This is a genomic window from Psychrobacter sp. 2Y5 (genome assembly GCF_051847375.1).
In the GTDB taxonomy this organism is placed as follows: Bacteria; Pseudomonadota; Gammaproteobacteria; order Pseudomonadales; family Moraxellaceae; genus Psychrobacter.
Map to the genome: position 1 here is coordinate 57319 of NZ_JBPYDA010000006.1, position 57671 is coordinate 114989.

Genomic DNA, 57671 nt, shown 5'->3' on the forward strand with positions numbered 1-57671 from the left:
TCAATTATTGCGAAACTGTACTGCCCCGCCTTAGTGGGTTTCGTTTTTGGTTCGGATGGTTGTTGTTGGCTTGCTGGCTTGGCTTGATTAGTGAACACTTCAATAGTGACGGTACGCTTGACGCTTGGCGTCTCTGGACGATTAAACACTAACTCATCTTTATCATAATCAACCGATAGAACTGTGAGCGGCTTACCTTTTTTATCTATCCATTCAGTTTTTGGTTCGATAGCTATCATTGATCTGGCCCTTTTAGTATTAAATCTCTTATTGTGTAACAGCTTGGACAGCACAAGAACGGGGTGTTGAGTAAATAATTCTGATCAAGATGATGCTGAGTTAATTCTATACCGCATGATTCACACCTTTTTACTTCATTTTCTTTCGTACGCTCTGCCATATTCACCTCCTCAATCAATCCCGTTTAAAGCTTGCGCGCATAACACAGAACAATGCAAAGAAACCAAGTAACGCTAATAGCGAACCTGATAGCTTATACAGCTCAACCACAGTGAATGACACAGCAATCACCAACACCACGTTATAAATCATCGCTAACAGTGCATGAAAACACTCTGGCCAATATTTCCAATCCATCTTACTTACTCCCTTTGTTTTTAGTAGGTGCTGGCACGATGACCACGCCTTTTTCAATCAGTCGATGGTACTTATAAATCATCATGCCCGCATCGCGCGCATGCTCAGATGTACGGCCATTCCAGCCGGTGATCATTTTAAAGTCTTTGGCGTTACGCTTGGTGTCAATGTTTGCTGGCGAGACAAGCAGATGAGGAATATTATATCGCTCACAAAACTCTTGCCAGATTCCACAGTCGCGCTTAACTGAACCAACCCCTTGCATCCGCTCACGCCCTATACTGCGATCAACCCATGAGCGTTTGCGAACGTCCTCAATGCAGACAGCAAAAGAGATATCTGATGCCTGTGCCTCTTCAAACGCTTTATGCACTTTATCTTGTGCGCTTAGTATTGTCTGAGTAGAGACTTCTTGCAGTACGCCGTCAATACTATGCGCGTAGCCTGTTTTGACGCCGGTGTCTATTCCAATTAGAATCATTAGCGAACCTCGACATTTTGAAACGGGATAATACTTTCAGGTTTAAAGATTATCTTATAGTGATACTTTGATGCTGTCGTGTGGTCGAGCTGCTCAACTGTGTATGTCACATTGTCGCTATAACCCAAAAAATGTTTTTGATATTTATCTTTACCAGTCTTACATATTGCCTCAAGCTGTCTATCTGCACTGTCAGCATAAATTGAACAATAACCAGTCATTTCTAAAATATATTCGCCACGTATAGCGTTATAGAACACAACACGGCGTAACACTTCAAAATTATCAGCATCTTTACTAACGTTTTTTGATGCAATCTTAGCGTCACCTTCACAGCCAGTTAAAACTAAAGAAGACAGTACAGCCAACACTATTAATTTATTTCCGATCACTTCTTACCCCTTAATAATCTGATTGAAACTGGTTCGGCTCATGGTTTCCTTGCTGCCGTCCGTGTAATAGACCTGTACCGTGTTACTTGCTATAAACTCGTATCGTTGGACTATTTTCTTGTTGTAGATGTTCTTCATGCTATATCTCCAAAAATATCCGGCTGCACCTGCTCACAGTTAGGTGATATCCAAAGCACTTCTGTGCGCTTAGTACTGCCGTGCCGACTACTGATAGCTGTCTGTCTTAATGATTTAGTCCAGCCAACAAGCTTGTCGTTGTAAAGTTCATTGTCATAGCCACTGATCACAAACATGCCTTTTGACTTTAGAGTCAGCTCGAGTAAGCGCTCATGCTCAAACTCGTCCATTTCAAACTTACCGTAGCTGTCTTTGTTCGTGCGCGTATCAAGTGTGTACGGCGGATCAAGATAAAATAGCGTGTCGCTGCGGTCGTGTTGTCCAATGATGTGATAAGCGTCTGCATTTTCGATGATCACGTTACGCAAGCGCTCAGTTACCGATAAAACAACTTCGGGTAACTCACTCCAAAAGGTTCGACATAGCAGTTATGCTGCGGGAAGTGGCTAATAATCCAAGGCGCTAAGCGCCATTTTGCACCGTGATAGCGCATTAGAGGCTTAGTGCTCATACCGCCTCCTGAAGTTCATTAAGTAAACGATCATAAGCTTCGTCAGAGGACTCGCCGGGCATTTTGCCCTGCTTCACATATTCGTAAGTGTCATTAATCGTCATGCTTGGTAACGGCTCTTTGAGCATGCCATTGAATACGCAGCTCTTGTTAGGGTCGCACTTTGGTTGTACCGGTTGGCTATGGCTCGGATGGAATACTGGCGGTAAGTCGCTATCGTGTCTGTTAGACGACGTGCCAGCGCTGTTGCTCCAATCTGCGTTATCAATATTAAAACGGCCTTTGGCTTTGTCCTGACGCGCTTGCGTGGCTGCTTGCTTGTCAACCTCACCCGCTAGCCATTTACGGAGTTTGGCTTTGCGATTTGATTCAGTTACTAGCGGCTTACCAAGCAAGGCTTGCTCAGCGTAATGCGATTTAAAATCTGAAACGTGCAAATCATACTGATCATCAGTGAGCTGCATCATCTTGCCGGCTTTGAATAACTCGCCGCGCATCTCGTCAATGGTAGGTGCTTGCCAGCATTCAATATCTACAGCATTAAGACCTCGAATTTGATCAGCCTTGGTTTGAGTAACTGCAGCTTGATTATCATCAGTAGGGTTATCCACAGAACTATCAACAACCGAGTTTTCCTCGTGTGTTCGTGCGTCCTCACTAATTGGTTTATGGTTATTGGTTATTGGTTCATAGTTCTTAGTTATAGCGGCGTTTTTTGCGTTACTAGCGTTACAGTCATCGTTACTTGGCGTTACACCCTGCGTTACTATTTCTGATGCATCGTTTACGGCCTTAGATGAAATGCTGTCAGAATGTTGCACATATAAGCTTCTTAGCTCACCAATCTTAATGCCTTTATCAACAGCAACACCAACACCATTAAGGCTATCAATCATTAGCTTACGTTCTTGACGAGACTTACGCACACGCTCGGTGGATGTCATAGGTTCGTCATTATCGTTACACGTAACGTTACACCCTGCGTTACTTGGCGTTACACCTTGCGTTACATCAAACGTTACACCGTTACGAGCAGCGTTACCGCTTGCGTTACCTTTGTTTTTATTACCCCATTTATAATCTTTAAGTATCTTGTCCCAAGCGGCGCGCTTGTAGTACTTGCCTGCCTTCTTGAACTTATCCTTTAGTACGAATGCCAGTGCTTGCTTTTCATCATCGCTGATGACAGATAGGCGGCGCTGCAATAATTCCATGTCGCTACCATCGATAGGTTTTTCTTCTGACAAGTAGAGAGAGCGCAAGTCAAGATAGATAGTTTTCTCGATGCGGTTAAAATGTTTGGTCTCAAAGTCGTGATCAGTAAAGTTGTGATTAACAAAATGCATTAGGCCACCCCTTCACTTACTAGGCGCTCAATGATCCAAGCTTCACCGCGTTTGGTGAATAGGGCTTGCGAGTAGCCTTGGTCAGTCTGCTTAACTTCGCCTAATCCTTTGTCGATAAACCATTGCTGGAATACACGAGAGCGCTTCACTGCTCTGTTATAGACACCAAGCTCATCAAGTACCTTGTTCATAGCAACGGCTGATAGGTGAACCTTTTGAGCGACTTGCGTGGCATTGAGCAAGCCTTTACGCTCGACTACGTTGTCATAGTGCATAACTTTGGGCTTGGCAAGTTCTAACTGACGGGCTTGATTGGCAGCTAGTTGTAGAGCTTCAGCGTAGCTTTGTGGGATGGCTGGCGTGTTTGCTTGTGCTTCGAGCTCTTGCCAGCGTCTATTGATGCGAACTCTAAGGTTTCGGCTGTAGCCCGTAATTAAGTCAATGGTCTGCGCTTTGCTTAATAAGTATTCTCTGTATTGCTGTCCGTTATCAGCGATATATAACGACCCCCCAATTTTGGGGAGTGATTCTTCAGATAAGGTTTCGTTCAGAGACTCGATGTCACGGCAAACATGATCGTGACGCTTATTGCATAACTGAGAAATTTCACGACTGCTCATTGTTTGATTATTTATTTGCAAAGTTTGAATATTCATTGTAGTATTCCTTTATCTAGTTTTTGCTTTGAAGAAACGCCTAAAGCCCATCAGTTCCCGCTGATGGGTTTTTTGTTTGCGTGTCACTTTTGTTTTTGGCCTGACTGGTTCGCTCGATACGCTCAAACTCACGCTTGATAGCAAGGTCATCACCAGTGACCGATGTTGTTGCTATAAGGTTGCAATATGAGCATTTACAATTCATGCGATCTGTCATGACTATCTCCCGTTGCACTTTTCTTCTGCGTGCTTACTAAGAGTGCGCAGCGCTACGATCATGTTTTGAATGTTGGTTTGGATTGACTCGTTCTCTTTGCAGTCAATAATGCCGTCCTCGAGCGCTCGATACATCTCAACCATTAATTCGCCTTGGCATGCAGACGCCGATAAAGCGGTCATGAGTAAACTTGCCTGCGGCGTGGCGCCAGTCGATGTCGTAAACTCACCACCAAGCTGCTGAGCCATCGACTGGATGATTGAGTTGTCACCAGTGAACTGCATAATCGTCAGCGCTTCGTCTAAGCGTAGATGATGGGTGTCAGTATTCGGATTTACTTTATTATTCAGTACAGTGCTAGACATACCCATACGAGCGGCCAAAGCAATAGCGCCACCGTGTTTTGGGTTATGAACTGTCTTATGTGCTGCGTCAATTACGTTCATCGTGTTCTGCCTGTTTATAAAAACGTGTTATGTACGTTTAATTGGTTATATTGTTAGGTTATGCAGTTGGGTTTATACGGCCTTCGTTACTGGCTGAGGTTTGAATGAGTCTTTAATAGCGGTAACTGTTTCGCCTGATAATTCTGAAAGAATATCTGAGTAACTTGTTTCATCAGAGTATTCAGTTCGTGGCAAAGAGCCGTTGGCTGTCCACTTATAAACAGCTCTCGTGCTAATACCTAGCTTTTCAGAGACATTTGGCACACCGCCACAATCGCTATTAATAAAGTCGATTAAGGATTGCTCAATCACTGTTTGATTCCTATTTTAAGAACATTTGGTTCATATTAACAGGTACTGACTATTCATTCAATAGGTAAGATAATCGAACCTATAGTTCATAAGGTGGATACAATGAATAGCGCTGACTCATCCAAAGAAGCATTTGCTGCTAGGATTCATAAGGTTTTAGACGAAATGAATTTCACTAGTAGAGGTAGAGCACAAAGAATAAAGCGCGAAGGCGGTTTTGAGATTTCTGATAGGGCTATTAACAAATGGCTTAATGCTGAGTCGATGCCTGACCATCACAACATAGAGTCATTAGCCAAGTTTCTAAACGTAAACTTTAATTGGTTAGCTGCTGGTCAAGGTGAGAAGAATATAAAAGCGCCAAGTGCAAAGGCGCTTCAGCAGAAAATACTTGATATGCAAGGTTCAAAAAAAGACTCCTCTGTTGAACTTAACATGCCTTTAGAAACAAAAAAGATTAACCTTAGTGATGGTAATAATGATCAGGTGCCAGTAATAAGTTGGGTTGCTGCCGGAAGCTTCAGTGAGGTAATACCAGTTACGATAGATGATGTTATCGAATGGATTCCTAAGCCGCGTCACCTATCTACACGCGCTTTTGGATTGGTTATTCAAGGTAGAAGCATGTGGCCTGAATTTAAACCTGATGAAATCATATATGTAGAACCTGAAATATCTCCTTGGGAGTTAAAAGACGGGGATCTTATTGTCATACATTGCAACGATGATAAGCAGGCGACATTTAAGCAGTTGGTAGTAGGTGATAATCCTAATGATTTATACTTAAAGCCACTTAACCCCGATTGGCCTGACCAGGTGATGATGCCTATGGGTGAATGCTCGCTAGTAGGGATAGTTGATAGTAAATATGTCAGGTATAGATAAAGGAAGGACTATGAAACCTTATGAGTATTATTGGATTGAGCACTTTTTATTATCCGCCGTGCTTGTTGATAAATTACCGCTAGGTTGGTGTGTTTATCGAGAGCCTATAGACTTTGAGTAATTAAATACGAACAAGCCCGCTAGTAATAGCGGGTTTTTTATTGCCTAGAATTTGATGTAGTTCATTTATTATGAATTAAAGGTTCATTAATATTTGACATATAAGAACCATTGGTTCATAATAAAATCATCACATCGACACAGAGTAATTATTATGAAAAGAGCAATTATCAACATGATAGCCGCTATCGGCCTTATGTCTTTAGTTGTTATCGCGCTCAATACCGCCAATGCCGGCGCTAGTGCTGTTTCTGATGCTTATGAGCGTCAGCAGGCAGCACAGCGCGCCAAGATTGAGCTACACAAGCTTGACTACCCTGCCAGCGATGATAACTACGTCACTGATCCTATGAATGGCTATGACGAAGAAATCGCGCTGCTAGAGCAAGCTGAGAAAGATGCGGTAGCGGCTCATGCGAATGCTTTTTTGGCGAAGGTTAATGAGGATTAACCCTCGCTTCTCAATTTTATTATTAACTTAAGGGAATACAACCATGCCAAATCATATTACAAACCGAATAACCGTTATCAAAGGTGAGTACGACCTAAGCACAATAAGCACCTTTAATGCCGTAGTACCTATGCCACCCGCTTTGAAAGAAATAGAACATAGTGACGTAGTTATGGAAGTTGAGCATATGTTAGGAATAGCATTAACATATTTCAGTGAAAGACCAACCTTGCCTCAGCTAGAAGCTAAGTACTCAGAGCCAAAAAACAAAGATGCTTTACGTCAAGCCATGAGTAATCAAATTATGTATGGCGCTACTTCTTGGTATCAATGGTCAGTTGATAATTGGGGCACCAAGTGGGATATGTACGATGTGTTCTATAACGATAGTGTCAATGTTCTAGTATTTGATACGGCGTGGTCAGCGCCTATGTATTGGATAGAGGCGTTAGCAAAATCGCTGCCTGAAGGGGTTGAGCTTAAGGTTGAGTACGCTGATGAAGATGCTGGTAATAATGCTGGCATCGTTACGCTCTCTAAAGACAAATGTGATATCAATCGTTTTGATAACAATAGTGACGAAGCGTGGCAAATGGCGGTTGACCTTAAAAACCTCGGTGACTTATATAAAAAAGTCGATGGCGAATGGGTCTGTACTGAGGATTAATTGCTAGGAGAAAACGATGCCAAAAGACATTTACGCGCTAACCGGTCACTTGCACGATCAACTTGACCGCATATCGAATCCCGACATGAGCGCAAAACAGTTAGAGGTTGAGCTGGCACGCGGGGCCAGTATTACTAAGATAGCGGCGCAAGTGATAGACGGCGAACGAGTCATCAATGAGCGGGCACGTATCATCGCTGAGCACGCTCCCAATAACCTTGTAGACGTGCTACGAGTTGGGGTGGTCAAAGATGATTAGAAGACACTATACCGCCGAAGAGCTGATATGGATTAGAGCCAACCAAGCAGATATGACTCGCCAGCAACTGACCGACGCATTCAATGCTAATTTCGAACGCTCAGTCAGTTGTAATGCCATCTCTCTACTGTGCATACGCAAGAAGTATAAAAGCAATGCTGAAGCTTGGAACAAGGGCATGGCGCCCACTGGTAGACCATTTAAGAAAGGCCATAAGGTACGCTCCAAGCCTATCGGTTATGAGTGCCAAAGATCTAATGGTGATATTTATATCAAGGTGGCCCAGCCGAATGTTTATAAGCGCAAGAAGTTTATCGTTTGGGAAGAGCATCACGGCCCAATACCAGCGAACCATGAAATTAGGTTTTTGGATAACGATAAAACAAACTGCACTATCGATAACTTGATATGTGTACCTAGCGACATATCGATAAACGTCAACGTACACAATCCGGCTGACACTGATCAACCAGAGCTGAACAAAGCTATTTATCTAACTGAAGTGCTGAAGCGTGAGATTCGTGAAGTGCTTAAACGGGAAAAGGAATTGCATTATGGCTGATGACATTGATCTCGCTCAAGAGCGACAAGATTTAGAAATGGCAGCACGTATGCAGATAGCGCAAAGATTTGACACCCCTTCTCTCACTGAGTGTGATGATTGCGGTGAAGATATACCAAGTAAGCGACAGTCGATTGGTGGCGTTACTCGCTGCGTAGACTGTCAGAATCATTTTGAAGGACGCCGCTGAACGCAAATGAGCGCAAAAGGATAACCTGCGATGCTAATTGAATTAAACAGAAACTACTTAAAAGCCATGCGCTTAGTCACTGCCAAAGAGGATGTGCGTTATTACTTGATGGGCATCTATTTCGTGGGTAGTGAAGGCAAAGTGCTAGCTTACGCGACAGATGGACATCAGCTTATGCGCTGGATAGTCGAAGATGAGTACCAGGGCGATGACTTTGAGTACATTATCAATCGCCGCGCCATCAAAGATGCTATTAAGACCAAGTATCATATTCACTTAAATATCGAAACTGGAGAGCTTGTCTGCGCTAAAGATGAGGATTTTAGAACATTCAAAGGGTTAATAGATGGCAAATATCCTGATGTTAAAAAATTGGTAAGCCGTTTGATTGAAGATATACCAAAAGAAAAAGTGAAGTCGCTTGCTTTTAACGCTTATTATCTTGCTAATCTTGGCAAGATTGGATGTATCATCGGCAAAGAATTTGGCCAAGAGAGATCTCCAGTGCGACAATTCAATCGCGCATCAATTGGCGGCATTGAGAATATCTTTACTTTCCCACAAGCTAATAATCTGATGTATGTCGTGGCTAACATTAGGCACGAAAACATTACTGACAGGGAAAAATACGCGGTCATGATGGATCACAGCGCCATAGAACGCGAAATCATTGAAGATATTGTTGATAGCGGGTTTTCTATTAAGTGCGGTGTCAGTCGTCATTCTTACAAAACGGCTGTAAGGTGCGCTAAGAATAACTCAAGAGTCGCCTTCATTACTGATTACGATGATAAGCACTTTATAGACTGCAATGGTGAGATATGGGACTTCGCTTGCCGCATAGAAAAGGAGCATGACCATGCAAAATCAAAATAAAACGCTTATCGAAACGCTCCACGAACTTGGTTTAACACCTCTTGACTGGGTAGATGCCAAGCAGTTTGCTGCGCTGACTGGCATTGCCGAGCAAAAGCTTACTCACCGTAAGCGAGAGTGGCCAGAAAACGTTGTTTGGATGAAGCAGAGTGGTAACCTATATTACTCAATAAGAGGATATAACGAATGGATGAGTCAGCAAGCAGAACGGCGCTACCGACAGGCGTGCGGCTTAGATCGGGGCGCATCCAGATCTACTTTAGCAGAGACGGTAAGTCCTATCATGTCACGCTCCCACACCCCATCACTGCGGAGGGCATCAAGGCAGCTGCTAAAATTAGACGCGACCTAATCACCAAGGCTGAATGGGGTGTGCTCACAGAAGCAGACCTCGCCAGCGCAAAAGGTGAATTGGTTAATGATGATAGCGTCATCGTCGGCGATGGCGCCTTATTCCAAGAAGTTGCCCAAAAGTACCTAAAGCACTGCGAAGCCAATACCGACTCTAAAAAGGATTATGTCAGCGCGCTAAACAAGCACTGGATGCCGCGCTTGGCAATGCTGCCAGTACATGAAATAACCTCTGATCTAATACGTGACATCATTGCTGATATCGACTTCAAATCTGACAAGACGTTTAATAATTGCCTTGTACCACTGCGCGGCGTATTTGATAAAGCGATTGAGTTGCGCCTTATCACGCCAGCCGACAACCCAATGTCGATGATCAAGAATAAGAAAGTGCAGTCTGGACTACCGGACCCATTTACGCGCGATGAAATGAACGCGCTACTCTCTTGGCTTGATAGTAACTTAAGCGGCAAAGATAGGTTTTATTATTGGTATTTTGAAGTAGCGTTTTGGACAGGGTGCAGACCAAGCGAATTGGTTGCGCTAAGATGGAAGGACATCGACTGGTTTAATGGTTCAGTGATCATTAATAAAACGCGCGTGCGCGGTGTTGAGAAGCAAGTCACTAAGACGCACAACGTGCGCGAAGTTTATCTGAATGATAGGTCAAAGGCGGCATTTGAAGCGCTTGAGAAAATGGATTTAAGCAATGATTATATTATGATATGTCCACAGACAAGCCAGCCATTTTATAATGAGAAGCCGTTGCGTATTCGTCTAGTCGATGCAATGAAAGCTACAAGAGTGCGTCACAGACCCGCATATAATGCGCGGCATACTTATGCCACCATGCTATTAATGGCTGATGTAAACCCGGTGTTTGTTGCTAACCAATTGGGGCATAGCCTACAGATGCTCATTAAGCGATACGGTCGATGGATTCATGGTGATCAGAACAAGATTGAGATTTCTAAATTGAATACGGATTGAATAATTTTAACGGGAGTTGTTGATATGAGTCCACCCATAACGATGAAACAAGAAGCGGAAGCAAAAAAGCGCTGGAGAGAAGAGAAGGCTTTTGAAGTTATGCGAGAGTTTATAAGAAGAGATGATTTTAATCATCGAAATAGCAGCACCATTGTTAATATGTCGATAATAATGACAGACAAGCTAATCGAGAAGCTAGAAAAGCCCCAATAAAAAACAAATCATGTCAAAATCATGTCATAAAAAAAGCCAGCCACCTAAGTGACTGACTTCTTTAACAATATTTGGTGGAGATGGCGGGAGTTGAACCCGCGTCCGCCAGCATTACGCTCATGAATCTACATGTTTAGTTTCTGTCTTTAGTTTTAGTCCGCACCGATCCGACAGTCAGGATGGATTGGACGATTCTCTACTTTTGAACCCAAGCGATTGAGACAATCTCTTGTGGCGAACCTATATACGGACGCTTCAACTGGGCTAACCAACTATAGGTAATCGGCAGCGCAGTAAGCAGGGTTTAAGCTGCTAGAGCGTAAGTTTCGTCGTTTGCGACTATAACAATATATGTTTGATTTACGAGAGGACATACACTCTCGACATGCATCATTGAGTTTCATCACCAGCGTCGAAGCCAGAACATCCCCAATAAGACTGAGTATTTTAGACTAACTTTAGCTTTGACTCAACCAATAAAAGATAGTTATTACATTAATTTACAGGCTGACTATTACTTTTTAAGCTTACGTGTTTGCCTTAATCACTCTACTTACTATATAAGGTCAACTCACCCAGTTTCAATAGCTAAGAGACTACTTATAAGAGATTAATAATAAAAGAATATTAGGCCAAAACCTTATTCATCCATTTACCGATATTCTGGATTTGCGGCATACAGACTTGATGCGCCATCGGATAAGTATGATATTCAACGTTGTAGCCTTTATCAGTCAATAGCTGCTGAGCTTGCTGACCTAATACCACTGGCACCACAGGATCTTGTACCCCGTGTTCAATGAGGACTGGCAAGTCTTTATTGATATCACTATAGCTCAGGCTATCATTGGTTGCCAGATAGGTAGATAAGGTCATCAGCCCCGCCAAACGCTGTGGATATCCCAGCGCCACATGGTAAGCCACTGCCCCGCCCTGCGAAAACCCAGCAATGACGATATGCTCAGGCTTAACGCCTCGTTCAATCTCGCGTTGAATCAAATCGCGAATCTGCTGCGAGGATTTCTCAATTTGTGTGACGTCAATCTTACGATCGAGACTCATCTCAAGAATATCGTACCAAGCTGGCATTATCATGCCACCATTGATGGTCACGGGTATTTGCGGGGCATGTGGAAAAATAAAGCGCACTGCCATATCTTTACTAAGGCCTAACTGCGGCACGACTGGCTCAAAGTCATGCCCACTGGCTCCGAGGCCATGTAGCCAAATCACCGCGCGATCAATTGGTTTGTTCGTAGGATTATGCTCTACCGTGACCACGTCCAAATAGTTACTCATACGATTTCCTTATTTAAATTAAGACAAATTATCATTGCCTACAAAGCCTTTTCAAGTGTTGTGATTTTTAGAATATTCATTATTCATCGATTTTTCATAACCTTTGCGTGCTTATCACATAGTCTTATCAGATTTCCATGCTAGGATAGTTTGATAAGCGGTGATGAATACTATTAGCGAATGTTCAACCCGCTCTACTAATTACCTCTATTTATGATGCTAGCCTGCGACTTTTCAATGGTCAAGCTTATAAATACGGTAGTTGTCTTTTAGATACAACCTAAAAATAATTAAGATAGAGCCCTATGACCCACATCCTATTAGTAGAAGATGACCCCGCCATTGCTATGTCGCTCAAAATCACTTGTAAACGTGAAGGCTGGCAGATCACTTGGCTCGATAATGCTAACAGTGTGTTGCCGGTGCTGCATAGTTTGCCTAGCGCAGAGGCGCAAGAGTTGTCGGCGATCATTTTGGATGTTGGGCTGCCAGACGGTGATGGCTTAAGCTTATGTCAACAAATTCGTCATGCGCCTGACCTAGGTAGTTTAAAGGATATTCCGATTATATTTTTGACGGCTCGTAGCGATGAGGTCGATCGTATATTAGGACTTGAGATGGGCGGAGATGACTATTGTGCTAAGCCTTTTAGTCCGCGAGAGCTGGTCGCGCGCCTAAAAGCGGTTTGGCGACGTGAACAGTTATCTCGTCAGCATTCAAAAGATTCTGATAAGACAATCGATGATGCCAACCCAGTCTCAGAATCGCCCATCAGCTTTACTTATAGCTCAGGAGACTGGCATTATCAGCCGCTAAACTATTCGCTCACTTGGGATAAGCAAAAACTAGAACTGAGCAATACCGAGCGCAAAATTTTATTGGCTTTATTGCAAGCGCCCAATCAAGTCTTCAGCCGTGAACAGCTCTTGAATGCAATCAGCGATTATCCCGATCATCGTTTGGCAAGAACCATAGACAGCCATGTCAAATCTATTCGTAAGCAGCTGGCGACTATCCATCCTGATATCGATGTCATTCATACCCACCGTGGTCTAGGCTATGGACTGTGCCCTGCCTAATGGTTACTTCTAAACACCAAAATCGAGATAATACAAAAGCTAATAGTGATGCCGATGTTAATCAAAGCAATTGGTATACTAAGCTGCATTCCATGGGCGCCGACAAGCTGCAAGCGCAGCCTAAACAGCCGCTGAATCTAAGTATATTTTTTCGGATTTGGTTAGCAGTCGCCTTGATCTTGATAGTTTCAGGGGCGGTGGTTTTTACTCAGCTGTTTGAGCACGTCAAGCCAACCGCGCAGCAAGTCATTGAAGATACTTTGCTCGATACCAGTAAAATGATGGCTGCCAATCTACAAGCACCTGTGCAATCAGGGCAAATATTAAATCCTGCCTATCAACAACAGTTAGATAGCGCTTTTATCGCCCAGCTCACTAGCTCTAGAAATCAAGGTAATAAAAGTAAAACGGCTAAAACCGCTTATAATCTAGATAATGAGCCTGAATATAAGCAAAAAACAGCGAGTAGCTTTCGCTTATATGTTACTGATAGTCAAGGCATCGTTCTGTACGACTCCCTACCCGCATCTGATAATGCTGAAGGTGCCGACTATAGCCGCTGGAATGACGTGTATCTGACATTAAGAGGTCAGTACGGCGCGCGCAGTACGCCTGATGCTAACAGCATCCGCGACAGCTCAATTATGTATGTCGCCCAGCCTATTAAGGATGATTTAGGGCGCCTTATTGGTGTGGTTAGCATCGGCAAACCGGTCGATAGTGTCTTGCCCTATCTCGATAATACGCGCCAGCGTATGCTGATTACGACTCTACTTATTAGTGTTGTTTCACTGATTTTGGCAGGGTTAGTCGCTTGGTGGCTGCAGCAAAGTATTAGTCTTGTGACTCGCTATACACAAGCTTTGGCTGAAGATACCCAAAAGCCATACTTCTATTTAGGTCATGAGCTTAACAGCCTGACCGATACTATTGAGACTATGAAACATCGGCTAGAAAATAGAGCTTACGTCAGTGATTATGTGCACACCCTAACTCATGAGCTAAAAAGTCCACTGACTGCCATTCGCGCAAGCGGCGAGTTATTAGAAGATGAAAATCTGGATAGTGATGATCGGCAGATGCTAAGCCAAGCGATTGGCGAGCAAAGTATTAAGATGCAGCAACTCATTGATCGGCTGTTATTATTAGCCAAAGTTGAGCAGCCAACTTTTAGATTAAATCGTCAAGCTATCTCGCTAATTCCTATTATCACTAGCTTGATAAAAGACAGTAGCGTTAAGATTCAGCAGCGTAATTTAGCCTCTATTAAGTTTTTTATTGATAATGAGCCAATAAATCATTTCGCCACTGAACAAGATTATCCGCCCGCTCTCTTAGCCAAGACCACTATTGCAGCCGATAGCTTTTGGTTAGTGCAAGCGCTGCAAAACGTCTTAGACAATGCCATCTACTTCGCTATCAATGAAGTGAGTATCGAGGTGACGACAACGCATAGTAGGACGCATAGTAGCGTAACGGTTGATATTTTTAACGATGGTCAGCCGCTTGCCGATTATGCTATTGTTAAAGCCTTTGATCGTTATTTTAGCCTATCTCATCAAAAAAAATCGCCACAAGCCAACGGTCATAATTTAAAAAAAGGCACGGGGCTCGGCTTAACTTTAGTCAAGCAAGTGATTGAACATCATGGTGGTAGCGTTAGTATCAATAACGTAGATGATAATAAGGAAATTGAAAACATTAGCAGTCTCTCCCAAGGTGTTTTGGTGCGTCTTACCTTACCTTTAGCTAACTAAGATTAATTCATTAAACTTCCATCATCCCTGCACGGGTTTTATACCTCAATATTCTACGATAGCTTTATCCAAACTTGCTATCTAGACAAGGTACAAACCCTATGAAAGAATTAATTCCGACTCATACTCAAGCTACTAACTCAACAAACGCTTACTTAGGTTATAGCCGTCAGGATTGTCGCCAATTATTAGCGACAAATAATATCGAAAGTATTACTTTTGGACACTGGCTCGCTATTCCAAGTCAGCAGCTATTATTGGTTTTTAAACACCAGCGCTGCGTAGCCGTTGATTATTATTCAAAAGTAGCTTGATAGAGAATAAAGCTAAGAGCAACTTATACCCCTATTTATTATAAGCACAAAAAAGCCTTTTACCTTTAATGGGAGTCATTAAAGGTAAAAGGCTCGCTACTAATTAAACGACTTCAAGCTACTCAGTAATCGACGCAACCGGGGCGACCACATCAGCGTTTTGACCGCGGTGACGCAAGTAATGATCGAGTAGTACAATCGCGAGCATCGCCTCAGCGATAGGCGTCGCTCGTACGCCAACGCAAGGATCATGACGGCCTTTGGTTAGCATGTCAATCGCTTCGCCATCAGTATTAATACTCTTACCAGGGGTGGTAATACTGGAGGTGGGCTTAAGTGCTATACTAACGCTGATATCTTGCCCAGAGGAGATACCGCCTAAGATACCGCCTGCATGATTGGCGGTAAAGCCATCAGGGGTCATCTCATCGCGAGACTTATGCCCAAACTGACCGGCTACCGCCATACCATCGCCAATTTCTACGCCTTTAACCGCATTGATGCTCATCATCGCATGGGCAATCTCCGCATCCAGTCGATCAAATACCGGCTCGCCAAGCCCAACCGGCACGCCACTTGCGATAATATCAAGCTTAGCGCCGCAGCTGGTTCCCTCACGGCGTAGACTATCGATTAAGGTTTCAAAGCGCACGACTGCTTCGCTATCAGCGCAAAAGAATGGGTTGCTATTCACAAAGTCCCAATCGATTTGGCTTGGATCAGTGACTTGGCTGTACTCATTACCAATCTGCGTCACATGACCATGAATCTGTATACCTAAGCGCTCAGAAAGATACTTCTTAGCGATAGCGCCTGCTGCCACACGCATAGCGGTCTCACGTGCTGAGGAGCGCCCGCCGCCGCGATAATCGCGAAAGCCGTACTTCATACTATAAGTATAATCGGCATGACCGGGGCGAAAAGTGTCTTTAATCTCGCTATAGTCTTTGGATTTCTGATTGGTATTACGTATCAGTAGCCCGATAGAGGTGCCCGTCGTTTTACCTTCAAAGACACCGGAGATTATCTCGACCTCATCGGACTCGCGGCGCTGGGTGGAATACTTAGAAGTCCCAGGCTTACGGCGATCCAAATCGACTTGCAAGTCCTCGCTAGATAACGCCATACCTGGCGGCACGCCATCGACGATAGCCATCAGGCCAGCCCCATGCGACTCTCCGCAAGTAGTGACACTAAAGAGTTTTCCTATACTATTGCCTGCCATGTCTATCCTTACACGCTTGATACTGCTTTGCTGTTAATATTGGGCTACTTTCAATCTTGCAATCTTGGCTTAACTTATTTCTTTACTCGTAAGAGCCGCCTGTTATTGCACCTGATTATTCTCTAGAAGCTGTACATAATGAGCAAATAACTGGCGATGTTCCATCAGATCATCATAAGTCATCGCAAAGATACCGTGACCCCCATGAGCAAACTTTAACCAGTCAAACTGAATATCAGGATAAGCTTGCATCAGCGCCCATTCGCTATCGCCGACCTCACAAACCAGTAGACCTTCTGGCGTCAAATAATCAGCGGCTTCATATAAAATCTTATGCACTAAATCTAGTCCGTCTTGACCAGCGGCTAACGCATGATCAGGTTCGTACAAAAACTCGGGCGGCAAGTCGGCCATGATAGCTGCATCAACATAAGGCGGGTTAGTGACGATAAGCTCGTACTGATTACCGCTTGGCAGCTTAGCAAACAGATCAGACTCAATCACATTGATTTGATGCCCTAAATCATGATGATCGACATTGACCATCGCTACTTCAAGCGCGCCTTTGTCGATATCAGCGGCGTCTATCAAAGCATCGACAAAGCGCGTTGCTAGAGCGATAGCGATACAGCCCGAACCGGTGCATAAGTCCAAAATACGCTCAGGTTGCGTCAGCTGCTTCATCTCAAGACCATGCTCGAAGAACTTAGTGGCTGACTCACCTGCCTTCATATCGTTTATGCCATTAATACCAAGCGGCTTGGCAAGCTCATTGGCGTCAAAATAAGGATAGAACTGCTGACGGATCAGCTCAGCTATCGGCGAGCGAGGAATAAGGACACGCTCATCGACATAAAAAGGCAAATCACAAAAATATGCTAAATTAATCAAGTAGCTCAGCGGCTTACGCTTAGCGATACGCGCTTCTAATAGCTCTAATACCGCTTGCTTCTCTGATGCAGTCAGGCGGCAATCTAGAATCTGCTCATTCGCTGACCAGTCAAGCGACAAAGAATGCAAAACGATAGCAGAAGCTTCAGCGAATTCGTCGGTCGTGCCTTGTGCTACTACGACATCATAGTTACGCAATTGCGTAACACAAAAACGAATGAAATCGCGAATCGTCATTAATTGCTGACGCGCCTCTTCAAGCTCACTGTGGAAGTTAGCAAATTCACTATGATCTGTGTCTTCAGCATTTAGCTCATGACCGTCATAGTCGTACTGATTCTGATTTTGCTGCTGAAATTCTTCTGCACTCATTATCTGCTCGTCTGACATACGGCCTCTTTAATTATTTGTTTAGTAGCTTTAAGTTTATAAGATTAATGGTTTTAATTTAAGGCATTATAAACTTAAACCGAATATGACGCCAATCAATCGAGCAACTGATACATCTAGCAACTACTAATAGTAAACCTTTGGTGAAACTCTACTAAAGCCAAACCTTATTTCTATACTAACCGTGCTACTATAGGAGAATATTTAACTCGTGTCTTATCTTGCTCTACCCTTGCTAAGAGCCTGTTTTGCGCAATATAACCTTTAGATTATGACTCAATTCTCTCTACCTAGTAATCAAAGCGTCAACGCCTGACGCCTATCCGCTCATTACTACAAAAAGAGGGGTTAAAAATTTGCGAAGCGTCCATATTATGCGCATAATACCTCCATTATAACTACCATGTTGTGACCTTTATGATGAAAATAAAACCTATTGTAATTGCAATCTCTATTGCCACGCTGAGTCTTAGTGCCTTTGCTGCACCGACAGACAATACCCGTACTTTGCCTGTAAATACTGTAGATAATCTACCGGATATCGAAAGCTTATCTGGTATCAACTTAGAAGAGAATCGTAGCAGCTCTGCAGATAATGGCACTCGTATTACCTTGCCAAATAATGCCGCAGCAAACAACTCTCAGCCGCAAGATAGAGTGAGTACGCCATCAACGCCTGATAGAATGGGGCAACTGATTGATAGCAAACGCGCCGCTCAGCCTAATATCGATACAGACACAGCGTCTAACGCTGTTGCCGCTGATAATATGAGCGTAGAAGAATTAACTCGTAAAGACCAGCAGTCTGATACGACGGATGACATTAGTGATGGCCAAGCCCTAGCAGGCCCTAGTAGTGCGGCAGCTGATGTTCCAAATTTTGAAGTAGCCAATAGCGCACAACTCCAAAACATCGGCGATGAGTCTGCTATCAAGAGCATCGAAGACAAAGACGGTAAGACTTATACCACGCTAGATCTATCTAATTATGCCAAGCAAGTGAATGGTTCGTCTTGGTCGCCGAATATGAACGTCAACTCAGCGATGACTATTAAATTGCAAGCACTGCTCGACTGGAACCATGCCTCTCCTGGCCCTATTGATGGTGGCTGGGGTATGAACAGCAAAAAGGCGCTAGTCAACTTTCAAAACATGAAAGGCTTGCCTGCTACTGGTAAAATGGATCAAAAGACCTGGAATGCTTTGATTAAAAATATTCCCGCGAATAAGCCAGTGTTAGTCACTTATACGATTACTGAAGATGATGTGAATACCAATTTTGCCACGCTACCTGCTGGCTCTGAGGCAAAATCAAAAGTCAAAGGCCTTTATTATCAGGATATCAAAGAGATGCTAGGTGAGCGCTTCCATATGGACGTACGCTATCTCGATAAACTGAACAAGAATAAAACCTATAAAGCCGGTGAGACTATCACGGTGTTAAACAATCGTGAGCCTCTCAATCAGCGTATCAACCGTGTCGTCGCTAATAAAGCTGACAAGACTTTATATGCTTATAACGGCAATAAACTAGTTGCCACTTATCCGACTACTATTGGTAGCGCGAGCACCCCTTCCCCGCAAGGTAGCTTTAAGATTGTCAATAAAGTCAAAATGCCATGGTATAAAGCCACAGTCGGTGAAGGCAGCGCAAAAAAAGTACACATGCTACCACCAGGACCTAATAGCCCAGTAGGGGTAGTATGGATGGGACTGTCAAAACCTTCTTATGGTATTCATGGCTCACCTAAACCTGAAGGTATCAGTCGTCAAGCGTCAGCAGGTTGTGTGCGTTTGACCAACTGGGATGTGTTAGAAGTCTATGCCAATATCGAAAATGGTGCGACTGTTGAACTGCAATAACTGCTAAGCTACGACAGTACATCTGAAGTCAAAAACAGTTTTTAATGACAAAAAAACAGCCTTTCTAATAGGCTGTTTTTTTATACTTAAATCATAACGTTTAGACTAAAAGCCCTTGCTAAGTCTGTAAGCTGGACTACGCCCAAAACATTTTCAGGCCTTATAGCCTTCTTCATTACCTGTGATGCTACCTATTTTTTTGGTGAAAAACAGTCCTACTGGAATAGCGACTAGTAGCCCGATGGCTATGGCTATCTGAATATGTCGTATCTCATTAAAGCCAGTCACTAAAGCGGCAATCATCAGTAAACCAACGATAACAGTAGCTGCCATAGAGTAAACAACAGAAAGTAGTGGCCAGTTCATAGTCTAATCCTTATAATTTGTGTGGGTATACTTACTTTATACCTTAAACCCATATAAAAAGTAAGTCTTTATTCTAACCGCTAAAGCCATTAAAACTAGGCGACTAACGTCAAAAACCATGCTATTATTAGGGAGTTATCTGGCGTATTAAAAACGTTCAATTTATTGCTTACTCTTCTTTGTAAAGCTAGCTCATAGCAAAAACCTATACTTCCTCGCCTATTTATCTTTACAATAGTGATTTTCTTCTTGCCTCTAAGAAAGTCCAACACTATGACCGCTAATCCCTCTAGCAGCTCTAATCACTCTGATAGCCTTAATAACCAGGACGCTCATGAGTCTACATCTACCCTTGATAGTACTTTTGTTGAAGATGTCAACGATGTCGAAGACAATACTGACGGTAATGCCGACGACAACGAGCCTTTAGACTCTGAACATGAAGAGCAGATAAATACTGCAGAAGCAGGCAGCTATCATGATGAGTCGAAAGTGACGATGAGGGCTATCAGCGAAGAGGTGGTTGTCGCGACGGTTGAAGATAACACACCTGAAATGGCTCAAGTCCAGGCTACCAACTCAGAAGTTGTCAATATTGGCTTTTCTAACATCGACTTTTCTAGCTTAGCAATGGCTGATTCAGTATTTACTAAAGCCAACAGCGCAAATACCATTCATAATAATCTATCAACTGATAAAACGACCCTTACCGGGCATTCAGGGACTAGCAGCCATGTCGAAACTGCCGATATCGATAACGATCAGCCTGATAACCTAGCGCTTTCAGCGATTCCTGCTGATGAAGGGCTGATAGAAAATAGTAATACAACAGAGGTTGCCGGTAATAGAGATTCTGGCAACAAAAATGCTAGTGGTAAAGACGCTAAAGAAACTGAAAACGACGCTGAGAGTGCTGCAGAAGAAGAAAACGCAAAAGAGCAAGTGCAAGAAAAAAAAGAAGCGAAGCTTGAGTCTTATAAACAATTTGTCGCTGAGCAATTCAGTAACCAAAAAGTCGATTATCCAGAAGTACGAGTCAAAATCGAGGCCAATGCGCTACCGAGTAAGATGTATTTTATAATGAACATTCTCTCGGCCATTATCGCAAGCTATGGCTTAGTAACCAATTCAGCAGCCGTTGTCATTGGCGCTATGCTAGTAGCTATGATGTTAGGACCTATTACTGGTGTGGCGCTCGCTATTATTGACCACCGTATGCCACTGCTATGGAAATCGCTATTTACGGTTATAGCGGGCGTTTCTTTGGTAGTATTAGTAGGCTTTTTGATCGGTCTGCTCCACAACGATCAGCCTTTAACCTCAGAGATATTATCGCGCACTCAGCCGACTTCAATGGACTTAATGATTGCGCTAGCCGGTGGTACGGCTGGTGCTTATGCGATGGTATCACCGCACCTATCGGTCGCTGTCGTTGGGGTCGCGGTAGCCACCGCTTTGGTGCCTCCTCTAGCTGCGAGTGGTATTTTATTCGCTCATAGCGAGACGCAATTAGGTCTTGGGGCGCTGCTGTTAGCTATTACTAATATTATCGCTATTCAATTCACTAATGCGCTAGTACTCTGGCTGCTTGGCTTTCGCCGCCTAGTCGATGATGATTATAAATCAAACACCTATCTAACTTTTTTACGCCGCAATGCAGTGACCTTATTACTGCTTGCCGGACTCGGTACTTATTTGACTATCAACCTACAAACCAATGCTAAGCAGCAAGTCTTTGAGAGTAGCACTAAAGAGGCGATAAACAATTATTTCATCGATAAAGGTAATGTACTGACCAACACTCAGTTTGACACCTCAGATGAAAACCAAGTCGTACGCGCAGTCATCCGCGGCGAGAGTACTCCTAGCTCCTATGACGTCCAGCAGATTGAAGCGCTTATCACTGCAGACATGGTGGAGAACTTCCCGGAGTACCTACCGATTAAGCTACAACTGCGCTATCTGCCCGTACAAGTGATTGAAGCCAATCCGCTGAATACCGATCAGCTAGACAAAACAGACGCGGCTATCTTGACCAATTAACGGCTGATTTATTGCCCTAGTTTATTAGCCCTAACAGTGACTATTTGCGAATGTTCAACAGGGGCGGTATGTGCTAAAATCGCGGACAAATTTAATACTCTATACCTATCCGAAAACTATTCTTTTGTAAGGAGCCGCTGTGAGCCAGCCATCTCAAACAGCCGATATTCGTCAAGCTTTTATCGATTTTTTTATAAGCAAGCAGCATACCCCTGTCTCCTCATCGAGCCTTATTCCGCATAATGATCCTACTTTGCTGTTTACCAATGCCGGTATGAATCAGTTTAAAGAGACTTTTTTGGGGATGGAATCACGTGATTATACGCGCGCGGTCACTTCACAAAAATGTGTGCGTGCTGGCGGCAAGCACAATGATTTAGATAACGTCGGTTACACCGCGCGTCATCATACTTTCTTTGAGATGCTCGGTAACTTCTCTTTTGGTGATTATTTTAAAGAGGCCGGCATTGCTTATATTTGGGAGTTTTTAACCTCCAATGACTGGCTAGCTATCGACAAAGATCGTCTCTACGTCACTATTTATGAGACTGACGACGAGGCCTTTGACATTTGGCATACCAAGATTGGTTTGCCAGCGGAGCGTATTATCCGTATTGGAGATAATAAGGGCGCTCCTTATGCGTCTGATAACTTTTGGACCATGGGTGATACTGGTCCTTGCGGTCCTTGTACCGAAGTCTTTTATGACCACGGCCCTGAGATTGAAGGCGGTCTGCCTGGTACGCCTGAGGAAGATGGCGACCGCTACATTGAGATTTGGAACTGCGTGTTTATGCAGTTTAATCGACAAAAAGACGGTACCATGCTGCCACTACCTGCCCCAAGTGTCGATACCGGTATGGGACTTGAGCGTATCAGCGCTATTATGCAAGGCGTGCATGGCAACTATCAGATTGATTTGTTCACCCATCTCATGGACGCCGCGGCAGAGATTTTGGAGATTGACAATGAGCAGCAATCCTCACTAAAAGTGATTGCCGATCATATTCGTGCCGTGTCCTTTTTGATCGCTGATGGCGTGATGCCAAGCAATGAAGGCCGCGGTTATGTACTGCGCCGCATCATCCGCCGTGCGGTGCGTCATGGTAATAAGCTTGGCTCTGAGAGTGATTTCTTCTATAAGATGGTCGCGCCCTTAGTCTCTGAGATGGGTGACGCTTATCCTGAATTAAAAGCAAAGCAAAGCGTGATCGAAACCGCTATTCAAAAAGAAGAAGCACAGTTTGCCAAGACCTTAGCCCAAGGCTTACGTCTGCTCGCCACTGAGCTTGAGACTTTACAAGATGGCGATATTCTCTCTGGTGCAGCGGCGTTCAAACTCTATGACACTTACGGCTTTCCTCTTGATTTGACTGCTGATATCACCCGTGAGCGCGGTATTACCATTGATGAAGCAGAGTTTGACGAGCAGATGCAAGCGCAGCGCGATCGCGCTCGTGATGCCGGTAAATTCGATGTCGATTACAGTAGCGTCATCCAAGTGGAGACGCCGACTGAGTTTATTGGCTACGATCAACTGAACGATGATAATGTCAATATTATCGCGCTCTATCAAGATGGCAATCCAGCCGAATCTCTAGCAGAAGGTAGCGAAGGCGTTATGGTCCTTGATCGAACGCCTTTTTATGCCGAAGGCGGCGGACAAGTCGGTGAGCTGGGCGAGATACGTAGCGAGTCTGGCGTTTTTGCGGTACAAGACACTAAAAAGTCTGGCCAAGCCATTATCCATTATGGTGTCGTGAGTATGGGTACTGTTAGCGCAGGCCAAAACGCAGAGGCACAAGTACTCTCAAGCATCCGGGCTGCTAGCGCCAAAAACCACTCAGCTACGCATCTTTTACATGCCGCTCTTCGTCATATACTCGGTGATAGCGTCAGTCAAAAAGGCTCGCTAGTCTCAAGCGAAGTGCTGCGTTTTGACTTTGCTTACGATAAGCCCGTCAGCCCAGCTGAGATCGCTCAAATCGAGCGCCTAGTTAATGAACAAATCCAAGCCAATACGCCAGCCTGCATAGAGAACATGGCTATCGATGAAGCGATGGAAAAAGGCGCAGTAGCATTATTTGGTGAAAAATATGGTAGCGAGGTACGTGTGCTAACGATGGGCACAGAAGCCACCATCGATGGTAACAAGCAACCCTTTTCTATTGAGTTATGCGGCGGACTGCACGTGCAGCGTACCGGTGACATTGGCCTATTAAAGATCACTAGCGAATCTGGTATCGCCGCTGGTATTCGCCGTATCGAGGCGCTCACTGGCATGGGCGCTATCAAATACATCCAACAAAACGATCACCAGCTAGCGACTCTTGCAGAACAGCTAAAAGTCAAGCGTCCACAGGTTGCCGCGCGCGTACAGACCATGGCAGATAAACAGCGCGATTTAGATAAGCAGCTTGAGCGCTTACAACAAAAGCTCGCCAGCAGCCAAGCGGCGGATTTATTAAGCGAAGTGGAAACCATCAAAGATACGCCTGTGCTTGTCAGCACCCTAAGCGGTGTTGACGGTAAGTCCATCCGGCCGCTAATGGATGATATCAAGTCCAAGCTTCCTGATAGCATCATCGTGTTAGTCGGGGATAAAGACGAGCAGTTAGCGCTAGCCGCGAGTGTGGCTAAGTCGATGACCGCACGGATTAAAGCCGGTGATATCATTCGTCACTTGGCAGGTGAGCTTGGCGGTAAAGGTGGCGGTAAACCTGACTACGCGCAAGGCGGCGCGCCGAAAGCTGGGAATACTCGTACTGTGATAGAGGCTCTGCCCGCTTGGATCGAAGCGCAGCTAAGCTAGCTTAAGCTTGGTCAATACAAGCCGTTTATATAACAAAACGCTTAACTTACGTTTGATTTGTGTTTGACCTATGGCAGTTGGTTATAGCATTGATAATTAATTACCATATATCAAAGCGGCGCGATGACTTAAATTTGTGCTTTGATTATGGTATAAAGGTCAGCGTTCAAATAATAATACGACTTTATCACTACGAACGTTAATTAAAATACGATTGGATTTAATTGACGCTCATAACTGATAAGGGATGAATAATAGGTAAAATCTTATGGCGTTAATAGTACAAAAATACGGCGGCACCTCGATGGGCAGTATTGACCGCATTAAAAACGTCGCCAAACGCGTCAAACGCTGGCATGATAACGGTCATCAAATCGTCGTCGTCGTCTCTGCGATGAGCGGAGAAACCAACCGTCTAATCGATCTAGCGCGCCAGATTAGCAATAACCCTGATCCTCGTGAATATGATCAAATGGTTTCCACTGGCGAGCAAGTTTCGATCTCACTACTCGCTATGGCCATTCAGGATCTAGGTATTGGCGCGCGCTCAATGACGGGTCGTCAAGTCGCTATAAAGACGGACACCTCACATAATAAAGCCCGTATCGAAAGCATAGATGATAAAAATATTCGCCAACAGCTAGATGCCGGTAATGTCGTCATTGTGGCAGGCTTTCAAGGTATCGATGAGCACGATAACATCACTACGCTTGGACGTGGCGGCTCAGACACCACGGGCGTCGCTATCGCTGCTGCTCTAGGCGCTGATGAATGTCAAATTTATACCGATGTCGATGGCGTTTACACTACCGATCCACGTGTTACCTCAAAAGCTAAAAAACTTGAAAAAATAACTTTTGAAGAAATGCTCGAGATGGCAAGCCTTGGCTCCAAGATTTTACAAATTCGCTCAGTAGAGTTCGCTGGTAAATACGGTGTGCCCTTACGAGTGCTATCAAGCTTTGATGATAACAACGATGGTAGCTTTGATGACGATTTTAAAGATAACGTGGGCACCCTAATTACGATAGACGAAGGAGACAGTATGGAACAGGCAATTATCTCAGGTATCGCCTTTAACCGTGATGAAGCAAAGATTGTAGTACGCGGCGTCCCTGACCACCCCGGTATTGCCTCAGCTATTCTCACGCCTATCGGTCGCGCTAATATCGAAATCGACATGATAGTACAAAACCTCTCTGCCAATGGCACTACCGACTTCAGTTTTACCGTCAACCGTACTGATATGGATAAAACTTTAAAGGTGCTAAACGAAGAAGTCAAAAACGAGATCGGTGCGAAAGAGGTCTCAGGCAATAGCGAAGTGGTTAAGATATCATTAGTCGGTGTCGGTATGCGTTCACACGCTGGGGTAGCAAGCTTGATGTTCCAAACCTTAGCCGAGAACAATATCAATATACAAATGATCTCTACCAGTGAAATCAAAGTCTCTGTACTTATCCAAGAGCAGCACTTAGAAAAAGCAGTCAAATCGCTGCATACTGCTTTTGGCTTAGATCGTGAGGATGGTGATAGCCAAGTAGCTGGACAATAAACCCTAGCTATTCTTTGTTTATCCGCACTTAGCCACTGATAGTTAGCTAAACTGCTAAGATAACTTATAATACATAAAGACAGAACCTGTTACGGTTCTGTTTTTTCTTGCTGTTATGGTCATAGTTGCCACAATCGCAGTGCATATCTGCTCACTTATCACTGCTAAATAGTCACCAGACTTCTGTTTTATCCAGTAGTATTGTTAAAATCCGTGACAGTACCGTCTATGGGACTTATAATGGGGCGTTCATTTGGGCAAAATGATACCTATAATTATTGACCCTGTTTATCTCGTTTGAGACGATATATTCGCTTGTGAATTAAAACCATAAACAGCTTGATAATGGTTCATTTAATGATATTTAGTAATTGAGAAGTCATATGATAAGTAATCGTTTTTTACTGCGACATAAGGAGTGTGACGCATGTTAATTTTAACTCGCCGCGTTGGCGAAACTTTAATGATTGGCGATGAGGTCAGTGTTACTGTGCTAGGCGTCAAGGGTAACCAAGTACGCATAGGGGTTAACGCACCAAAAGATATCGCGGTACATCGCGAAGAGATCTACCAGCGTATTCAGCAAGAGCGCACCGTACAATCACAGATGCAGCATCTTGAACAAGGCAATTTTGCGCCTTCTTTTGATGACGAAGACTATTTTAATCGTTAAAATAAAGTTTTATCGTTTATAGCGGACTCGTTTACGGGTATGAAGACTATAAGCGCTTACTCTTTGTAATTTTAATCTTTTTGAGGTCACTTACTATGAGCATCCGCCAATCCGACGTTTCGGCTTTACTGAATGGTTTGAACAAAAAAGCCATAGGTTTTAACGATGTGATCAGCTTTATTGACGATTTTTATCGTTATTCCCCAGCGCCATTCGTCAATGGTATGCAGCATAATGCCGCTGGCGAAAACGAAGGTAGTGCCAAAGTTTTTGGTTTTGCTAAGCATCACGGCCTAAACCAGCTTGATACCCTTAAACTATTCGGTGAACATTACGATAAAGTACAAGCCACTCCTAAGGGTACTGACCACGCCAATATTCGCAATTTTTTGCATTGGGGTTGGCAAGGGTTTTTGATGCAAAAAAACCCACTAACACTCCGTCCGACTGTCGATACCACCGCTTTGTAAATTAACAGTCACTCTCTTAGTTTTATAAAATTATTACATAAAACTAAAAATCCACGCTATCGATGATAGTGTGGATTTTTAGTTTCAAGATTACTCATTATTTATCGCGGAATTTAACCGGTTGAATCGCGCCTTTAGGATTAGGCATATTAGGATAATGATGCTCGTGCTCGACATCGCATTCAGCGCCGACGATACTGCCATCATCTTTGATAGGTTTATGAATAAAGCCCACGCGTTCAGACGGCGCTAGATGTTCGTGCTCCCACATCATGACCGCTTGCATACAAGTTTCGCGCTGCTCAGCAGTCAGTTGGCGGCCATCTGGCCATTTGCCAATCTCAATGGCTACCCGGAATTTATCTACTATCTCAGGGGTCAAACTGGCTAGTATTGTCTCTTTATTCATCTTAGCTCCTCTTCTCTAGCTATCTTTAACCTGTCTAAAACTTAGTGGCTCACTCTGTTTTTGTACCTATCTTCTCGGGGGTAATACTATGATCATCGGCCTCAATATTATGGTGATCAATGTTATCCATCTCAATGTTCTCAACCTCAGTGCTTTCAATATCAATGTCATCATCGTCATCGCTATCCAGACTGAACTCTTCGGCATGTACATTCCAATGCAGCTTAGTACGGCAAGCTTCATAGAACTCAAACCCTGGTGGATGCAACAAAGTCAGCTTATCAGGATGCTTACGGATATATAGTCGCTGATCTTGTTCAATAGGTACACTAGGTTTACCGTCGGCACTGACCATTGGTTGAGTGCGATTGTCTTCATGAATACGAATACAAACCTCACTATTACCACTGACCACAATAGGCCTGCTCGATAGCGTATGCGGATGCATGGGCACTAAACAAATCGCGTCCATACTAGGGTGGATGATAGGTCCACCGCCAGAGAGCGCATAGGCAGTAGAGCCGGTCGGTGTAGCCGCAATGAGGCCGTCACTATGCTGCCGGTAGACGTCTTGACCATCGATCTTCATCTGAAAATCGATCATGTGTACTGACTTGCCGGCATGGAGCACAATATCATTGAGCGCCATGTCTTCATGCAGGATATTATCTCCTTCACGAATCTCCATCGTTAGCAGAAATCTGTGATCAAGCTGATAATCACCCATCAATACTTGCCGTAATTTAAAGGCGACCTCATTGGGCTTAACATCCGCCAGAAACCCAAGGCGACCTCGGTTAACCCCAAGTACAGGAACGCGATAACGAGCTAGTGCTTCAGCAGCATGCAAAATAGAGCCATCACCACCAACCACAATCACTAAGTCGCAAATCTCACCGATCAAACTGCGCTTGACGATTTTTACCTTTTCGATGTCTACCAAGTTCAAAGTAGGTAAATTAGCGGTTTGCATATCCATAATCAGCGTTAAGTTCATCTCATTGACAGTATTTGCTACCTGAATGAGACTCTGAATAACACTACGTTTGCCCGCGCGACCCATCAGACCAATACGGCGAAAGGCTGGGTTTTTGATAGCGTGAAACAGCTCTGATTCGTGCAAATGTGGCAATCGGGCTGACTGCGCAGAGTTTTCCATAAAGCGACTCGACCAAACTTAAATAAAGAGGTGCAAAGGTAATTGATACGATGAAATCAAGAAAGCAACATACGTTATTATGACTATTTATTATAGCTATTGCTAATCATAAAACATCGGTATCTTCGATAATGATAGCGATAAATAAAGCGTTAAACTATCATGTTTTATCAATCATCGTTGTTAACTGTCGTAATCGACCCCATCTATAAAAGAGTAAACGCTTACTTTGGTTGAGTAACTTTTCTTAAATGATCTTTTTCTAATTGATTTTTATTGACCGATTTACTTATTAGCTGCTTTATTATGGTCAATTAAAAATAAAACCGTCATAAATCGAAATGTGCTACTGGGATAAACTTTCCTTGCGTGCTGCTGACACAGAGGCTGCGCAAAACTTATCCCAGTAGCGCTACAACACTTTTGTCTTGAATCTACTATATGACTCATTTTTACTTAGATTCGATCTATTTTAACTATTGTTAGTGCCTTCTTGTGAATGTCCACTAGACCCTAGCAACAGGTAGATGATATCAGGGCTAAGCCTTGATATCGGTCACGCAAAGACAGTTGACAATAATGCCGATTTTGCTAAAGTAACGTTGATTTATACTATTTTATATTAAGGATATATGTATGGCCAATCCTATTGTCAGTCGCGCAGAATTTGCGGTCGGCGGCGAGCCTATGACCGTCAAAGGTGTTATCCAAAAAACCAGTCTGTTACTTGGACTGGCGGCTATCACGGGCGTAGGCTTTTTCTTTTATGCCCTTATGGCAGGACTGTCACAAGGTTTTATTACTATGGCCGCTTTTGGTAGCATGTTTGCCGCCTTTGGCTTAGCTATTTTTATGACTTTCAAACCCAAAAAAGCCAAAACCTTTGCTATCCCTTACGCCATACTTGAAGGTATATTTTTGGGCGGTATCTCGCTGTTCTTTATGCGTATGTACCCAAGCGTACCTGTCACTGCTATGTGTGCAACCTTCGTCACCGCGGCAGTCATGTTAGGGCTTTATCGTTCTGGTTTGGTAAAAGTTACCCAAAAGTTCCGTTCGATTGTCACCTCAGCACTTATCGCTATCATGCTGGTTTATGTGGCGCAGTGGATACTATCTCTAGCCTTCGGTTCAAGCCTACCTTTCTTATTTGAAGGCGGCGCTATCGCTATCGGCTTTAGCTTGTTTGTCATTGTTATCGCTTCTTTTACCCTACTCCTCGACTTTGATAATATCGATCGCGGTGTAGCAGCGGGTATCTCTGAAGACTACGAGTGGTTATTTAGCATCGGTATCCTCGCAACGCTAGTGTGGATGTACATCGAATTTATGCGTCTGCTTAGCTACTTACAAGACTGATCTGAAAGCTATTCGCTATTAACCTTTTAAAAATAAAAACCGCCTGTTATTGCTAACAGGCGGTTTTTTATGGACTAAATTTTAACCTAACGCTCTCGTTTGTAGCTTATATTTTAAGCTCGTTTCAGACGTAGAGCATTGAGCACTACTAACAAGGAGCTTAGCGACATACCGATAGCAGCAAGCCAAGGCGGGACATAACCGAAGATAGCCGGCAGCAGTACAATACCGTTATAGCCTAATGCCCAGCGAAAGTTTTGTTTAATAATACGTTCTGTCTTATCGGCGATACGCTTAGCAGCATTGATGCCTTCGACTTGACCGTTCAAAATAATACTATCACTAGACACTTGCGCTAGATCAGCAGCGCCGGCAATAGAAGTGGAAACATCAGCAGCGGCTAGCACGGGGGCATCGTTGATACCATCACCGACCATCAGTACCACCGCGCCGTTACTTTGCAACTGTTGAATGTGATTGACTTTATCAGTAGGTGATAGACCATTGTAAGCAGCGCTCATGCCAAGAGTATCAGCTATGACCAAGGCTTGCGGACTAGGATCACCTGTTAGCATCACTGACTCTATCCCTAGCTGCTTTAGAGTATCCAAAGTTGCTTTGGCGCTATCACGAACCTTATCATTGAAATAAAAGCAGGCCAGTGCTTGCCAGCTAGGCGCAGTATCTTCGGAGCTTTTAATTAAAGACTGACAAGATAAAACCACCGCTGAGCTGGCTCGATGGGCAATCAAATCGATATTGAGCGACTGAGCACTGCTGCTCGCATCGTCATGGGCAGCGTCCATAGCGAAATCAGCATGACCGATCCGGTATAATACCCCATCGACTATCGCTTCAACGCCGCCTGCCGGGTAATGTTGAAGGTTTTGGGTAGTTGGCAGATGTAGCTGATAGGCCGCCGTCAGCAGCGCATGGGCAATCGGATGACGACTGCCCACCTCTAGCGCAGCTGCTATCGCTAATAGACTATCTTGCGAGTCGGCATGAGCTGATGCTTGAGCGTTTAATAGCTCAATATTTAATAAATTGGGCTTACCGTAAGTCAGCGTACCGGTCTTATCAAAGGCCACGTGCGTAATCTCAGCCAAAGTTTGCAGCGTGTGACCGCGCGTGGTCAAAAATCCATAGCTTGCTAGCCTATTGGTCGCTACCGTCAGCGCAATAGGCGTTGCCAAAGACAAGGCACAAGGACAAGTCGCTACCAACACTGCAACAGTGGCCCAAATGGCTTGGCTAGGATCTACGATATACCAGCCAATAAACACTAGGACCGACAGCACTAAAATACGGGCGACAAACCAACGTGCCAGCTTATCAGCTTGCTGAGCCAGTTTAGGCTTTTCACTCATAGCGCGGTTCATCAGCCGATCGATCAGTCCCATCTGACTGTCTTCTGGTAAAGCCGTCACCAACATCTCAAACGGCTGACTGTCGTTTTGCGCGCCGCCAACGATATAATCCCCTTGACGCTTGATAATCAGGTCGCCCTCGCCGGTCAATAAGCTTTGTGACACTGTCGCGGTTGGACTGAGCAAGATACCGTCGCTAATGATCTCTGCACCCGCTTCAATCATGATAATATCGCCAACTTGTAGACTTTGGGCGGTAACCATAGACTTATCAGCGTCAGGCGGCGCAGTCGCTGAGGCATCTGAATGTTGCCAGGCCAGAGCGACCTTTTGCGTCAGCACTTGAACATTAGCGTCCATATTTTGCATAAAGTTAGGCAATGGACTGGCAATGATATCATCATTAGTATTAACAGCATTAGTGACTTCGCCAACTGCTAATGGTGCTACGTCAGTCTCAGCTTGCTGTTTTAAACGCTCTAAAATAAGAGCAGCTGACGCTTTATCCTCAGCAATTTTTTGGACTAAAATCGGCTCAATCACTACTAGATCATTCGCCATAGTGGCTGCTTTTAGCCGAGCATTATGCTCGATGTAGCGCCCTGCTAGTAAGAAGAAAATAAACATACTCACTGAATCGTAGTAAGTCTCTCCTTGCCCGGTCACTGTGGCATACATACTAGCGAAAAAAGTGACGATTAAAGCGACACTGACCGGTACATCCATATTGACTTGGCGTGCGCGAATCGCCGACCATGCTGAGGTAAAGAACGGCACGCCGGCATAAAAGAAAACTGGCGTGCTGACAAATAACGACACCCAGCGCAAAAAGTCGCGCTGAAAGACGAGCATATCGCTATATTCACCAAAGTATAGCGCCACTGCATACATCATCGCTTGCATAGCGCCGAGGGCAGCGATACCGAGTCTGAGCAGCATTTTATTATTGTGCCGGGCTAACATCGCCTCATGCGTATCTTGCCGATAAGGTTTGGCGTCGTAACCGATTTCATTGATAACGGCTAAGATACGGCTAATGGGGAGCTTATTTTCATCCCAAATAATACGCATACGCTGATTGGTCAAATTGACTTGGCATTTATCCACGCCATCGATCTCGTAAAGCCTTGACTCAATCAGCCAAGTACAAGCCGCACAGCGCAAATTATTCACCGATAGCTCAGCGACTGATAGACCTTCTTGCGCGTAGACAAACTGTGACTTGATCTCATCGTGATCATAAGCTTCAAGCTGCGTCAGCTGAGTGGGCAAACTTGCGGTACGATTAATCTCTGAGCGATCCAGATAATACTGCTCAAGCCCTGCTTCTACGATACTCTCGGCTGCCAACTGACAGCCCATACAGCACATTTCACGCGCCTCGCCTAATATTTGTGCGTGAAATGGCGGCTTGGGTACTGGATCGCCGCAATGAAAACAATGCCCAGCGTGCGGCAGCACTAACCCTTGCGTGATGGAGCTATCGTCATACTGAGAATGGGATACAGACGAGGATGAAAAAGAACTAGACATAATCACTCTTATTTTTAACAGGATTATTTTAAGATCAGTAGTAGTTTGGACTTGCTAATCAATAAAGGCGACATACTTTGCTCTTAATAGTCGCTGATTCACAGAAAAAACATAATGAGCCTTACTCTAAGCCGTTATCTTATATGGCAGCTATACTCTAGGTTCAAAGCAGGAAACAGCATTTATTCATTAAGCTGCTATTACAGCACGATAAGTTGTGCTTATTATAGCGGTTTAATGCTTGCGTGTGATGAATGCTAAGACTGAGATGATAGATTGAAAATTTTGTCAATTTGCGTCATTATGAGGCAGTTTTTTTATGTTAAAACGGTGTGTTATCAGTGCAAAAACCTAATCTTCCCCCGCTGCAGTCGCCTAGAGCTGCGATGAGCTCCCTGCCCTCTAAACAAGGCGGGATTGTTTTTAGCAGTATCTTACTCATTATTGTCATTGTGGCTATGGTGTTGTTGGCCCTATATCTGATCAAGCTTGATCGTACTATCACCCATAAGTTTGAGGGCAAGCGCTGGGATATTCCGGCCAAAGTATACTCGCAGCCGCTGGAATTGTATCAAGGTGCTAATGTCGATAGAGACACGATGAAGACTTGGCTTGATCTACTGAACTATCAAAGCGATAAAGCTTATGATCGTACTGGTAGCTTTCACCGCTCAGGTAATACCTACTTTATCCATACTCGCGGTTTTAGCTATAGCGCTAACGATGTCGATAAAGCACAAGTCATCAAAATGACGCTTGCTAATAACAAGATCCAAAGTATTCAAAGCACTGAGCAAAACGATACGGGTATCATACGCCTAGAGCCTGTCAGTATCGGCGGTATCTATCCTGATAGTAACGAAGATCGCTTGGTCGTCTCTTTAGACGAAGTGCCTCAGCCGCTAATAGATGCGCTGATCGCTACTGAAGATCGCGGATTTTATGAGCATAAAGGCGTGTCGATACGAGGCATTACTCGTGCCGTCGTCAATAACTTCTCAGGCGGCTCTATGCAAGGCGGCTCGACTATCACCCAGCAGCTGATCAAGAACTTTTATCTCAATTCAGATCGTACTCTCAAGCGTAAAGCCAACGAGGCGCTAATGGCGGTACTGCTAGAGCTGCATTATAGCAAGGATGAGATACTACAGACTTATCTAAATGAGATTTACTTAGGTCAAAACGGTAACCGCTCTATTAACGGTTTTGGCTTAGCGTCACAGTTTTATTTTAATAAACCTTTAAACGAGCTGCGTCTAGATCAGCAAGCGATGTTAGTGGGTATGGCAAAAGGACCAAGTGTCTATAACCCTCGCCGCCATCCAGAAGCGGCCAAAACGCGTCGCGATGTGGTGTTGAGTAATATGCAAGCGATAGGCAAGCTGACGGCAGAAGACTACGCGGCTGCCACTGAAAGATCTTTAGGAGTAGTCGATAAGCCCGTTGAAGGTAAAAGCCAGTTCCCTGACTTTTTGGACATTGTCAAACGTGAGCTCAATGACGTCTACTATGCTGATGATCTCAAAAACGAAGGGCTGACTATTATCAGTACTCTTGACCCTATTGCACAACTGGCAGCAGACAAAGCCGTCGATCGTAAACTTGGAGAACTGCGCCGTAATAATAGCAAAACCAAAGATCTACAAAGCGCTCTGGTCAGTGCCAATCCTGAGACTGGTGAGCTGGTCTCTGTCATCGGTAGCGGTAGTGAATTCACCGGCTTTAACCGGGCGGTAGATGCCAAACGTCCAGTGGGCTCGTTGCTAAAACCTATCATCTATATGACTGCGCTTGAGAGTGGGCGCTATAACCTCGCCAGCTCAGTAGACGACTCTCCTATCACTGTTAACTTGAGCGATGGCGACTGGAATCCCAAAAACTACGATGGCCGGGATCATGGCTATGTTCCTCTAACCACTGCGCTAGCCAAGTCCTATAACCAAAGTACGGTACGTTTAGGAATGGAGTTTGGTTTAGACACTTTTGCTAGACAATTACGCCGTATGGGTATCGAAGAAAAAATCTCACCTTATCCCTCAGCATTATTAGGTTCGGTCAACCTCAGCCCGATGGATATGCTCGGGGTGTATCAAGTCTTTGCCACCGGTGGTTTCCGCACTCCTATTCATAGTATTCGCACGGTTATTGACGATCGCGGTCGTATTTTGCAGCGTACTGGACTTAACACGCAGCGCAGTGTACCTCCTGAAGCCAACTTTTTGACCAACTATGCTCTACAGCAAGTGGTCAAAGAAGGTACGGCTCGCCGAGCACAGTCTTTGGGTAGCGAGCTCAATCTAGCGGGTAAAACTGGAACCACTAATGATTACCGTGATGCTTGGTTTGCAGGCTATAGCGGCAATTATGTCAGTGTCGTTTGGGTGGGCCGCGATGACAATAAGCCTATTGGTCTAGGCGGTGGTACCGGAGCGTTACCGATTTGGGTTGATTATATGCGCCGCCTAAAGCTGACACCCGTTGCTATGGCAGAACCTGAAGGGATCGAATGGTTATGGTTAGAGAACAACTCAGGCAAGCTATCTAATGAGCGCTGCGCTAATGCTCGCTACTTACCCGTTATGTCCGCCTATCTACCTGAAGAAGCTAGCGAATGTGCTTTGCAGCTTTATCAGCAAGAGCGGGCACGTGAACGCGGATTTACTATCGAGCAGCCACAGTCAGAAAATCTGGAGAACCCTCAACAAGCCGCCGATGAAGATATCGAGAATAATGAGACACAAAGAGGCGCTGATACTTGGTACGACCGCGCGCTTGAGTGGTTTTAATGCTTTGTTGAATAGCTACTAACTTATTAAGTCGCCGGCTATTAGGGTGTGTCCTCAATTGAATCATGAGGTCATGCCCTAGCAAAGTGCGCCAATCAAGTTATAATAAAGGCTTTAGTATTCACTACAGTCCATTATTTATAGCTAGTTATAATCATTAGCGATGGCTTGAATAATGATTCGCGCACAGTGGCATGATAGCGACATATAAATCCTTATGAGAATGAAGTAACCATAACATTCAGTAAATTTTTTACTGTTTATAGATGATGTAATATTAAGTAGAGGTAGCAGGATATGACGATACTAAGGCAGCAAAACTCACGACTTTTGGCAAGCATAGCAGCAAGCTCATTGCAGTCAAAGCGAGTGCTTCTCCCTACTCTAATCATGAGCGCCTTAGTTATGAGCGCTTGTCAAACAGCGCCGTCTACAACTGCTAGCAATAGAGGGTCGGTAACTACTATTAATCAAACGACCGCTGTTACTAACGCTAAGCAGCCTACAACTAGCCACACCAACGATGGCTATCCTATTGAGCCTTATATTCCGTCCAGCCGAGCCCCTACTACTTATGAAAGTAATGACAATCGCCAAAACCCCTTAACTCAGTCAAGCTCAGCTCCTACTCAGCCCATACCAACGCTCCCTGATGATAACGTTTTAGTCATGCCGCTACCGGACGTAATGATTGAAGAGCCACCCGTTTATGACGCTAATACGCCTTCTCAATCGCCAACATTACCCTCACATAGCGATTTATTAGAGCGCGCCCGTCAAAACTCTCAGCAGTCAAGTCGGCAAGCTACCAATAATAAAAGCGATTTACCCGCTTTCCAAAACCTGATGCAAGTCGGTACCGCGCAGCTGCAATCCGGCAATCTAACCGCAGCAGAAAGTAGCTTTACTCGTGCTCAGCGTTTAGCGCCAAGATCCTCAGCGGTGTACTTCTATTTATCTCAAGTCGCTCTAAAAAAGAATCAACCCCGTAAAGCAGAAGCGATGGCTCGCCGCGGCCTTACTGTCTCACAAGATGCTAGTCGTCGCCGCTCTTTATGGCAGCTCATTCTCAGATCTGGACAAGCACAGAATAATACTCGAGTGATTCGTGAAGCGCAGCAAGCGCTTCGCTAGCACTAAAGCTTAGCAGCGAGTCCTCATGCGATCGCATTCAATTCTATCATTATTTTTAAACTCACTTTTATTAAGGCATTTATATGGCATGGCAACAACTGCATCTACAGTGTATAAAAACTAACGTTGATTTGGCTGAAGCGTTGTTATTAGAATCGGGCGCGCTGTCCATTATGTTGGACGATGCAGGCGATCAACCTTTATTTGAGCCGCTACCAGGCGAGTCGCCATTGTGGGATGAGGTGGTATTGACCGGTATCTTTGATGCCGCAAGCGCGCAAGGTAACAAACAAGCTCTCGAGCAGTTAAGCCATGATATCGCTGCACAAGTAAATGCTAGCCGCACTTGGCTTAGCGCTGTGGATGACAAGGACTGGGAGCGCGAATGGATGACGCATTATCAGCCTATTGAATGCGCCAATAACCTTTGGATTGTACCTGAATGGCTGACACCGCCAAATCCTGAGGCGACCAATATTATTATGGACCCAGGCTTAGCTTTTGGTACGGGCTACCATGCGACCACGCGCTTATGTCTAGACTGGCTAACAGCAGAGCCTTTACAAGATAAAGTCGTCATTGATTATGGCTGCGGCTCTGGTATTTTAGGGATAGCCGCTTTATTATTGGGCGCGCGTCAAGTTTATGCTGTAGATATCGATCCACAAGCGGTATTAGCTACTAAGCAAAACGCTGAGCGTAATAAAGTTGATGAGCGTCTATTGGCTTTCTTACCAGAAGAGTTCAACGATTATTGTGCTAATAATGAGGTAATACCGGTAGATATGATAGTTGCTAACATCTTAGCAAAACCGCTTATTGGGTTGGCTCCTTATTTTGCAACGCTTATCGCTGAAAAAGGTAGGCTGGTTTTAGCAGGTCTCATTGAGTCGCAGACTGAGCAAGTCACTGATGCTTATCAGCCGTATTTTGCTCTCGACCCTAAACATGCTTTTACCACGCAAGAAGATCATCACTGGCAACGACTCTCAGGAACATTTACAGGCTAGCAACATTTAATTACATCTGTTACGATATTAGTAGTAACTGCTTATCGCCAATTGTGGCTTAGTAGAATTAACGAACATCGTTTTCGGACTTGATAACATGACTACGTGTATCAGAACTCAGTGTCCTAGTTGTGAGATGTATTTTGATCTGAATGCCGAATTGCCAGAGCTTTTACACAAGCCGAGTACGCAGATGCGCTGTGCTCATTGTCAGCATAGTTTTTTGGTGAATGAACATCTAATTGTTTCTGCTCATGATGACTCATTAGCTGGCGCAGCCAAACTAGAAAACAGTACTCTTTCGGATAATAATTGGCTCGAAGAGCTGCTCAGCAAGCATAGCAGTAGCTCTATCGGTAACCTTAATCGTGATAAAAAGCCTGGTCATACTCAAGCGCAAGCTTTTGATAATAGCGCTTCTGAATCGACTATTGAGTCAACAGCTCTCTCAACTAAGCCGCAGCTGTTGTCCTCTAACAAAGCTGACCGGACTTTGAGCGATGATTATCTATATCAACGCTCAAGACAGCGTAACTTAGCCCAAAACGAAGAGCTGCGCTTGAATCCATACGATGATGGGCCACAATCAGTGGCGATGTTATTGTGGAGCGCTGGTTGTTTAGTATTAATCCTATCTTTATTTGCACAATATATTATTTTTAATTTAAATACTTTGATCAAAAACCCAGACCATGCTGCCCGTTTAGAGGCTGTCTGTGTAATAGCAGCGTGTCGCTTACCCTCTGCTGACCTAGATGCTTTTGCGATCTCAGATCTCACATTTAGAGCAAGCAAGATCAAAGCGGCCAACGCTTTTAGCGATGTTCAAGCTACGCTATCGAATCAAAGTGCGCAGACGCAGCTGGTGCCTAGTCTTAAGGTTAGTATTTATGGTAGCGAGGCGTTAGTTGGTGAGTTCATTGCTATGCCAAACGATTACTTGATGGCTCATCAAAGCCAGTTATCTGCCAATTACAGCCAATCTTTTATGCTTACTATCCCTCTGAATCCCCAGCAAATTGATAGGATTATTATTGAACCTATTTACTGATCATCTGCCTAATATTGAGGACATCACCTTATGACACCATCTGTGCAGGCCTCTGCTAATCATTTTGCCCAAAGCGTTGATTATGTAAGCTCAGAGAGCTCCGAGCCTTTACGTCATCATGTTGAGCGTGTGGTTCGTGAGTACTTTTTAGCTCTAGGCGATGAGTTACCGACTGATTTGTATGAGCTCATCCTAAAAGAAGTTGAGCTGCCACTATTAAAAGTAGTCCTCGAAAAGACTCGCGGTAATCAAACGAAGTGCGCGCAAATATTAGGGTTGAATCGTGGAACCTTACGAAAAAAGCTAAAATGCTACGATTTGATGTAACCCTTTGGACCTATAAGGGCTAAAGCGTCGCATATTTTAACGAATTATTTTGAGCAAAAAAAACAAATTTTTGTACCTACTAGCCAAATGTTTTATCATAGCGACCTTTTTGCTATTGCCTTAATCACTAATCGTTATGACAGTAGTAACTATATAAGCAACTACATATTTTATAATGCTTATCACGACTTACTCATGGCAATCATTGAGCCAATTAGTTCCTGGCTTGTTTTGCTTATATCCCCTCGCCTGAACCTATAAGGTATAAATTGCTAGCAACCCATGCTTGCGGTTTAATGCCTTCTATTCTCAGGATTTTTATGGAATGATTTTATGATGACAAAACCACTAGCTCTCCTCTCCGTATCAGATAAAGCAGGAATTGTAGCATTCGCTCAAGGCCTAATCGAATCCGGTTTTGGCTTATTATCTACCGGCGGCACTTTTCGCTTACTGCAAGAGAATAATGTCGAAGTCACAGAAGTCTCTGACTATACTGGCTTTGCTGAGATGATGGATGGCCGCGTCAAGACTCTACATCCCAAGATTCATGGCGGTATTTTAGGCCGCCGAGGTACTGACGACGCGATTATGAGTGAGCATGCTATCGAGCGCATCGATATGGTCGTTGTCAATCTATATCCGTTTGCTGAGACGATTGCACAAGCTAACGTGACTATGACTGAGGCTATTGAAAATATTGATATCGGTGGCCCTACTATGGTTCGTGCCGCAGCAAAAAATCATGCTGACGTCGGTATCGTAACTGACCCTAGTGATTATGAGCGTGTTTTGTCTGCTCTAAATAAAGGTACGACTCTCACCTCAGCATTACGCTACGATTTGGCCGTAAAAGCTTTTGAACATACCGCTCAATACGATGGCATGATTGCAAACTTCTTAGGCAGCCGCGTCAATGAAACGCAGCAGCCAGAAGCTTTTTCTCGCACACTTAATCTACAATTCGATAAGACGCAGGATTTGCGCTACGGTGAAAACCCGCATCAGCAAGCGGCGTTCTATGTCGAAAATGCCACTTTAAACGACAAAGAGGCTTCTATTGCGACCGCTAAACAGCTGCAAGGTAAGGCGTTATCTTATAACAATATCGCCGACACTGACGCCGCTCTTGAGTGCGTCAAAGCCTTTACCGCCCCCGCTTGCGTTATCGTCAAACATGCTAATCCTTGCGGTGTTGCCGTTGATCTCGATCAAGTCACTGCTTATCGCACGGCCTTTAGCACCGATCCTGAATCCTCTTTTGGCGGTATCATCGCTTTTAATACTAAGCTTAGCGTAGCGGCGGCAAAAGACATCATCGATAACCAGTTTGTTGAAGTGATTATTGCGCCAAGTATTGAAGATGGCGTGCTAGAAGTAACTGCAGCGAAGAAAAACGTTCGAGTATTGGTTTGCGGCGAGCTGCCAGTATCAACTAAGCGCCAAGGCAAACTCGACTATAAGCGCGTTAACGGTGGCTTACTAGTACAAGAACAAGACTTAGATATTATCACAGCTAACGACTTGCAAATCGTCACTGACGTACAGCCGACAGAGGCTCAAATTGCGGACTTATTATTTACTTGGACTGTCGCCAAATACGTCAAATCAAACGCTATCGTTTACGGTAAAAACAAGCGTACTATCGGCGTAGGCGCAGGGCAGATGAGCCGTGTCAACTCAGCTCGTATCGCTGCTATCAAAGCCGAGCATGCAGGTCTTGCTACTGAAGGCGCGGTAATGGCCTCAGACGCCTTCTTCCCTTTCCGTGATGGTATCGATAATGCTGCTGAAGTAGGTATTGCTGCTATTATCCAGCCCGGTGGCTCTATGCGTGATGACGAGACTATCGCTGCGGCTAACGAGCATGGCATAGCGATGGTATTCACCGGTATGCGTCATTTCCGTCATTAATAAGCTTGATTAATTGTTAAGCACTAAAAAGCCACCGTATCGACGGTGGCTTTTTTATGATTATTCTTCTATTTAGCGAACTTGAGCGTTAGCCATATTCGCCTCATTGATCTCAACATTATAGACTAAGCGTAAGTAGTCTAAGTAATCTTGCAACTGATCCTGACCTAAATTATCACGGATAATAGCAGCGGTTTGTGATTTTTCTGCTGCCGATAACTGTGATTCGCCCTGAGTTTCTATATGATCACCCACTAATACTGACGCACCCTCTTCCGTAGTACTCGCTATGGCAACTACCCCATTCATAGGCGCTTGCTTACTAAACGCAAGGCCGCGCTCTTTATCAGATAATAAAGGTGTCTGACGAGTAATTTCACCTAACGCTTGAAAAGTCACGTTTTGCTTGGCGATATCATCGACAGTATCAATAGCGGCGGCTGTCTTTTTGGCATCAGCTAGAGCCAGAGCACTGGCTTTTTGTTTGAGCAAGGTCTGAGTGATGATCGGCTTGGCAGCGGCTAAGCTCAAAGTCTCAGTAGGACGATAGTTACTCGGCTGCGCCCAGACCATACCATTACCGACTTCAATACCAGTCGTCACCGCTTGATCTTGAATCGTAAATTCATCAAAGGCTTGCTTGATAACTGCCGGCTGCGCTAGTACTGAAGTGTTATTTTGTTTACGGTAGTCTTTGATGCGTTTAAGCGTCACATTTTCTTGTTGAGCGATATCCTCAATACTAAAGCCATCTGCTGCTAGATCATTAATCGCAGTGACTTTATCCGCATAAATAGTCTGACGCTTGTACTCTTTGGCTTTGGCAGTCAGCTCTTCACGCATACTCTCCATAGTAGGCACATCGCCGCCATTGTCTGCAGTGACCTTGAAGATTTGGTAACCAAAGCTCGTATTAACGGCTGGACTAACTTCTCCTACTTCTAATCCTTCAAGCGCGTCTTCAACCTTAGCCGCATCATTGCCAAATACCGAAGGGTTAAAACGGCCGATAGCGCCGCCACTAGTGCCAGTAGGATCATCAGAATACTGTTTGGCAAGCGTAGAAAAATCAGCGCCTTGCTTAAGCTCAGCGAGCACTTTATCGGCGCGCGCTTTGGCATCATCACCACTCAAAAGGATCTGGCTAATCATGCGCTCATCAACCACACCAAGCTGCTGCTTATAGCTTTCATACTGCTGCTCTAACTCTTCTGAAGTTACTTGATTGACTTCGATGTTCGCCGGTATCAGCTGAATATAAGCAAGATCGACCATAGCGTCGCTTTTTAGCTTGTTTTTATTGGCATTATAATAAGTCTCTACATCCGCTTGCGTGACTTTTACTTGCTGTTGATAGTCCTGCCAATTGAAGCGATGAAGCCAAACCTTACGGGTTTCAAGTTGCAAGTCGATCAGCTGATTGACAGCGCGCATCGGATAAATAGCCGTTCCTACGATACTGGCATTAAGCTGATCTAGACTCAACTGATTGCGAAACTCTGCAAATAGCTGATCTTTGGTCATCCCGCGCTGACGCAAAAAGTTCGAAAATTGATCGTTTGAGAAGTTACCCTCTGCGTCTTTAAATATCTCTTCTTGCAACAATAAGCGATTGATTGTGTCATCAGATACGGTCATACCCAGCTTACCAGCTTGCTGCTCAAGTAGTGTGCGATCAATCAGACCCTTTAAGACTTGCTCATGTAGCACGTCTTCATTTATCAAACTGGCATCATCGACTTGATCCAACAGCTCAGCACGTCGACTGTTCACCGCAGACTGGTACTCGCTAAGTCCAACGCTAGCCTCTCCTACCTGAGCGATTTGGTTGGGATCAACACTCCCGCCAAAATAGCTCTCAACACCCAACAGCGCTAATGGCGCTAGGCATAAAATCAATAAAATGCGACCGGGCCAAGTTTTCAAAAAATCGCGCAATTTATCCATAATTATTTCTGCTTTATTAAACCGTGTTGGGAGAACCATTATAATAGTATCAGTCTTAATAAGATCGATAATGGTCAGAATCAATAATATACAATACTTGTCAATATATAAGTATTAAGGCAAAACATATCAATGCTAAAGAGAAGAGAATGACTGCTATTTCAGCGATTGAGCAAGCTAGACCTGCGCGCCTATGATACGTGATTTTTGCAATAGACTCAAAATATTCGTCTCGCCTTTCATAGCTTTTTTACCCATAAAAAAAGCACCTCAATTAAAGATGCTTTTTTTGTGCTATTTGCAGTGTTATCTCAATATAGTTAGAGTCATAAATATTAGCTCAATGAACATAAAAAGACGGTACTAACTAATAACACTGACACTGCTTAGAGTATGGCTTAGTTTAAGCGCTCTTTTAGGTTTTTACCGGCTTTAAAGCTAGGTACTTTACTAGCTGGGATAGCCAATTCTTCACCAGTCTTAGGGTTACGGCCAGTGCGTGCCTTGCGATCTTTAACACTAAAAGTACCAAAGCCTACTAGTGAGATGCTCTCGCCAGCTTCTAGTGCTTCACCAACGCTTTCCATAACAGCGTTCAATGCATCACCAGCTTGAGTCTTATTTAGACCGCTTTTGTCTGCAATGCTATCAATTAATTCTGACTTATTCATAAAATTTCCTTCAAGTTTAAGGGCTGTAATAAACGTTAACCATAGCTATTGTATCGCTCTGATGGTGCTTAAGCAATAACGATAACTATAGGCTTACGTGTTTGTGGGTTACGCTTTATTAAAGTCTTTATATCAAGGCAGCATAGGGAGCGCAAGCGATTTTACATTTTTTTGTGTACGCTACAACGCATTCGACACTTAACGTTACGTAAAATACCAGTAACTTTCTTGCCCCTATTTTTATCGGTGTTACTTTTTATCTCTAATCAGCTCGTCTAACTCATTATTTTAATTGCTAATTCTGTGAATGATTTATTTTCTAGACCCAATGACATTGCTAGCAGAGCAACAATTCGGTTACTGACACCAGATAACATTATTTTTATGATAAGTTTGTCAGTATGGGAGCAACAGCATAGCTGCAGCAATCCTAAACTGGCTAATCTAAACGGACTAAGCAGCTAAATTAAAAACGCTAGGACACATATTAATTTTGACAATCCGCGTTTTTACGCTACTCTTAGCAAGAATTTGCATTATTATTGCTTTGCTCACTATTTCGTTACTCCCGATAATTCACCCCATAACTATGGATAATTGACATGAAGCGTTCTACATTGTCTCATTCTCTGCTCAATATCATTTTGGTTTTTATTGAATCAGCAATGACGTTATTATTACGCTTAGATCCTGAGCTACGTAAAGCAGCATACCCTTTGGCTAAACAAAATACGTTAGTGTGTTTGCGCTTGTACTTACCTCATGTCGAGGTGTTTGCCACTTTCAGCTATAAAGGGGTGCTATTAGATGCAAGCATGCCGGCAGATCGTAGTGAGCCTGATGTCATTATCAATGCTTATAGTATTCAAGTGATTAATGCGCTAACCACTCATGATGTCGAGACTACTGAAAAGCTGCAAGTACGCGGGGAAGTGGTTCAAGTACAACTGGTTAAACAGTTTATTATGCAAATGGGTTTAGGCGGCATCATTCAAGGACTCATCAAAAAAATAAAAGGTAGTGGAAAAACCAAACCTAGTGATGCTGAAAAGCAGGAAAAAACCGATAATTACAAAGCGCGCATCGCTGAACAGCAAACGCAAATTAATACACTCACCATAAAGAACCGTGAGCTTGAAACTACTCTTAAAGAGTTGCAGAGTAAACAAAAGCTTCTAACAATTATTACTGTTGTAGCGGCAGTCATTGCTCTAATCGCTGTTATTGCTTTTTTTGTAAATTAATAATAAACGGCTATATTTTAAGCATATAACTGTAAGCGATAAATACTAGTCCTTCATCTTAAAGATACATAGTAGTAGTGCTTGCTCTACTATTATGTATCTTATCATTATTTACTTCCTCTTGAGCATTACTATACCAAGCAGCTTGATTCAAAAGCTCCTCTTTTCCCCCTTTCTCGTGATTAGTGACCATCCCTGCTATTCTCAATATAGAAGTAACAGTAGTATATTGATTTTGTTGGCATTCTCATCAATTAATATTATTAATCGTTACCTTAAATTTAATTAATGCTTCAACAACACTTTAATCTTGACTAAATTACTCAGGATTAAGTATAATACTTCTATCGCGACATTTATTGGATTAACCATCTGTTGTGAGATAGCCATAGCGTATGACTTACTGACCATTAGTTTGTTGTTCATCAGCGACTAACTCGTTGGTTTCAAGCTATTCGTTGGGGCAATAGGTTTAAGACATAACCAGTCCAATACTGGAATGTTAAAAGCAGCACTTTACCTACTTAAGCTTACTACTAATCAGTTTGGAGATCTTTCATGCGTTTAACTACCCGAGGCAGATATGCCGTCACTGCACTGCTAGATTTGGCACTGCAGACCAGTCAACAAGATAGTGCAGTATCTTTATCTGACATCGCTAAGCGACAATCAATATCGATCTCCTATCTTGAGCAGCTGTTCTCTAAGTTACGTAAACGAGGATTGGTCACTAGTATTCGCGGTGCTGCTGGAGGTTACTATTTATCAAAGCCTCTAAACGAGATTGATGTCATGAGCATCATCTCAGCCGTAGATGAATCCGTTAATGCTATGCAATGCGAAGGGCGAGGCGACTGCCAAGGCGGCACTATGTGTCTGACTCATGATTTATGGTGCGCTTTGTCAAATCATATTGAGCAGTACTTGAAAAATATAACTTTAGCACAACTATTAGATATGGAAAATGTGCAATCGATTTCAGAGCGTCAGCACAGCTCCTCTAAAGAGATTTCATTAAAAGACATCAATACCATTACTTTATCGACTAGCGAGGCAAACCCAGCATGAGCCAACATAATAATTTAATATACTTAGACTACGCCGCTACTACCCCTGTTGCTCAGCCCGTTGCTGCAAAAATGAGCGAATATCTAACGGTAGATGGTATCTTTGGCAACCCAGCTTCACGCTCGCATGGTTACGGTTGGCAAGCAGAGGAAGCCGTGGAAACAGCGCGCGGACAAGTTGCAGAAGTGATCAACGCTGATCCGCGTGAGATTGTCTTTACCTCAGGCGCAACCGAATCTGATAACTTAGCCATTAAAGGCGCGGCTCATTTCTATCATTCGCGTGGTAAGCACATTATCACGAGTAAAATTGAGCACAAAGCGGTACTAGATACTTGCCGTGAGCTTGAACAAGAAGGCTTTGAAATTACTTATCTTGAGCCGCAAAAAGGTACAGGGCTGATACTACCAGAGCAAGTTAAAGAAGCGTTACGTGAGGACACTATTTTAGTCTCACTAATGGCGGTCAATAATGAGCTTGGCACGATTACTGACATCACCGCTATCGGTGAAATCACTCGCGAAGCAGGCGTTATCTTCCATGTTGATGCCGCTCAAGCCATAGGCAAAATAAAAGTCGATGTCGAGACGACCAAAGTTGACTTAATGAGTTTTTCAGGTCATAAAGCTTATGGCCCTAAAGGTATCGGCGCTTTATTTGTTCGCCGTAAACCACGTGTACGGCTAAAAGCTGAGCAACACGGTGGTGGCCACGAGCGCGGTATGCGTTCAGGTACTCTGCCAACGCATCAGATTGTTGGTTTAGGCGCGGCCTTTAGCTTAGCTGAAGAAAAGCGCGAAGAAGATCATGCGCACGTTGCCAAGCTGCGTCAGAAGTTATGGGATGGCTTGCAAGATATTGAAGAGATCTATTTGAACGGTGATCTTGAACACAGTGTTCCTAATATCGTTAATATTAGCTTCAATTTTGTTGAAGGGGAATCTTTAATGATGTCGCTAAAAGATTTAGCGGTCTCTTCAGGTTCTGCTTGTACTTCAGCAACGCTTGAACCTTCTTACGTATTGCGCGCTATTGGCCGCTCTGATGAATTAGCGCATAGCTCTATTCGTTTCAGCTTTGGCCGCTATACTACTGAAGAAGATATCGATACAGTACTCTCGCAAATGCATAGCGCCGTTGATAAATTACGTGCTCTATCGCCACTTTGGGATATGTATCAAGACGGCGTAGACTTAGACTCAGTTGAATGGGCTGAGCACTAAGATAGCCGCAAGTTCAAGTACGATGAATATTAAGCACAATAAGTAAATAAAAATACAGATTATTAATACGTTTGACCCCAATTACAGATGAGTCATCGAAGCAGTAACACTAGAATGCTTCATAACTCATCGTCTAACCAGGAGAAAACCCATGGCTTATAGTGACCAAGTTATTGATCATTACGAAAACCCTCGCAATGTCGGCAACCTTGATAAAAATGCCGAAAATGTTGGTACCGGTATGGTTGGTGCTCCAGCCTGTGGTGACGTTATGCGCTTACAGATTCAGGTTGGCGATAACGGTATCATTGAAGATGCCCGTTTTAAAACTTATGGTTGCGGCTCCGCTATTGCTTCAAGCTCGCTGGTAACTGAGTGGCTAAAAGGCAAAAGCTTAGATCAAGCGAGTGAGATAAAAAACAATGATATCGCTCAAGAGCTAGCTCTGCCACCCGTCAAAGTGCATTGCTCAGTATTAGCAGAAGATGCTATTAAAGCAGCGATTAGTGACTATAAAGGTAAGCATGGCACCAGCGATGTACAAGAAGAAGTCGCGCACTAAGCTGCTTAGTTCAAGGCATACTATCTTTATAATGAGTCTATAGAGCGCTTAGCTCTCTAGACTTTGGAGGTGACAATAAAGCTTATGCCATTGTCACCTTTATTTTATACCTTACTGATGAGTTTACTTATCATAATATCGATTATTAACAGTAGCAGTTATTGATAAACAATAGGAGTTGGCATGATTGAAATGACAGAACGCGCCGCTCAGCATGTTCGAGAGTTTTTAGACAATCGCGGCACAGGTGAAGGTATCCGTGTCGGTATTCGTACTGCAGGGTGCTCAGGTTTGGCCTATGTTTTGGAGTTTGTAGATACTCCCGACGATAACGATACGCGTTATGATAGTCGCGGTGTTAGTATTTTCATCGATCCAAAAAGCTTGGTCTATCTCGATGGTCTGTTGATGGACTACGAAAAAGAAGGGTTGAATGAGGGCTTTAAGTTCACTAACCCTAATCAAAAAGGCGAATGTGGCTGCGGTGAATCATTTACCGTATGATGGTTTAGCTTGTTTGCTAGAGTGTACAAGCACAGTCCTACAGTTGAATAAACTTAAAATGATTCGCTTTTTTTTTGAGTAATAGTGTGACTAATACTTGACTCTTGATTGAAAAACCGGCGGGTTATAGTAGCTCGTCTTTTAATAGCAACTAATTCTAAAATATAATAATAAATGAGTATAACTTTTCATAAAGGTCAAAATATGACTTCAGATAACAATATGCAGTCAGACGCTCAGTTCGACAATTTTTTTGCTTTATTTGAGCAGCCTGTACAGTTTGAATTATCTCAGCAAGCGTTGGATCAGCGTCTGCGCTTGCTACAAAAGCGCTATCATCCTGACAATATCACCAAAACTCAAGCTACTGATAGTGATAATTTACAGCAGTCTGGACAAGCGTCAGCCGTTATCAATCAGGCCTATCAAATTTTGCGTCATCCAGATAGCCGAGCCGCTTATCTGTTAGACATGGCTGGGCAAGCACAGACCTTAGAGCATTCTATTGCTGATTTAGAGTTCCTTGATGATGCAATGGATCTACGTATTGATTTAGAGACCGCTATTGAGGACAAAGAACGCTCAAGTCTACAGCAACTCCATCCGCAGATTACTAGCCGCCTAGATGAGCAGTCAACTCGCTTCATAAACGCCTATCAGCAGCAGCAGTGGCAAACAGCAATCGATGCGACCCAAAAGCTAAAGTTCTTAGTCAAGCTCAATGCCGATATCACTATAGCGCTTGATGAACTCGCTAACGCTGAACAAGCAGACGACGACGACCTGTATGTTTAAGAGTAAGAGTTAGACATATATTCTCTATTCATATTTTACTGTTATTAATCGTCTTTAGCCTTTATACCTATATAACCGTTGCCGGAGTTACGGTAATGGCAGTAATGACGTATAATCTGCATGACTTAGTCTGGTCTTAGAGGATGTAATAACAATAGACCTTTATAGCTGCTGTCATTATTACTCTCTTATTTTTCACTTTTACTTTTGAGCCGTCTTATGTCTTTATTGCAAATTGCTGAACCCAATCAAAGTGCCCAGCCTCACCAACATCGTTTTGGCCTTGGTATTGATCTAGGAACCACGCGTTCATTAGCAGCAGTCGTCCGTTCAGGCAAAGCGCAAGTCCTGCCAGCACAGCAAAATACGGATACGCTCCTTCCTTCTGTGGTTTACTACCCTGTTACTGGGACGCCTTTAGTTGGCTCTGAGGCGTTAGCTCATCTTGCAGATGATCCTAAGAATACTATTATCTCCGCTAAGCGCTTTATGGGTCGCAGTCAAGCAGACATAAAGTTTTCACACCCTTATGAGCTCAGCGGTAGTGAAAACGCTATGCCGGCATTTGTGACTGCGCAAGGGGATGTCTCACCAGTAGAAGTATCAGCACGTATACTAGCTGCGCTAAATGAGCGCGCAATCGAGGCTCTGCCTGCCGATAGTATTGAAGGCGCTGTCATTACCGTACCGGCCTATTTTGATGAAGCTCAGCGTCAAGCTACCAAAGATGCTGCTCAAGCGGCCGGTATTAAGGTATTAAGACTACTCAATGAGCCGACTGCCGCTGCAGTTGCCTATGGTCTCGATAAGCCTAATCAGGATGATACTGAAAGCTACTACCTGATATATGATTTGGGTGGTGGTACTTTTGATGTGTCTATTTTGAAACTTACCGATGGCGTGTTTGAAGTTTTAGCTACCGGTGGCAATAGTGCGTTAGGCGGCGATGACATTGACCGCTTATTGGTTAATTGGTTGATCAAGCAGCTCAGTATAGATCCTGCTGAGGTTAGTCGCCATGATAAATCTATCTTAGCTCAGCAGGCTAAAGCCTATAAGCAGGCGCTAACGGATAGCCCGCAAGTAGATGTTGATATCACTATCAATGAGCAAACTTTTCAAGGCCTATTAACTCACGAAGATTTACTTGCTATTGCACAGCCTGTTAGCCGCCGGACTTTAACAGTCTGCGAGCAAGTGCTACGCGATGCGCAACTATCAGTCAAAGACTTAGACGAAGTGGTTTTGGTTGGTGGCTCTACGCGTATGCCGACTATTCAGAATACGGTAGCTGACTTTTTTGCCAAGCAGCCGCTATCTCGTCTTAATCCTGATGAAGTAGTCGCTTTAGGCGCCGCGCAAACAGCGCATCAGCTTGTCAACGGTAATAGCGATAATAATCTACTTTTGCTTGACGTTACGCCATTATCGCTTGGGCTTGAGACGATGGGCGGCTTAGTTGAAGTGCTCATTCCGCGTAATACGCCCATTCCTGTTAAAAAACGACAAACTTTTACCACCTATCAAGATGGGCAGACAGGCTTAGTGGTCCATGTGGTTCAAGGTGAGCGTGAAACGGTGGAAAATTGCCGCTCATTAGGGCGCTTTGAGCTCTACGGTATTCCGCCGATGAAAGCTGGCTTTGCCCGTATCGAAGTGACCTTTAGCATCGATGCTAACGGACAGCTGACTGTGAGCGCGCAGGAAACAAGTACGGGTACTGAAAGCCAGATCGAGATCACCCCATCCTACGGCTTATCTGATGAGCAAAAAGAGCAGCTTTTAGTAGCAGGTTTTAAGCACGCTGAAGAAGACAAGAACGCGCGCTCTTTGATTGAAACAAAAGTCGAAGCTGAACGCGAGCTATTAGCGCTACAATCAGCGCTGGGTGATTTTGACAATTTACTCACTGCAGACGCTAAACAGGCATTAACGACACAAATGCAAGACCTACAACAGGCGCTTACCACTGATGATTTAGCCCATATCGAGGCACAACAAGCTAAGCTCAAACCTCTAAGCGATGCTTTTGCTGCTAGCATCATGAATCAAAGCGTCAAGACTAATATGGCGGGCACTAGTGCAACTGACTGGTAGCCAGAAAACGAGCGCTTGCGACAGAGACTTTTAACTATATTACCCCATACACTTTTAATTAATAAATCGTGGATAGATTATTTATGCCAAAGATTACTGTACTTCCCCATCACGAGATTTGTCCTGAAGGCACTGAAGTTGAGCTTGAGACTGGTAGTAACTTATGTAAAGCGTTACTCGAAAAAGGCATCAAAATTGAACATGCTTGCGAGATGTCCAAAGCCTGTACCACTTGTCACGTCGTCGTACGCAAAGGCTTCAATGGTTTAGATGAGATGGACGATATTGAAGCTGATTTATTAGATCGCGCTTGGGGGCTTGAGCCTGATTCTCGTCTATCTTGCCAAGTCACTGTCGAAGATGACGACTTAACTATCGAGATACCCAAATATACTTTGAACCATGCCAAAGAAAACCATTAAACCATTCTACTATCCATCTATTAATGATGAGATTGTCTTACATTAGAAGAAGTAAATACAACAATCCAGCGATTCTATTAGAGTCGCTGGGTTTTTTACTTTAAAGTTCTTACCAGTAAAGCTTTAAAATAGGGGTTGATATATTTATTGACCTGACACTGAATCACTCTCTTCTTTTTCGAGGCGCTCTAGCGCGAAGTTTAGACGATTTCTAATCTCTTGATAATCATAGTTTTTCATATCCTTGAAGTTGAGATGTAGATTAAAACCAGGCAGAGTATGATCGACCCATTTGGACGACTCATCCTTATCGACGTCGGGATCCAGAACCTGCCAAGCACGAATCACATCATCAAAACCTTTTAATTTATAGCTGACAGCATACTTACACTGATAATCATGGCAAATATAGTCATAAGTCGCTTGGCTTATTAAAATCTCATCATTGCCAGCGGCTTGCTCTAAACGCGCTGCCCGATTGGCTTCTCTACCGATAATAGTATAATTTAAACGACTACTACTACCAAAATTACCGACATGGCAGTAGCCGGTAGTAATACCAATACGTACGTATAAACCATCAAAACCCATCAATCGCCATTTTTGTCTCAGCGAGCGCATCTCACGGCGCATATCTATCGCCATCGCCACACAATCTAGCGCGTCTTGACGTACTCCGCGACTATTGGGCTCACCGAAGAAGCAAACCATACCATCGCCAATAAACTTATCTAATACCGCTCCGTGCTTATTAGCGATACTAGTCATCACTTCCATATAAGTATTCAAAATATCGGCTAAATTATCAGCGCTTAGGCTATCTGATAGTTCAGTAAAGCCGACAATATCTGAGAACATAATGGACAGCTTAGCGCGTTTATTAGCGACTTGAACCTCGCTATTCGACTTAACAATAGGTTGCCATATCTGCGGCGGTACAAAGCGCGTCAACTTACTAATCACTGACACCATTGTGCTAAGTCTGCCTTTAGACTGCTCTATTGCCATACTATAGTTGATGTACTTATTATAAAAAAACCAAAACTGCCCGAGTACAACCAATATACTAGCAAAAAGAATTGTAGGCGGTACGAAGCCTTGGTCACAATCTATGTTAGAACCACTTAAAGTGATACTAACATAATAAAAAATAACCATAGTGATAGTAGCTGCCATCAAAAGCTTAGCGCGGTTCTCTGCTGCGCTAATAATGATGCGCACAGCAATCAAAAGAGCTAAACTCAAAGCAATCACTATGCAAAATTGCATTACCCCAATCACTGTCGCTAATAAAACAACAACCGCATTCGAAGTCCAAAAGTTTGAGAGACGCCGGTAGTTATAAATAAGAATCATCAAGCTAGGTAAAGAGATAATGACAAATAGTGCCATCGAAGTTGGGCTGAACTCAAAATGTAAGGCAATTAGAGCTACGCTCAGTAGCAACACATAAACCTCAGGATAGTTAAAATTAAAACCTTCACTGGTTTTTAGTGAAAATCTCGGTTTTAACATCTCTAAAATTGACATGCTTTTATTCGCTTTATTGAGTAACCGTAAAAAATATTCTTACAGAAGAAGGGATAATCATAATATTTCAGATAACCGGAAACTTATGATTATTGAAACGTGATAAAGGGTCTAATCCATTATAATATTTTAAGCCTGCTAAGCCCACGGCAATGATAACCAAAAAAACACCACTTGTCATTTAAATGGCGACTTAGGTAAATGATGCTCAGTTAAATGATCCTAAGGTCCTTAAACGATTAGATAACACTAGCTGAGCAATATTCAATAGTCACAATGAATTAGATATTTATATTCGGCGTTTATAAGCTTAAAGTGGCTCGAAATGTACTCTACTTACTGAACCGTAAAGCTATTAGAAGCGCCTGAATACGGTTTTATCTTGCGCGTCCAACCATTCTTCCAGTCACCTTGATGGGTCAAGCGATAGGTACCAGCGGGGGTATCATCTGCTATTCGCCAATCGATAATCGCCTTACTATATGCCACGCCTTGACGCTGCCACGTATAAGTGGTCTCAAAGTCGCTATCGCTTAGATAGTCAATCCACTGACCGTTCTCATAGCGTTGCACAATTAAAAAACTGTCTTCGGTACGGAGGTTATTTTTGGGATGCGCAGCACGGAATACCGCCGTAGCGACCTCGCCTTTTTGATAGTTTGGGTTTGGCTGCGTAAGGGTTTGTCCCCAGCTTTGGTGGATAGGTTTATCATCAAATATCACACTTGGACGCTCATTAAATGACCTATTTGAGCGATCAGGCAGCGTCACCCTATCATAAACGTCTATGTTATCGCGCATGGCTTGCGCCAATTGGGTATATTCTTGAATGTAAGCGCTAGTCTGATAAGGACCATATTCAGTGGAGGCGCCTTCGTAGTGCTGAGTAGCAAACTCTTCGCGTGTGCTTAGATAGCCGCTATAGTTATTGGCTAAACCATTCACAATAACGGTATCGACGCCCGAGTCTTTGAGCTGCCCTAACACCGCTGCGCGCATGCGTCGTCCAACCATAGTCGTCGGCTCACCGGGGATGGCGACTAACACAATATTACCGATACGCATTAGCTGTACGGGCTGCTCAGTATTGATCCAACCCCAATTGCCGGTGGGTAGCAGCACTTGTTTTTCTGCTTGGCAGTCATCTTGATTAACCGTTGAGACAATACCAAACGCGCCGCGAGTCAAGCTACCCAAAAAGGATTGATCGATTTTATTAATATCGTCATTGATACGGAAGTTCTCGCGCGTCATGCCCTCATACACGCCAGGTATGTTTGATGGGCCATTCTCGCCGCCAGCAGCGAAGGAATATCCGCGCGCAGGCGTACATAAAACTTTATTGCCTGCGCCATTAGTAAATTTACCATCGACTTGATAGCCTTTTAAGTCAACCCAGCGGGCGCGTACGTCGACGGGACCCGCGACAGGCGAGCCTTGATCCCAAAGCTCGACCGCTTTATCAAGCTGTAGTTGGCCATCACGCTTGACATTTTCCCACTCATTACTACTGCCCTGATAGCCAGGTTTGGAGTTGGCATTGCCGCCAGCAGTCAAAACATCGCCTTCGTCAGCATTGGCAAAAGCGGCGACAAAACTATCGTTTGAATCTTTAGCAAAAATCTTTTCAGCGCCGATCTGAGCGTAGCCTTTATTATCCGCGCTCAGATGCATAAATTGATTACTAAAGCTGGTTGGATGCAGCGCAAACCAATTAATCAGTCCCACTGGCGTGCCGTCGGCAGCATTGAGGCGCAGCTGGGTCATGGTCTCATTGACATTAGTATCGAAGTCTTGCGCATCCACATTGTTGTTATAAGCAAACTCTGAGCGGTTGACAGTCGCCCCTTTTAGCTCGCCTTGTGCCAAAGAGAGCGACCCTAGTGTCAAAGTATCGTGAGCGCGCTTGATCGAGGTGACAATACCGCCAACGATGGCATTGAAGTTTTGGCTGCTATAGCCTGCTAGCGTATCGTCAGTACTGGCAATTTGATACAGCTGCTGATGCGAGTATCCAGCATTGCCCACATGAGTATGGGTGGCGGTGAGCATCACATTATCATCGTCATATAAGTCGCCATAATCAGCTTGCAAGCGTTTGATGACCTCGAGCTTTACTGCAGTAAACATCGCGCCCATATCTGCCGATACATAAACGACTCGTTGACCCGAGTTATTGCTTTGGTTACTATCTTCTTCACCGATGATAAAGGCATGAGCGTATAGACGATCGTTAATGCCTTGCACCACTTGACCGGAAGCATAGCCAAACATGCCGGTTTCGGCAGCGGCGCCCGTGATATCTGCTTTGCCGCTACCCACGAGATATTGGCTCATCGGCTGCGCGCTTGTCGATGCATTAGCGCTATAATTCAAGGTCCTGGAACTGGCTGCTGCGGAGAGTGTGTTTGTAGCAGGCGTTTGTATGCTGGCGGACTGGGCTGAGGTAGTGTCAGCCGAATCTGTCTCACAGGACGTTAGACCGAGTACGGCGGTACAAATAGAGACAAGCAACATAGTCGGTCGCAGTAATAGGGGCGAAATAAAAGAAGTCGTCATCTGTTATCCTTAACATAGAGTAGAATCACAGCTACTTATATTCGCTAATAAATATTTACAAGCACTATAAGTTCGCTGAGATCAAATAGCTCGAACCACTTTCAAAGCAATCAATCAATGACGATGACGACTTGAAAATGGTTTTAAGCGTGCAGATTGACTATATCCTTTAGCCAACCTTCTCTAATATAACGAATAACAGACAAATGTAAAACACTTTATGGTGACATAAACTAAATCCAGCTTTAGCTTATGTCACCATAAAGTTGTTTGAGAAGCACTCAGTTTTGTTTATAACACTTATAGTTTGATTACATTTGCCAATCAAACGGCATTTGGTGATGTCCACGTAGCGCCATCATTAGCGGTTGCTGCATTTGCGCCAATACTTCTTGCGTATAAGGAATAGCAGGTGTGCCCCATACTGGGTTTGGCCATTTGATATCATTCTGATAGCGTACGATATGATGAAAATGCAGCTGCGGTACTTGATTACCTAGTGCTGCGACATTCATCTTATCGGCTTGAAAGGTCTTGGCTAGCTGACTCGATAACCAGCTTGACTCGCGCAAAAACTGGTTTTGATCCGCTTCTGAGAGCTCATATAGCTCTTTTATTCCTGTTACTCGTGGCACTAATATCAGCCAAGGAAACTGACAATCATTGATTAAACGACAAGTGGATAAAGGAAAGTCACCAACCAAAAAACTATCCGCGGCAAGCTTAGGATGTAATTGAAACATAAGAATTATTTCTCTAATAATAAATATAATGAAAAAGTAAAAGTCATTAGGGCTATTTTAGCAGTTATCAGCTTAAGCGTGTTAGCAATTCCCTCAAGCCGGCTCTGCTGCCATATGCTCGCTAAAGTACTTTAGTAGCTCTTGTACAGCCTTGGCTCTTTGCTCACCACTTTCAAGCTTATCAGCATCGCTGTAGCGGATACCCGAGGCGCCATTCATCCGATACTTTTGTCCATTCGATTGAATGAGTTTAATAATAGCCAGAGCATCTACTGGCGTATCTGGAGCGAACTCTAAACTGACACTGCTGCTATTGGCATCAATTTTGTTAATCATCAAGGGTTCGGCTTGCAGACGCAGACTATGTACCGCAAACAGCTGCTTGGTCTGATCAGGCAAAACCCCGAAACGATCGATTATCTCTGTGCGAATATCGGTAAGCGCCTCGAAATCATCAGCATTGCTGATACGCTTATAAAAGAGCAAACGCTGATGCACATCGTGCACATATTCCTCTGGAATCAGCGCTGAGCTATGCAAGTTAATTTCACTAGTCAGCGACAATGGCGTATTGAGATCAGGCTCTTTGCCCGCTTTGATCGCCTTAGTCGCACGCTCTAGCATATCCATATACAAGCTAAACCCTATCGCTTGCATATTACCGCTTTGCTGCTTACCCAGTATTTCGCCTGCTCCGCGAATCTCTAAATCTTCGCTTGCTAGCATGAAACCAGCGCCAAGAGTATTAGCACGTTCGATAGCACGCAGTCGGCGCTTAGCATCGCCTTTTAGACCTTTGAGCGATGGCACCAGTAAGTAACAATACGCTTGATGATGGCTACGACCCACGCGGCCAC

At 43.9% G+C, this 57671-nt stretch carries 56 protein-coding genes, 1 other RNA gene and 1 pseudogene (2 of these 58 only partly in view); 33 read left to right on the top strand and 25 right to left on the bottom strand.

Going from position 1 to position 57671, the window contains the following annotated elements:
• From ACS8E3_RS07745 to ACS8E3_RS07795, 11 genes are all read right to left on the bottom strand, one after another.
• On the bottom strand, positions 1-239 hold the start of the coding sequence (locus tag ACS8E3_RS07745; protein WP_439242924.1) for a hypothetical protein. 568 nt of this gene lie to the left of the window's left edge; 239 of the gene's 807 nt are visible here — the first part of the coding sequence; its start codon is at positions 237-239; its stop codon lies beyond the left edge, outside the window.
• Positions 240-414: 175 nt separating this feature from the next.
• Positions 415-597, bottom strand: coding sequence for a hypothetical protein (locus tag ACS8E3_RS07750; protein ID WP_439242926.1), 183 nt, complete (start codon positions 595-597; stop codon positions 415-417).
• A 1-nt stretch (position 598) separates the two neighbouring features.
• Entirely contained in the window at positions 599-1078 is a 480-nt protein-coding gene (locus ACS8E3_RS07755) for a hypothetical protein (RefSeq protein WP_439242928.1), read from the bottom strand.
• Positions 1078-1470, bottom strand: coding sequence for a beta-sandwich lipoprotein (locus ACS8E3_RS07760; RefSeq protein ID WP_439242930.1), 393 nt, complete (start codon positions 1468-1470; stop codon positions 1078-1080). The genes ACS8E3_RS07755 and ACS8E3_RS07760 overlap by 1 nt, the downstream gene beginning before the upstream one ends.
• 134 nt (positions 1471-1604) lie before the next feature.
• Positions 1605-1967 carry a DNA adenine methylase gene (locus ACS8E3_RS07765; protein ID WP_439243171.1) on the bottom strand — a complete coding sequence of 121 codons (363 nt, stop codon included), beginning with the start codon at positions 1965-1967 and terminating at the stop codon, positions 1605-1607.
• Positions 1968-1984: 17 nt separating this feature from the next.
• Complete coding sequence (locus tag ACS8E3_RS07770) at positions 1985-2119, bottom strand: DNA adenine methylase (RefSeq protein WP_439242932.1); 135 nt, start codon at positions 2117-2119, stop codon at positions 1985-1987.
• Positions 2116-3465: a DUF1376 domain-containing protein gene (locus ACS8E3_RS07775; protein WP_439242934.1), complete on the bottom strand. Its 1350-nt coding sequence runs from the start codon at positions 3463-3465 to the stop codon at positions 2116-2118. The genes ACS8E3_RS07770 and ACS8E3_RS07775 overlap by 4 nt, the downstream gene beginning before the upstream one ends.
• Positions 3465-4121: a Rha family transcriptional regulator gene (locus ACS8E3_RS07780; protein ID WP_439242936.1), complete on the bottom strand. Its 657-nt coding sequence runs from the start codon at positions 4119-4121 to the stop codon at positions 3465-3467. Before ACS8E3_RS07780 ends, ACS8E3_RS07775 begins: the two co-directional genes overlap by 1 nt.
• A 40-nt stretch (positions 4122-4161) precedes the next feature.
• Complete coding sequence (locus tag ACS8E3_RS07785; protein WP_439242938.1) at positions 4162-4338, bottom strand: hypothetical protein; 177 nt, start codon at positions 4336-4338, stop codon at positions 4162-4164.
• Positions 4339-4340: 2 nt separating this feature from the next.
• Positions 4341-4784 (bottom strand): phage regulatory CII family protein, encoded by a 444-nt coding sequence (locus ACS8E3_RS07790; protein WP_439242940.1) that lies wholly within the window; start codon positions 4782-4784, stop codon positions 4341-4343.
• Between the two features lie 72 nt (positions 4785-4856).
• Entirely contained in the window at positions 4857-5096 is a 240-nt protein-coding gene (locus ACS8E3_RS07795) for a hypothetical protein (RefSeq protein WP_439242942.1), read from the bottom strand.
• A 102-nt stretch (positions 5097-5198) separates the two neighbouring features.
• On the opposite strand from ACS8E3_RS07795, the gene ACS8E3_RS07800 reads away from it, so the two are divergent.
• The 9 genes from ACS8E3_RS07800 to ACS8E3_RS07840 all read left to right on the top strand — a co-directional run bounded on the left by ACS8E3_RS07800 (position 5199) and on the right by ACS8E3_RS07840 (position 10660).
• Positions 5199-5981: a S24 family peptidase gene (locus ACS8E3_RS07800; protein ID WP_439242944.1), complete on the top strand. Its 783-nt coding sequence runs from the start codon at positions 5199-5201 to the stop codon at positions 5979-5981.
• Positions 5982-6255: 274 nt separating this feature from the next.
• Entirely contained in the window at positions 6256-6552 is a 297-nt protein-coding gene (locus ACS8E3_RS07805) for a hypothetical protein (RefSeq protein ID WP_439242946.1), read from the top strand.
• A 43-nt stretch (positions 6553-6595) separates the two neighbouring features.
• Entirely contained in the window at positions 6596-7219 is a 624-nt protein-coding gene (locus ACS8E3_RS07810) for a DUF1281 family ferredoxin-like fold protein (RefSeq protein ID WP_439242948.1), read from the top strand.
• A gap of 16 nt (positions 7220-7235) precedes the next feature.
• Positions 7236-7478 carry a hypothetical protein gene (locus ACS8E3_RS07815; protein WP_439242950.1) on the top strand — a complete coding sequence of 81 codons (243 nt, stop codon included), beginning with the start codon at positions 7236-7238 and terminating at the stop codon, positions 7476-7478.
• Positions 7471-8040 (top strand): HNH endonuclease signature motif containing protein, encoded by a 570-nt coding sequence (locus ACS8E3_RS07820; RefSeq protein ID WP_439242952.1) that lies wholly within the window; start codon positions 7471-7473, stop codon positions 8038-8040. Before ACS8E3_RS07815 ends, ACS8E3_RS07820 begins: the two co-directional genes overlap by 8 nt.
• The gene (locus ACS8E3_RS07825; protein ID WP_439242954.1) at positions 8033-8230 is read left to right on the top strand and encodes a TraR/DksA C4-type zinc finger protein; all 198 of its coding nucleotides are present in this window, start codon (positions 8033-8035) and stop codon (positions 8228-8230) included. The genes ACS8E3_RS07820 and ACS8E3_RS07825 overlap by 8 nt, the downstream gene beginning before the upstream one ends.
• Positions 8231-8260: 30 nt before the next feature.
• Positions 8261-9106: a DNA polymerase III subunit beta family protein gene (locus ACS8E3_RS07830; RefSeq protein WP_439242956.1), complete on the top strand. Its 846-nt coding sequence runs from the start codon at positions 8261-8263 to the stop codon at positions 9104-9106.
• 186 nt (positions 9107-9292) lie between these two features.
• Positions 9293-10447: a tyrosine-type recombinase/integrase gene (locus tag ACS8E3_RS07835; protein ID WP_439242958.1), complete on the top strand. Its 1155-nt coding sequence runs from the start codon at positions 9293-9295 to the stop codon at positions 10445-10447.
• Between the two features lie 24 nt (positions 10448-10471).
• Positions 10472-10660: a hypothetical protein gene (locus ACS8E3_RS07840; protein ID WP_439242960.1), complete on the top strand. Its 189-nt coding sequence runs from the start codon at positions 10472-10474 to the stop codon at positions 10658-10660.
• 72 nt (positions 10661-10732) lie between these two features.
• Here ACS8E3_RS07840 and ssrA read toward each other — a convergent pair.
• Positions 10733-11091: a transfer-messenger RNA gene (gene ssrA, locus ACS8E3_RS07845) on the bottom strand.
• Between the two features lie 196 nt (positions 11092-11287).
• Entirely contained in the window at positions 11288-11959 is a 672-nt protein-coding gene (locus ACS8E3_RS07850; RefSeq protein ID WP_439242962.1) for an alpha/beta hydrolase, read from the bottom strand.
• Between the two features lie 305 nt (positions 11960-12264).
• Here ACS8E3_RS07850 and ACS8E3_RS07855 point away from each other — a divergent pair, with 305 nt between their 5' ends.
• The 3 genes from ACS8E3_RS07855 to ACS8E3_RS07865 all read left to right on the top strand — a co-directional run bounded on the left by ACS8E3_RS07855 (position 12265) and on the right by ACS8E3_RS07865 (position 15109).
• Positions 12265-13038 carry a response regulator gene (locus ACS8E3_RS07855; protein ID WP_439242964.1) on the top strand — a complete coding sequence of 258 codons (774 nt, stop codon included), beginning with the start codon at positions 12265-12267 and terminating at the stop codon, positions 13036-13038.
• Positions 13038-14795 carry a two-component system sensor histidine kinase CreC gene (creC, locus tag ACS8E3_RS07860; RefSeq protein ID WP_439242966.1) on the top strand — a complete coding sequence of 586 codons (1758 nt, stop codon included), beginning with the start codon at positions 13038-13040 and terminating at the stop codon, positions 14793-14795. The genes ACS8E3_RS07855 and creC overlap by 1 nt, the downstream gene beginning before the upstream one ends.
• Before the next feature lie 101 nt (positions 14796-14896).
• Positions 14897-15109 (top strand): hypothetical protein, encoded by a 213-nt coding sequence (locus ACS8E3_RS07865; RefSeq protein WP_439242968.1) that lies wholly within the window; start codon positions 14897-14899, stop codon positions 15107-15109.
• A gap of 118 nt (positions 15110-15227) precedes the next feature.
• Here ACS8E3_RS07865 and aroC read toward each other — a convergent pair whose 3' ends face one another.
• Positions 15228-16334 (bottom strand): chorismate synthase, encoded by a 1107-nt coding sequence (aroC, locus tag ACS8E3_RS07870; protein ID WP_439242970.1) that lies wholly within the window; start codon positions 16332-16334, stop codon positions 15228-15230.
• A 102-nt stretch (positions 16335-16436) separates the two neighbouring features.
• On the bottom strand, positions 16437-17462 hold the full coding sequence (prmB, locus tag ACS8E3_RS07875) for a 50S ribosomal protein L3 N(5)-glutamine methyltransferase (protein ID WP_439243173.1): 1026 nt from the start codon (positions 17460-17462) through the stop codon (positions 16437-16439).
• Between the two features lie 570 nt (positions 17463-18032).
• Between prmB and ACS8E3_RS07880 the strand changes: the two genes are divergently transcribed.
• Positions 18033-19478 carry a L,D-transpeptidase family protein gene (locus ACS8E3_RS07880; protein WP_439242972.1) on the top strand — a complete coding sequence of 482 codons (1446 nt, stop codon included), beginning with the start codon at positions 18033-18035 and terminating at the stop codon, positions 19476-19478.
• Positions 19479-19631: 153 nt separating this feature from the next.
• On the opposite strand, the gene ACS8E3_RS07885 is transcribed toward ACS8E3_RS07880, so the two are convergent.
• Positions 19632-19844 (bottom strand): hypothetical protein, encoded by a 213-nt coding sequence (locus ACS8E3_RS07885; protein ID WP_348653998.1) that lies wholly within the window; start codon positions 19842-19844, stop codon positions 19632-19634.
• Between the two features lie 273 nt (positions 19845-20117).
• On the opposite strand from ACS8E3_RS07885, the gene ACS8E3_RS07890 reads away from it, so the two are divergent.
• The 5 genes and pseudogenes from ACS8E3_RS07890 to ACS8E3_RS07910 all read left to right on the top strand — a co-directional run bounded on the left by ACS8E3_RS07890 (position 20118) and on the right by ACS8E3_RS07910 (position 27397).
• Positions 20118-21887 carry a DUF389 domain-containing protein gene (locus ACS8E3_RS07890; protein WP_439242974.1) on the top strand — a complete coding sequence of 590 codons (1770 nt, stop codon included), beginning with the start codon at positions 20118-20120 and terminating at the stop codon, positions 21885-21887.
• A gap of 139 nt (positions 21888-22026) precedes the next feature.
• Entirely contained in the window at positions 22027-24699 is a 2673-nt protein-coding gene (gene alaS, locus ACS8E3_RS07895) for an alanine--tRNA ligase (protein ID WP_439242976.1), read from the top strand.
• Positions 24700-24967: 268 nt separating this feature from the next.
• A complete protein-coding gene (locus tag ACS8E3_RS07900; RefSeq protein WP_439242978.1) occupies positions 24968-26254 on the top strand; it encodes an aspartate kinase in 1287 nt (428 codons plus the stop codon).
• Positions 26255-26681: 427 nt separating this feature from the next.
• Positions 26682-26849: pseudogene (gene csrA / locus ACS8E3_RS07905) on the top strand (carbon storage regulator CsrA); the annotation flags it as partial.
• Positions 26850-27022: 173 nt separating this feature from the next.
• Positions 27023-27397: a HopJ type III effector protein gene (locus ACS8E3_RS07910; RefSeq protein WP_439242980.1), complete on the top strand. Its 375-nt coding sequence runs from the start codon at positions 27023-27025 to the stop codon at positions 27395-27397.
• Between the two features lie 97 nt (positions 27398-27494).
• Here the strand turns inward: ACS8E3_RS07910 and ACS8E3_RS07915 are convergent, their stop codons facing one another.
• Both ACS8E3_RS07915 and ACS8E3_RS07920 read right to left on the bottom strand, forming a co-directional pair.
• Positions 27495-27806 carry a YeaC family protein gene (locus tag ACS8E3_RS07915; RefSeq protein WP_439242982.1) on the bottom strand — a complete coding sequence of 104 codons (312 nt, stop codon included), beginning with the start codon at positions 27804-27806 and terminating at the stop codon, positions 27495-27497.
• Between the two features lie 49 nt (positions 27807-27855).
• Positions 27856-28965 carry an NAD(+) kinase gene (locus ACS8E3_RS07920; RefSeq protein ID WP_439242984.1) on the bottom strand — a complete coding sequence of 370 codons (1110 nt, stop codon included), beginning with the start codon at positions 28963-28965 and terminating at the stop codon, positions 27856-27858.
• 636 nt (positions 28966-29601) lie between these two features.
• Between ACS8E3_RS07920 and ACS8E3_RS07925 the strand changes: the two genes are divergently transcribed.
• Complete coding sequence (locus ACS8E3_RS07925; protein WP_439242986.1) at positions 29602-30324, top strand: Bax inhibitor-1/YccA family protein; 723 nt, start codon at positions 29602-29604, stop codon at positions 30322-30324.
• A 113-nt stretch (positions 30325-30437) separates the two neighbouring features.
• Here ACS8E3_RS07925 and ACS8E3_RS07930 read toward each other — a convergent pair whose 3' ends face one another.
• Positions 30438-33227 (bottom strand): heavy metal translocating P-type ATPase, encoded by a 2790-nt coding sequence (locus ACS8E3_RS07930; RefSeq protein ID WP_439242988.1) that lies wholly within the window; start codon positions 33225-33227, stop codon positions 30438-30440.
• Positions 33228-33613: 386 nt separating this feature from the next.
• On the opposite strand from ACS8E3_RS07930, the gene mrcB reads away from it, so the two are divergent.
• From mrcB to purH, 6 genes are all read left to right on the top strand, one after another.
• Positions 33614-36013: a penicillin-binding protein 1B gene (gene mrcB / locus ACS8E3_RS07935; RefSeq protein WP_439242990.1), complete on the top strand. Its 2400-nt coding sequence runs from the start codon at positions 33614-33616 to the stop codon at positions 36011-36013.
• 297 nt (positions 36014-36310) lie between these two features.
• Complete coding sequence (locus ACS8E3_RS07940) at positions 36311-37147, top strand: tetratricopeptide repeat protein (RefSeq protein ID WP_439242992.1); 837 nt, start codon at positions 36311-36313, stop codon at positions 37145-37147.
• 83 nt (positions 37148-37230) lie between these two features.
• The gene (gene prmA / locus ACS8E3_RS07945) at positions 37231-38157 is read left to right on the top strand and encodes a 50S ribosomal protein L11 methyltransferase (RefSeq protein WP_439242994.1); all 927 of its coding nucleotides are present in this window, start codon (positions 37231-37233) and stop codon (positions 38155-38157) included.
• Between the two features lie 97 nt (positions 38158-38254).
• Positions 38255-39208, top strand: a complete 954-nt coding sequence (locus ACS8E3_RS07950; RefSeq protein ID WP_439242996.1) for a zinc-ribbon and DUF3426 domain-containing protein — start codon at positions 38255-38257, stop codon at positions 39206-39208.
• A 30-nt stretch (positions 39209-39238) separates the two neighbouring features.
• Positions 39239-39535 carry a DNA-binding transcriptional regulator Fis gene (gene fis / locus ACS8E3_RS07955; RefSeq protein WP_439242998.1) on the top strand — a complete coding sequence of 99 codons (297 nt, stop codon included), beginning with the start codon at positions 39239-39241 and terminating at the stop codon, positions 39533-39535.
• Positions 39536-39871: 336 nt separating this feature from the next.
• Positions 39872-41449: a bifunctional phosphoribosylaminoimidazolecarboxamide formyltransferase/IMP cyclohydrolase gene (purH, locus tag ACS8E3_RS07960; RefSeq protein ID WP_439243175.1), complete on the top strand. Its 1578-nt coding sequence runs from the start codon at positions 39872-39874 to the stop codon at positions 41447-41449.
• Between the two features lie 72 nt (positions 41450-41521).
• Here purH and ACS8E3_RS07965 read toward each other — a convergent pair whose 3' ends face one another.
• Positions 41522-43396, bottom strand: a complete 1875-nt coding sequence (locus tag ACS8E3_RS07965) for a SurA N-terminal domain-containing protein (protein WP_439243000.1) — start codon at positions 43394-43396, stop codon at positions 41522-41524.
• Positions 43397-43794: 398 nt separating this feature from the next.
• Positions 43795-44067, bottom strand: coding sequence for an HU family DNA-binding protein (locus ACS8E3_RS07970; RefSeq protein ID WP_025647025.1), 273 nt, complete (start codon positions 44065-44067; stop codon positions 43795-43797).
• Between the two features lie 602 nt (positions 44068-44669).
• Here ACS8E3_RS07970 and ACS8E3_RS07975 point away from each other — a divergent pair.
• The 8 genes from ACS8E3_RS07975 to fdx all read left to right on the top strand — a co-directional run bounded on the left by ACS8E3_RS07975 (position 44670) and on the right by fdx (position 51982).
• Positions 44670-45311, top strand: a complete 642-nt coding sequence (locus ACS8E3_RS07975) for a hypothetical protein (RefSeq protein ID WP_439243002.1) — start codon at positions 44670-44672, stop codon at positions 45309-45311.
• Between the two features lie 558 nt (positions 45312-45869).
• Positions 45870-46379 (top strand): Rrf2 family transcriptional regulator, encoded by a 510-nt coding sequence (locus ACS8E3_RS07980; protein ID WP_439243004.1) that lies wholly within the window; start codon positions 45870-45872, stop codon positions 46377-46379.
• Positions 46376-47602, top strand: a complete 1227-nt coding sequence (locus tag ACS8E3_RS07985) for an IscS subfamily cysteine desulfurase (RefSeq protein WP_439243006.1) — start codon at positions 46376-46378, stop codon at positions 47600-47602. Before ACS8E3_RS07980 ends, ACS8E3_RS07985 begins: the two co-directional genes overlap by 4 nt.
• A gap of 151 nt (positions 47603-47753) precedes the next feature.
• On the top strand, positions 47754-48164 hold the full coding sequence (gene iscU, locus ACS8E3_RS07990; protein WP_439243008.1) for a Fe-S cluster assembly scaffold IscU: 411 nt from the start codon (positions 47754-47756) through the stop codon (positions 48162-48164).
• A 183-nt stretch (positions 48165-48347) separates the two neighbouring features.
• Complete coding sequence (iscA, locus tag ACS8E3_RS07995) at positions 48348-48668, top strand: iron-sulfur cluster assembly protein IscA (RefSeq protein WP_439243010.1); 321 nt, start codon at positions 48348-48350, stop codon at positions 48666-48668.
• 204 nt (positions 48669-48872) lie between these two features.
• Positions 48873-49463 (top strand): Fe-S protein assembly co-chaperone HscB, encoded by a 591-nt coding sequence (gene hscB / locus ACS8E3_RS08000; RefSeq protein WP_439243012.1) that lies wholly within the window; start codon positions 48873-48875, stop codon positions 49461-49463.
• 219 nt (positions 49464-49682) lie between these two features.
• The gene (hscA, locus tag ACS8E3_RS08005; RefSeq protein ID WP_439243014.1) at positions 49683-51560 is read left to right on the top strand and encodes a Fe-S protein assembly chaperone HscA; all 1878 of its coding nucleotides are present in this window, start codon (positions 49683-49685) and stop codon (positions 51558-51560) included.
• Between the two features lie 83 nt (positions 51561-51643).
• Positions 51644-51982: an ISC system 2Fe-2S type ferredoxin gene (gene fdx / locus ACS8E3_RS08010; protein ID WP_439243015.1), complete on the top strand. Its 339-nt coding sequence runs from the start codon at positions 51644-51646 to the stop codon at positions 51980-51982.
• Positions 51983-52126: 144 nt separating this feature from the next.
• Here the strand turns inward: fdx and ACS8E3_RS08015 are convergent, their stop codons facing one another.
• The 4 genes from ACS8E3_RS08015 to mfd form a co-directional block, all read right to left on the bottom strand.
• The gene (locus tag ACS8E3_RS08015; protein ID WP_439243017.1) at positions 52127-53512 is read right to left on the bottom strand and encodes an adenylate/guanylate cyclase domain-containing protein; all 1386 of its coding nucleotides are present in this window, start codon (positions 53510-53512) and stop codon (positions 52127-52129) included.
• 336 nt (positions 53513-53848) lie between these two features.
• Positions 53849-56071: a neutral/alkaline non-lysosomal ceramidase N-terminal domain-containing protein gene (locus ACS8E3_RS08020; RefSeq protein WP_439243019.1), complete on the bottom strand. Its 2223-nt coding sequence runs from the start codon at positions 56069-56071 to the stop codon at positions 53849-53851.
• A gap of 311 nt (positions 56072-56382) precedes the next feature.
• On the bottom strand, positions 56383-56814 hold the full coding sequence (locus ACS8E3_RS08025) for an HIT domain-containing protein (protein WP_439243021.1): 432 nt from the start codon (positions 56812-56814) through the stop codon (positions 56383-56385).
• A gap of 93 nt (positions 56815-56907) precedes the next feature.
• Positions 56908-57671, bottom strand: the final stretch of a protein-coding gene (gene mfd / locus ACS8E3_RS08030; protein WP_439243023.1) for a transcription-repair coupling factor. It continues 2935 nt past the right edge of the window; only the last 764 of its 3699 coding nucleotides appear in the window; its start codon lies beyond the right edge, outside the window — the gene reads right to left on this strand; its stop codon occupies positions 56908-56910.

Bases quoted from the DNA above. Each gene is read 5' to 3' on its own strand.
- ACS8E3_RS07750 (WP_439242926.1), bottom strand. From the start codon at position 597: ATGGATTGGAAATATTGGCCAGAGTGTTTTCATGCACTGTTAGCGATG.
- ACS8E3_RS07755 (WP_439242928.1), bottom strand. From the start codon at position 1,078: ATGATTCTAATTGGAATAGACACCGGCGTCAAAACAGGCTACGCGCAT.
- ACS8E3_RS07770 (WP_439242932.1), bottom strand. From the start codon at position 2,119: ATGAGCACTAAGCCTCTAATGCGCTATCACGGTGCAAAATGGCGCTTA.
- ACS8E3_RS07775 (WP_439242934.1), bottom strand. From the start codon at position 3,465: ATGCATTTTGTTAATCACAACTTTACTGATCACGACTTTGAGACCAAA.
- ACS8E3_RS07780 (WP_439242936.1), bottom strand. From the start codon at position 4,121: ATGAATATTCAAACTTTGCAAATAAATAATCAAACAATGAGCAGTCGT.
- ACS8E3_RS07785 (WP_439242938.1), bottom strand. From the start codon at position 4,338: ATGACAGATCGCATGAATTGTAAATGCTCATATTGCAACCTTATAGCA.
- ACS8E3_RS07790 (WP_439242940.1), bottom strand. From the start codon at position 4,784: ATGAACGTAATTGACGCAGCACATAAGACAGTTCATAACCCAAAACAC.
- ACS8E3_RS07800 (WP_439242944.1), top strand. From the start codon at position 5,199: ATGAATAGCGCTGACTCATCCAAAGAAGCATTTGCTGCTAGGATTCAT.
- ACS8E3_RS07805 (WP_439242946.1), top strand. From the start codon at position 6,256: ATGAAAAGAGCAATTATCAACATGATAGCCGCTATCGGCCTTATGTCT.
- ACS8E3_RS07810 (WP_439242948.1), top strand. From the start codon at position 6,596: ATGCCAAATCATATTACAAACCGAATAACCGTTATCAAAGGTGAGTAC.
- ACS8E3_RS07815 (WP_439242950.1), top strand. From the start codon at position 7,236: ATGCCAAAAGACATTTACGCGCTAACCGGTCACTTGCACGATCAACTT.
- ACS8E3_RS07820 (WP_439242952.1), top strand. From the start codon at position 7,471: ATGATTAGAAGACACTATACCGCCGAAGAGCTGATATGGATTAGAGCC.
- ACS8E3_RS07825 (WP_439242954.1), top strand. From the start codon at position 8,033: ATGGCTGATGACATTGATCTCGCTCAAGAGCGACAAGATTTAGAAATG.
- ACS8E3_RS07830 (WP_439242956.1), top strand. From the start codon at position 8,261: ATGCTAATTGAATTAAACAGAAACTACTTAAAAGCCATGCGCTTAGTC.
- ACS8E3_RS07835 (WP_439242958.1), top strand. From the start codon at position 9,293: ATGGATGAGTCAGCAAGCAGAACGGCGCTACCGACAGGCGTGCGGCTT.
- ACS8E3_RS07840 (WP_439242960.1), top strand. From the start codon at position 10,472: ATGAGTCCACCCATAACGATGAAACAAGAAGCGGAAGCAAAAAAGCGC.
- ACS8E3_RS07850 (WP_439242962.1), bottom strand. From the start codon at position 11,959: ATGAGTAACTATTTGGACGTGGTCACGGTAGAGCATAATCCTACGAAC.
- ACS8E3_RS07855 (WP_439242964.1), top strand. From the start codon at position 12,265: ATGACCCACATCCTATTAGTAGAAGATGACCCCGCCATTGCTATGTCG.
- creC (WP_439242966.1), top strand. From the start codon at position 13,038: ATGGTTACTTCTAAACACCAAAATCGAGATAATACAAAAGCTAATAGT.
- ACS8E3_RS07865 (WP_439242968.1), top strand. From the start codon at position 14,897: ATGAAAGAATTAATTCCGACTCATACTCAAGCTACTAACTCAACAAAC.
- aroC (WP_439242970.1), bottom strand. From the start codon at position 16,334: ATGGCAGGCAATAGTATAGGAAAACTCTTTAGTGTCACTACTTGCGGA.
- prmB (WP_439243173.1), bottom strand. From the start codon at position 17,462: ATGACGATTCGCGATTTCATTCGTTTTTGTGTTACGCAATTGCGTAAC.
- ACS8E3_RS07880 (WP_439242972.1), top strand. From the start codon at position 18,033: ATGATGAAAATAAAACCTATTGTAATTGCAATCTCTATTGCCACGCTG.
- ACS8E3_RS07885 (WP_348653998.1), bottom strand. From the start codon at position 19,844: ATGAACTGGCCACTACTTTCTGTTGTTTACTCTATGGCAGCTACTGTT.
- ACS8E3_RS07890 (WP_439242974.1), top strand. From the start codon at position 20,118: ATGACCGCTAATCCCTCTAGCAGCTCTAATCACTCTGATAGCCTTAAT.
- ACS8E3_RS07900 (WP_439242978.1), top strand. From the start codon at position 24,968: ATGGCGTTAATAGTACAAAAATACGGCGGCACCTCGATGGGCAGTATT.
- ACS8E3_RS07910 (WP_439242980.1), top strand. From the start codon at position 27,023: ATGAGCATCCGCCAATCCGACGTTTCGGCTTTACTGAATGGTTTGAAC.
- ACS8E3_RS07915 (WP_439242982.1), bottom strand. From the start codon at position 27,806: ATGAATAAAGAGACAATACTAGCCAGTTTGACCCCTGAGATAGTAGAT.
- ACS8E3_RS07920 (WP_439242984.1), bottom strand. From the start codon at position 28,965: ATGGAAAACTCTGCGCAGTCAGCCCGATTGCCACATTTGCACGAATCA.
- ACS8E3_RS07925 (WP_439242986.1), top strand. From the start codon at position 29,602: ATGGCCAATCCTATTGTCAGTCGCGCAGAATTTGCGGTCGGCGGCGAG.
- ACS8E3_RS07930 (WP_439242988.1), bottom strand. From the start codon at position 33,227: ATGTCTAGTTCTTTTTCATCCTCGTCTGTATCCCATTCTCAGTATGAC.
- mrcB (WP_439242990.1), top strand. From the start codon at position 33,614: ATGAGCTCCCTGCCCTCTAAACAAGGCGGGATTGTTTTTAGCAGTATC.
- ACS8E3_RS07940 (WP_439242992.1), top strand. From the start codon at position 36,311: ATGACGATACTAAGGCAGCAAAACTCACGACTTTTGGCAAGCATAGCA.
- prmA (WP_439242994.1), top strand. From the start codon at position 37,231: ATGGCATGGCAACAACTGCATCTACAGTGTATAAAAACTAACGTTGAT.
- ACS8E3_RS07950 (WP_439242996.1), top strand. From the start codon at position 38,255: ATGACTACGTGTATCAGAACTCAGTGTCCTAGTTGTGAGATGTATTTT.
- fis (WP_439242998.1), top strand. From the start codon at position 39,239: ATGACACCATCTGTGCAGGCCTCTGCTAATCATTTTGCCCAAAGCGTT.
- purH (WP_439243175.1), top strand. From the start codon at position 39,872: ATGACAAAACCACTAGCTCTCCTCTCCGTATCAGATAAAGCAGGAATT.
- ACS8E3_RS07965 (WP_439243000.1), bottom strand. From the start codon at position 43,396: ATGGATAAATTGCGCGATTTTTTGAAAACTTGGCCCGGTCGCATTTTA.
- ACS8E3_RS07970 (WP_025647025.1), bottom strand. From the start codon at position 44,067: ATGAATAAGTCAGAATTAATTGATAGCATTGCAGACAAAAGCGGTCTA.
- ACS8E3_RS07975 (WP_439243002.1), top strand. From the start codon at position 44,670: ATGAAGCGTTCTACATTGTCTCATTCTCTGCTCAATATCATTTTGGTT.
- ACS8E3_RS07980 (WP_439243004.1), top strand. From the start codon at position 45,870: ATGCGTTTAACTACCCGAGGCAGATATGCCGTCACTGCACTGCTAGAT.
- ACS8E3_RS07985 (WP_439243006.1), top strand. From the start codon at position 46,376: ATGAGCCAACATAATAATTTAATATACTTAGACTACGCCGCTACTACC.
- iscU (WP_439243008.1), top strand. From the start codon at position 47,754: ATGGCTTATAGTGACCAAGTTATTGATCATTACGAAAACCCTCGCAAT.
- iscA (WP_439243010.1), top strand. From the start codon at position 48,348: ATGATTGAAATGACAGAACGCGCCGCTCAGCATGTTCGAGAGTTTTTA.
- hscB (WP_439243012.1), top strand. From the start codon at position 48,873: ATGACTTCAGATAACAATATGCAGTCAGACGCTCAGTTCGACAATTTT.
- hscA (WP_439243014.1), top strand. From the start codon at position 49,683: ATGTCTTTATTGCAAATTGCTGAACCCAATCAAAGTGCCCAGCCTCAC.
- fdx (WP_439243015.1), top strand. From the start codon at position 51,644: ATGCCAAAGATTACTGTACTTCCCCATCACGAGATTTGTCCTGAAGGC.
- ACS8E3_RS08015 (WP_439243017.1), bottom strand. From the start codon at position 53,512: ATGTCAATTTTAGAGATGTTAAAACCGAGATTTTCACTAAAAACCAGT.
- ACS8E3_RS08020 (WP_439243019.1), bottom strand. From the start codon at position 56,071: ATGACGACTTCTTTTATTTCGCCCCTATTACTGCGACCGACTATGTTG.
- ACS8E3_RS08025 (WP_439243021.1), bottom strand. From the start codon at position 56,814: ATGTTTCAATTACATCCTAAGCTTGCCGCGGATAGTTTTTTGGTTGGT.